49 protein-coding genes, 1 tRNA gene, 3 pseudogenes and 1 riboswitch (1 of these 54 cut by a window edge) are annotated in these 55,582 nt (G+C 70.7%); of the genes and pseudogenes, 24 read left to right on the top strand and 29 right to left on the bottom strand.

Translation table 11 applies throughout. The features are described 5' to 3' along the window. Positions 1 to 144, top strand: the end of a protein-coding gene (locus ACFPIH_RS02480; RefSeq protein ID WP_381167646.1) for a GtrA family protein. 381 nt of this gene lie to the left of the window's left edge; only the last 144 of its 525 coding nucleotides appear in the window; the start codon falls outside the window, past its left edge; its stop codon occupies positions 142 to 144. Positions 145 to 153: 9 nt separating this feature from the next. Here ACFPIH_RS02480 and ACFPIH_RS02485 read toward each other — a convergent pair whose 3' ends face one another. Next, entirely contained in the window at positions 154 to 1,428 is a 1,275-nt protein-coding gene (locus ACFPIH_RS02485) for an ATP-binding protein (protein ID WP_381167648.1), read from the bottom strand. A 34-nt stretch (positions 1,429 to 1,462) separates the two neighbouring features. Further along, the gene (locus ACFPIH_RS02490) at positions 1,463 to 2,140 is read right to left on the bottom strand and encodes a response regulator transcription factor (protein WP_381167650.1); all 678 of its coding nucleotides are present in this window, start codon (positions 2,138 to 2,140) and stop codon (positions 1,463 to 1,465) included. Positions 2,141 to 2,382: 242 nt separating this feature from the next. Here ACFPIH_RS02490 and ACFPIH_RS02495 point away from each other — a divergent pair, with 242 nt between their 5' ends. Continuing rightward, entirely contained in the window at positions 2,383 to 3,885 is a 1,503-nt protein-coding gene (locus tag ACFPIH_RS02495; protein WP_381167652.1) for an oligopeptide:H+ symporter, read from the top strand. A 105-nt stretch (positions 3,886 to 3,990) separates the two neighbouring features. On the opposite strand, the gene ACFPIH_RS02500 is transcribed toward ACFPIH_RS02495, so the two are convergent. The 5 genes from ACFPIH_RS02500 to ACFPIH_RS02520 all read right to left on the bottom strand — a co-directional run bounded on the left by ACFPIH_RS02500 (position 3,991) and on the right by ACFPIH_RS02520 (position 8,978). Beyond that, entirely contained in the window at positions 3,991 to 5,247 is a 1,257-nt protein-coding gene (locus tag ACFPIH_RS02500; RefSeq protein ID WP_381168473.1) for a hypothetical protein, read from the bottom strand. 59 nt (positions 5,248 to 5,306) lie between these two features. Next, positions 5,307 to 6,458 carry a hypothetical protein gene (locus ACFPIH_RS02505; RefSeq protein WP_381167654.1) on the bottom strand — a complete coding sequence of 384 codons (1,152 nt, stop codon included), beginning with the start codon at positions 6,456 to 6,458 and terminating at the stop codon, positions 5,307 to 5,309. A 92-nt stretch (positions 6,459 to 6,550) separates the two neighbouring features. Further along, complete coding sequence (locus ACFPIH_RS02510; protein WP_381167656.1) at positions 6,551 to 7,249, bottom strand: LPXTG cell wall anchor domain-containing protein; 699 nt, start codon at positions 7,247 to 7,249, stop codon at positions 6,551 to 6,553. A 615-nt stretch (positions 7,250 to 7,864) separates the two neighbouring features. Continuing rightward, positions 7,865 to 8,365, bottom strand: a complete 501-nt coding sequence (locus ACFPIH_RS02515) for an ATP-binding protein (protein WP_381167658.1) — start codon at positions 8,363 to 8,365, stop codon at positions 7,865 to 7,867. 235 nt (positions 8,366 to 8,600) lie between these two features. Next, entirely contained in the window at positions 8,601 to 8,978 is a 378-nt protein-coding gene (locus ACFPIH_RS02520; protein ID WP_381167660.1) for an STAS domain-containing protein, read from the bottom strand. Positions 8,979 to 9,281: 303 nt separating this feature from the next. Here ACFPIH_RS02520 and ACFPIH_RS02525 point away from each other — a divergent pair, with 303 nt between their 5' ends. The 3 genes from ACFPIH_RS02525 to ACFPIH_RS02535 all read left to right on the top strand — a co-directional run bounded on the left by ACFPIH_RS02525 (position 9,282) and on the right by ACFPIH_RS02535 (position 13,176). Beyond that, entirely contained in the window at positions 9,282 to 10,172 is an 891-nt protein-coding gene (locus ACFPIH_RS02525; protein ID WP_381167662.1) for an RNA polymerase sigma factor SigF, read from the top strand. Between the two features lie 207 nt (positions 10,173 to 10,379). After that, on the top strand, positions 10,380 to 11,903 hold the full coding sequence (locus tag ACFPIH_RS02530) for a ricin-type beta-trefoil lectin domain protein (RefSeq protein ID WP_381167664.1): 1,524 nt from the start codon (positions 10,380 to 10,382) through the stop codon (positions 11,901 to 11,903). A gap of 178 nt (positions 11,904 to 12,081) precedes the next feature. After that, positions 12,082 to 13,176 (top strand): hypothetical protein, encoded by a 1,095-nt coding sequence (locus ACFPIH_RS02535; RefSeq protein ID WP_381167666.1) that lies wholly within the window; start codon positions 12,082 to 12,084, stop codon positions 13,174 to 13,176. A gap of 13 nt (positions 13,177 to 13,189) precedes the next feature. On the opposite strand, the gene hutI is transcribed toward ACFPIH_RS02535, so the two are convergent. The 4 genes from hutI to hutU form a co-directional block, all read right to left on the bottom strand. Further along, positions 13,190 to 14,395: an imidazolonepropionase gene (gene hutI, locus ACFPIH_RS02540; protein ID WP_381167668.1), complete on the bottom strand. Its 1,206-nt coding sequence runs from the start codon at positions 14,393 to 14,395 to the stop codon at positions 13,190 to 13,192. A gap of 35 nt (positions 14,396 to 14,430) precedes the next feature. Further along, a complete protein-coding gene (locus tag ACFPIH_RS02545) occupies positions 14,431 to 15,780 on the bottom strand; it encodes a formimidoylglutamate deiminase (RefSeq protein ID WP_381167670.1) in 1,350 nt (449 codons plus the stop codon). Further along, positions 15,777 to 16,979 carry an allantoate amidohydrolase gene (locus ACFPIH_RS02550; RefSeq protein ID WP_381167672.1) on the bottom strand — a complete coding sequence of 401 codons (1,203 nt, stop codon included), beginning with the start codon at positions 16,977 to 16,979 and terminating at the stop codon, positions 15,777 to 15,779. Before ACFPIH_RS02550 ends, ACFPIH_RS02545 begins: the two co-directional genes overlap by 4 nt. Positions 16,980 to 17,155: 176 nt before the next feature. Beyond that, positions 17,156 to 18,820 carry a urocanate hydratase gene (gene hutU / locus ACFPIH_RS02555; RefSeq protein WP_381167674.1) on the bottom strand — a complete coding sequence of 555 codons (1,665 nt, stop codon included), beginning with the start codon at positions 18,818 to 18,820 and terminating at the stop codon, positions 17,156 to 17,158. 319 nt (positions 18,821 to 19,139) lie between these two features. Between hutU and ACFPIH_RS02560 the strand changes: the two genes are divergently transcribed. From ACFPIH_RS02560 to ACFPIH_RS02575, 4 genes are read left to right on the top strand one after another with little or no spacing between them, the layout of a single operon-like run. Beyond that, positions 19,140 to 19,556, top strand: a complete 417-nt coding sequence (locus ACFPIH_RS02560) for a hypothetical protein (protein WP_381167676.1) — start codon at positions 19,140 to 19,142, stop codon at positions 19,554 to 19,556. After that, positions 19,553 to 20,638 carry a transcriptional regulator gene (locus ACFPIH_RS02565; RefSeq protein ID WP_381167678.1) on the top strand — a complete coding sequence of 362 codons (1,086 nt, stop codon included), beginning with the start codon at positions 19,553 to 19,555 and terminating at the stop codon, positions 20,636 to 20,638. Before ACFPIH_RS02560 ends, ACFPIH_RS02565 begins: the two co-directional genes overlap by 4 nt. A 34-nt stretch (positions 20,639 to 20,672) precedes the next feature. Further along, complete coding sequence (locus ACFPIH_RS02570) at positions 20,673 to 21,209, top strand: roadblock/LC7 domain-containing protein (protein ID WP_381167680.1); 537 nt, start codon at positions 20,673 to 20,675, stop codon at positions 21,207 to 21,209. A 20-nt stretch (positions 21,210 to 21,229) separates the two neighbouring features. After that, complete coding sequence (locus ACFPIH_RS02575) at positions 21,230 to 21,604, top strand: roadblock/LC7 domain-containing protein (RefSeq protein ID WP_381167682.1); 375 nt, start codon at positions 21,230 to 21,232, stop codon at positions 21,602 to 21,604. On the opposite strand, the gene ACFPIH_RS02580 is transcribed toward ACFPIH_RS02575, so the two are convergent. The 3 genes from ACFPIH_RS02580 to ACFPIH_RS02590 form a co-directional block, all read right to left on the bottom strand. Beyond that, complete coding sequence (locus tag ACFPIH_RS02580) at positions 21,605 to 22,186, bottom strand: hypothetical protein (protein WP_381167684.1); 582 nt, start codon at positions 22,184 to 22,186, stop codon at positions 21,605 to 21,607. It lies immediately after the preceding gene. An 84-nt stretch (positions 22,187 to 22,270) separates the two neighbouring features. Beyond that, positions 22,271 to 23,122, bottom strand: a complete 852-nt coding sequence (locus ACFPIH_RS02585) for a MurR/RpiR family transcriptional regulator (RefSeq protein ID WP_381168475.1) — start codon at positions 23,120 to 23,122, stop codon at positions 22,271 to 22,273. A 197-nt stretch (positions 23,123 to 23,319) separates the two neighbouring features. Next, a complete protein-coding gene (locus ACFPIH_RS02590) occupies positions 23,320 to 24,837 on the bottom strand; it encodes an aromatic amino acid ammonia-lyase (protein WP_381167686.1) in 1,518 nt (505 codons plus the stop codon). A gap of 142 nt (positions 24,838 to 24,979) precedes the next feature. Here ACFPIH_RS02590 and ACFPIH_RS02595 point away from each other — a divergent pair, with 142 nt between their 5' ends. The 6 genes from ACFPIH_RS02595 to ACFPIH_RS02620 all read left to right on the top strand — a co-directional run bounded on the left by ACFPIH_RS02595 (position 24,980) and on the right by ACFPIH_RS02620 (position 29,615). Continuing rightward, the gene (locus ACFPIH_RS02595) at positions 24,980 to 26,026 is read left to right on the top strand and encodes an ABC transporter ATP-binding protein (RefSeq protein ID WP_381167688.1); all 1,047 of its coding nucleotides are present in this window, start codon (positions 24,980 to 24,982) and stop codon (positions 26,024 to 26,026) included. After that, the gene (locus ACFPIH_RS02600) at positions 26,023 to 26,664 is read left to right on the top strand and encodes an ABC transporter permease (RefSeq protein WP_381167690.1); all 642 of its coding nucleotides are present in this window, start codon (positions 26,023 to 26,025) and stop codon (positions 26,662 to 26,664) included. Before ACFPIH_RS02595 ends, ACFPIH_RS02600 begins: the two co-directional genes overlap by 4 nt. Position 26,665: 1 nt before the next feature. Continuing rightward, positions 26,666 to 27,328, top strand: a complete 663-nt coding sequence (locus tag ACFPIH_RS02605; protein WP_381167692.1) for an ABC transporter permease — start codon at positions 26,666 to 26,668, stop codon at positions 27,326 to 27,328. A gap of 11 nt (positions 27,329 to 27,339) precedes the next feature. After that, positions 27,340 to 28,272: an ABC transporter substrate-binding protein gene (locus ACFPIH_RS02610; RefSeq protein ID WP_381167694.1), complete on the top strand. Its 933-nt coding sequence runs from the start codon at positions 27,340 to 27,342 to the stop codon at positions 28,270 to 28,272. A 126-nt stretch (positions 28,273 to 28,398) separates the two neighbouring features. Then, positions 28,399 to 29,082, top strand: a complete 684-nt coding sequence (locus ACFPIH_RS02615; protein WP_381167696.1) for a carbonic anhydrase — start codon at positions 28,399 to 28,401, stop codon at positions 29,080 to 29,082. 110 nt (positions 29,083 to 29,192) lie between these two features. Beyond that, complete coding sequence (locus ACFPIH_RS02620) at positions 29,193 to 29,615, top strand: hypothetical protein (RefSeq protein ID WP_381168477.1); 423 nt, start codon at positions 29,193 to 29,195, stop codon at positions 29,613 to 29,615. A gap of 477 nt (positions 29,616 to 30,092) precedes the next feature. Here the strand turns inward: ACFPIH_RS02620 and ACFPIH_RS02625 are convergent, their stop codons facing one another. Then, on the bottom strand, positions 30,093 to 31,484 hold the full coding sequence (locus tag ACFPIH_RS02625; protein ID WP_381167698.1) for a cystathionine beta-synthase: 1,392 nt from the start codon (positions 31,482 to 31,484) through the stop codon (positions 30,093 to 30,095). A 152-nt stretch (positions 31,485 to 31,636) separates the two neighbouring features. Here ACFPIH_RS02625 and ACFPIH_RS02630 point away from each other — a divergent pair, with 152 nt between their 5' ends. The 3 genes from ACFPIH_RS02630 (at position 31,637) to ACFPIH_RS02640 (ending at position 35,184) form a co-directional block, all read left to right on the top strand. Further along, positions 31,637 to 32,674, top strand: coding sequence for an SGNH/GDSL hydrolase family protein (locus ACFPIH_RS02630; RefSeq protein ID WP_381167700.1), 1,038 nt, complete (start codon positions 31,637 to 31,639; stop codon positions 32,672 to 32,674). Positions 32,675 to 32,902: 228 nt separating this feature from the next. Then, positions 32,903 to 34,123 (top strand): acetyl-CoA C-acetyltransferase, encoded by a 1,221-nt coding sequence (locus tag ACFPIH_RS02635; protein WP_381167702.1) that lies wholly within the window; start codon positions 32,903 to 32,905, stop codon positions 34,121 to 34,123. Between the two features lie 269 nt (positions 34,124 to 34,392). After that, positions 34,393 to 35,184, top strand: coding sequence for a hypothetical protein (locus ACFPIH_RS02640; RefSeq protein WP_381167704.1), 792 nt, complete (start codon positions 34,393 to 34,395; stop codon positions 35,182 to 35,184). 9 nt (positions 35,185 to 35,193) lie between these two features. On the opposite strand, the gene ACFPIH_RS02645 is transcribed toward ACFPIH_RS02640, so the two are convergent. Beyond that, the gene (locus ACFPIH_RS02645; RefSeq protein ID WP_381167706.1) at positions 35,194 to 35,505 is read right to left on the bottom strand and encodes a hypothetical protein; all 312 of its coding nucleotides are present in this window, start codon (positions 35,503 to 35,505) and stop codon (positions 35,194 to 35,196) included. A 104-nt stretch (positions 35,506 to 35,609) separates the two neighbouring features. Here ACFPIH_RS02645 and ACFPIH_RS02650 point away from each other — a divergent pair, with 104 nt between their 5' ends. Continuing rightward, positions 35,610 to 35,837: a DUF4287 domain-containing protein gene (locus tag ACFPIH_RS02650; RefSeq protein WP_381167708.1), complete on the top strand. Its 228-nt coding sequence runs from the start codon at positions 35,610 to 35,612 to the stop codon at positions 35,835 to 35,837. A gap of 65 nt (positions 35,838 to 35,902) precedes the next feature. Here the strand turns inward: ACFPIH_RS02650 and ACFPIH_RS02655 are convergent, their stop codons facing one another. The 3 genes from ACFPIH_RS02655 to ACFPIH_RS02665 all read right to left on the bottom strand — a co-directional run bounded on the left by ACFPIH_RS02655 (position 35,903) and on the right by ACFPIH_RS02665 (position 38,387). Next, positions 35,903 to 36,790 (bottom strand): Bax inhibitor-1/YccA family protein, encoded by an 888-nt coding sequence (locus ACFPIH_RS02655; RefSeq protein ID WP_381167711.1) that lies wholly within the window; start codon positions 36,788 to 36,790, stop codon positions 35,903 to 35,905. Between the two features lie 225 nt (positions 36,791 to 37,015). Then, the gene (locus ACFPIH_RS02660; protein ID WP_381167714.1) at positions 37,016 to 38,191 is read right to left on the bottom strand and encodes a 4-hydroxybenzoate 3-monooxygenase; all 1,176 of its coding nucleotides are present in this window, start codon (positions 38,189 to 38,191) and stop codon (positions 37,016 to 37,018) included. Positions 38,192 to 38,303: 112 nt separating this feature from the next. After that, positions 38,304 to 38,387: transfer RNA gene (locus ACFPIH_RS02665), tRNA-Leu, on the bottom strand. A gap of 461 nt (positions 38,388 to 38,848) precedes the next feature. On the opposite strand from ACFPIH_RS02665, the gene ACFPIH_RS02670 reads away from it, so the two are divergent. Together ACFPIH_RS02670 and ACFPIH_RS02675 are read left to right on the top strand one after the other, a co-directional pair. Further along, positions 38,849 to 39,646: an ABC transporter ATP-binding protein gene (locus ACFPIH_RS02670; protein ID WP_381167717.1), complete on the top strand. Its 798-nt coding sequence runs from the start codon at positions 38,849 to 38,851 to the stop codon at positions 39,644 to 39,646. Beyond that, on the top strand, positions 39,646 to 42,174 hold the full coding sequence (locus tag ACFPIH_RS02675; protein WP_381167720.1) for an ABC transporter permease: 2,529 nt from the start codon (positions 39,646 to 39,648) through the stop codon (positions 42,172 to 42,174). The genes ACFPIH_RS02670 and ACFPIH_RS02675 overlap by 1 nt, the downstream gene beginning before the upstream one ends. 47 nt (positions 42,175 to 42,221) lie before the next feature. On the opposite strand, the gene ACFPIH_RS02680 is transcribed toward ACFPIH_RS02675, so the two are convergent. Beyond that, positions 42,222 to 43,511, bottom strand: a complete 1,290-nt coding sequence (locus tag ACFPIH_RS02680; protein WP_381167723.1) for a class I SAM-dependent methyltransferase — start codon at positions 43,509 to 43,511, stop codon at positions 42,222 to 42,224. A gap of 220 nt (positions 43,512 to 43,731) precedes the next feature. Beyond that, entirely contained in the window at positions 43,732 to 45,120 is a 1,389-nt protein-coding gene (locus ACFPIH_RS02685) for an NAD(P)/FAD-dependent oxidoreductase (RefSeq protein ID WP_381167726.1), read from the bottom strand. 520 nt (positions 45,121 to 45,640) lie between these two features. Between ACFPIH_RS02685 and ACFPIH_RS02690 the strand changes: the two genes are divergently transcribed. Next, a complete protein-coding gene (locus ACFPIH_RS02690; RefSeq protein ID WP_381167729.1) occupies positions 45,641 to 45,913 on the top strand; it encodes a type II toxin-antitoxin system Phd/YefM family antitoxin in 273 nt (90 codons plus the stop codon). Continuing rightward, complete coding sequence (locus ACFPIH_RS02695; RefSeq protein WP_003990768.1) at positions 45,910 to 46,179, top strand: type II toxin-antitoxin system RelE family toxin; 270 nt, start codon at positions 45,910 to 45,912, stop codon at positions 46,177 to 46,179. The genes ACFPIH_RS02690 and ACFPIH_RS02695 overlap by 4 nt, the downstream gene beginning before the upstream one ends. A 4-nt stretch (positions 46,180 to 46,183) precedes the next feature. Here the strand turns inward: ACFPIH_RS02695 and ACFPIH_RS02700 are convergent, their stop codons facing one another. The 8 genes and pseudogenes from ACFPIH_RS02700 to ACFPIH_RS02735 form a co-directional block, all read right to left on the bottom strand. Then, positions 46,184 to 47,125 (bottom strand): Ppx/GppA phosphatase family protein, encoded by a 942-nt coding sequence (locus ACFPIH_RS02700; RefSeq protein ID WP_381167733.1) that lies wholly within the window; start codon positions 47,123 to 47,125, stop codon positions 46,184 to 46,186. Beyond that, positions 47,122 to 47,727, bottom strand: a complete 606-nt coding sequence (locus ACFPIH_RS02705; RefSeq protein WP_381167736.1) for a DUF501 domain-containing protein — start codon at positions 47,725 to 47,727, stop codon at positions 47,122 to 47,124. Before ACFPIH_RS02705 ends, ACFPIH_RS02700 begins: the two co-directional genes overlap by 4 nt. 34 nt (positions 47,728 to 47,761) lie before the next feature. Then, positions 47,762 to 48,238: an FtsB family cell division protein gene (locus ACFPIH_RS02710; RefSeq protein ID WP_381167739.1), complete on the bottom strand. Its 477-nt coding sequence runs from the start codon at positions 48,236 to 48,238 to the stop codon at positions 47,762 to 47,764. 88 nt (positions 48,239 to 48,326) lie between these two features. Beyond that, on the bottom strand, positions 48,327 to 49,613 hold the full coding sequence (eno, locus tag ACFPIH_RS02715; RefSeq protein ID WP_381168479.1) for a phosphopyruvate hydratase: 1,287 nt from the start codon (positions 49,611 to 49,613) through the stop codon (positions 48,327 to 48,329). 321 nt (positions 49,614 to 49,934) lie between these two features. Beyond that, on the bottom strand, positions 49,935 to 50,648 hold the full coding sequence (locus ACFPIH_RS02720) for a transglycosylase family protein (RefSeq protein ID WP_381167742.1): 714 nt from the start codon (positions 50,646 to 50,648) through the stop codon (positions 49,935 to 49,937). A gap of 3 nt (positions 50,649 to 50,651) precedes the next feature. After that, a riboswitch (cyclic di-AMP (ydaO/yuaA leader) is annotated at positions 50,652 to 50,820 on the bottom strand. 196 nt (positions 50,821 to 51,016) lie between these two features. Beyond that, a complete protein-coding gene (locus ACFPIH_RS02725; RefSeq protein ID WP_381167745.1) occupies positions 51,017 to 52,060 on the bottom strand; it encodes a transglycosylase family protein in 1,044 nt (347 codons plus the stop codon). Between the two features lie 211 nt (positions 52,061 to 52,271). After that, positions 52,272 to 52,790 (bottom strand): annotated as a pseudogene (locus ACFPIH_RS02730) (cytochrome P450); the annotation flags it as partial. A 942-nt stretch (positions 52,791 to 53,732) separates the two neighbouring features. Then, positions 53,733 to 54,845 (bottom strand): annotated as a pseudogene (locus ACFPIH_RS02735) (recombinase family protein); the annotation flags it as partial. Between the two features lie 421 nt (positions 54,846 to 55,266). On the opposite strand from ACFPIH_RS02735, the pseudogene ACFPIH_RS02740 reads away from it, so the two are divergent. Then, positions 55,267 to 55,518: pseudogene (locus tag ACFPIH_RS02740) on the top strand (hypothetical protein); the annotation flags it as partial. Between the last annotated feature and the right edge of the window lie 64 nt (positions 55,519 to 55,582).

Raw genomic sequence — 55,582 nt, forward strand, 5'->3', positions numbered from 1 at the left:
ACCCTGTTCCGCTTCTGGTCCTACCGGACGTGGGTGTTCCGGGCGCTGCCTGCGAAAGAGGCCGTGGCCAGCGCGGAGTCCTTCCTGGCGGAGGAGTCGCTGATCACGGGACAGACCCGGAAGGGACGCCAGCGGGTGGGATGAGCCCCTGGCTCATCTGACCGTCGGCTCGTCGCTCGTCCCGGAGCGTTTCTGGGGGGCCGTGCGGGAGAGGAACAGGCCGAAGATCGGGGGCTGGGCCTGGAGCATCTCCAGGCGGCCGCCGTCGGCCTCCGCGAGGTCGCGGGCGACGGCGAGGCCGATGCCCGTGGAGTTGCGGCCGCTGATCGCGCGCTCGAAGATACGGGCGCCCAGGTCGGCCGGGACGCCGGGTCCCTCGTCGGTGACCTCGACGACCGCCTGGTTGCCGGTGACACGGGTGCGCAGGGCGACCGTGCCGCCGCCGTGCATGAGGGAGTTCTCGATCAGGGCGGCCAGGACCTGCGCGACCGCCCCGGGCGTGCCGACCGCGCGCAGATGGCGTTTGCCGGAGCTGACGATGGCCCGCCCGACCCCGCGGTAGGCCGGGCGCCACTCGGCGAGCTGCTGCTGGATGACCTCGTCGAGGTCGAAGGAGACGGCGGAGCCGGTGCGCGGGTCCCGGGCGTTGGTGAGAAGGCGTTCGACGACGTCCGTGAGGCGTTCCACCTGGGTGAGGGCGATCATCGCCTCGTCCTTCACGGTGTCCGGGTCGTCGGTGAGGGTGATCTCCTCCAGGCGCATGGAGAGCGCGGTGAGGGGGGTGCGGAGCTGGTGGGAGGCGTCGGCGGCCAGGCGCCGCTCGGCGGTGAGCATACGGGCGATGCGTTCGGCCGAGGAGTCCAGCACGTCGGCGACCCGGTCCAGCTCCGGGACGCCGTACCGCTTGTGACGGGGGCGGGGATCGCCCGAGCCGAGGCGTTCGGCGGTCTCCGCGAGGTCGGTGAGCGGGGAGGCCAGCTTGTTGGCCTGGCGGATGGCCAGCAGGACCGCCGCCACGACGGCGAGAAGCGCCACCAGGCCGATGATCAGCAGGGTGCGTCCGACCTCACGGGTGATCGTGGAGCGCGGCTCCTCGACCCGTACGGTCTCGCCGCCCTCCCCCTTCTCCTCGGCGTGGATGACGTCACCCGTGGGCCGCGTGCCGATCTCGATCGGGGGCCGGCCGGGGATGCGGATCACGGCGTAACGGTCCTGGGTGACCTGGTCGCGCAGGATCTCCGCGTTGACGTCCTCCGAGCCGAGCAGCCGGCTGTCCACGATCCCGACGAGCCGCACCGCCTCGGAGTCCACCACCTCCTGGGCGCTGCTGCTGATCGTCCGGCTCTCGACGATGACGAGAGAGACGCCGAACACGGCGATGACGACCAGCACGACCGCGAGCGTGGACTGAATGAGACGGCGACGCAAAGGAGCCCTCCGGGCAGTGACTTCCGGCTACCGCTCAGCTCTTCTCGAAGCGGAAGCCGACGCCCCGCACGGTGGCGATGTAGCGCGGGTTCGCCGCGTCGTCGCCGAGCTTCTTGCGCAGCCAGGAGATGTGCATGTCGAGGGTCTTGGTGGAGGACCACCAGGTCGTGTCCCAGACCTCGCGCATCAGCTGGTCGCGCGTGACGACCCGCCCCGCGTCCCGGACGAGGACCCGCAGGAGGTCGAACTCCTTCGCCGTCAGCTGGAGTTCCTCCTCGCCCATCCACGCGCGGTGCGACTCGACGTCGATGCGCACCCCGTGGGTGGCCGGCGGCTGCGCGGGTTCGGTGGCGCCGCGCCGCAGCAGGGCCCGGACCCGGGCGAGCAGTTCGGCGAGGCGGAAGGGCTTGGTGACGTAGTCGTCGGCGCCCGCGTCCAGACCGACGACGGTGTCCACCTCGTCGGCGCGCGCGGTCAGGATCAGGATGGGCACGGCGTGGCCCTCGGCGCGCAGCCGGCGGGCGACCTCGAGGCCGTCCATGCCGGGCAGGCCGAGGTCCAGCACGACCAGGTCGATGCCGCCCTGCATTCCGGCGTCCAGCGCGGTCGGTCCGTCCTCACGCACCTCGACCTCGTACCCTTCCCGGCGCAGTGCGCGGGCCAGCGGCTCCGAGATGGACGCATCGTCCTCGGCGAGCAGTACACGGGTCATGAGCTGATGGTAGTCCGCGCGGGGCAAGGGCCGAAGTGTGATCGACGCCGCTGTTTCTTACTCGGGGACATGACGGACACATGATGAGCAATCCGAAGGTCCGAGATGACAGGATGGTACGGACCTTCGAAACATCGACACAGCTCCTTGATCACCTGTGATTCGAGTCTCAAGTCCTTCCATTCCCGGCAGTCTGCCGTCGTATGGTGAAACGCCCCCCACCAAACAAGGAACGAACGATCATGGCGTCCAGCCAGACGAAGGGCTCGGCCCGCCCGGGTACCCCCGACTCCGGTTCCGAGAGGACCTTCTTCGGCCACCCCCGCGGACTGGCCACTCTCTTCATGACCGAGATGTGGGAGCGATTCTCCTACTACGGCATGAAGGCCCTGCTCCCGCTGTACCTGGTGGCACCGGGCGGCCTGCACATGAGCGCGGCCTCCGCGACCGCGGTCTACTCGGTGTACCTGTCCCTCGTGTACCTGCTCGCCCTGCCCGGCGGCTGGTTCGCGGACCGCGTCCTCGGCCCCCGCAGGACGGTCGGCGTGGCCGGCGCGGTCATCATGCTCGGCCACCTCACCCTGGCCCTGCCGAACGCCGGCACCTTCTACGCCGGTCTCGGCCTGGTCGCCATCGGCTCCGGCCTGCTGAAGGCCAACATCTCCACGATGGTCGGCCACCTCTACCAGGGCCCGGACGACCCGCGCCGCGACGGCGGCTTCACCGTCTTCTACATCGGCATCAACCTCGGCGCGTTCGCCGCCCCGCTGGTCATCGGCACCGTCGGCGAGAACGTCGACTGGCACCTCGGCTTCGCGCTCGCCGCGCTCGGCATGGCGCTGGGCCTGGCCCAGTTCCTGCTCGGCAGCCGTCATCTCAGCTCCCGCTCGGACGTCGTACCTACCCCGATGACCGCCGCCGAGAAGACCGCCACGCTGCGCAGGGCCGGTCTGTGGGCCGCCGTCGCCGCCGTCTTCTACGCGGTCGTCGGCTTCTCCGGCCACTACACCCTGAACTGGCTGCTGGTCCCGATCACCGTCGCGGGGCTGGTCATCCCCGTCATGGTCATCGCCCGTATCAAGCGGGACAAGGACCTCGACCGCGCCGAGCAGTCGAAGATGTCCGCGTACATCTGGTTCTTCGTCGCCGCGGCCGTGTTCTGGATGATCTACGACCAGGGCGGCTCGACCGTGTCCCTGTTCGCCGACTCCTCGGCCGACAACACGGTCTTCGGCTGGGAGTTCCCGGTCTCCTGGTACCAGTCGGTCAACCCGGTCATGATCATGGCGCTGGCGCCGGTCTTCGCCTGGGCGTGGCTGGCCCTCGCCCGGCGCGGCAGGGAACCGGGCACCGCGACGAAGTTCGCTATGGGCCTGGTGCTCGTCGGCGCGTCCTTCTTCCTCTTCCTCGCCCCGCTGGCGATCGCCGACGGCGGTCACAAGGCCGCCGCGATGTGGCTGGTCGGCATCTACTTCGTCCAGACGGTCGGTGAGCTGACGCTGTCCCCGGTGGGTCTGTCCGTGACCACCAAGATGGCGCCCGCGAAGTACGCCTCCCAGATGATGGGCGTCTGGTTCCTGGCCGTCACCGCCGGTGACGCCACCACCGGCCTGCTCTCCATCGCCGGCGTCGACCTCGACAAGACGGGCATCGTGGCCCTCCAGGCCGTCCTCGCCGTCGTCGCGGGCGCGGCGGTGTGGATGTACCGCAAGCGGGTCAGGGAGCTCATGGGCGACGTGCGCTGACGTCCCCGTCGGATGTGCGGGAGGGCCACCGCGGCCTGCGTCGCGGTGGCCCTCCGGCGCTTACGGTCCCGCAGACGTCAGCCGGCGTCCACGGTCCCGGGCGCGTCAGCGCAGATGCCGCCGTCCCGGCATGAACGTGAACACCGCGCCGCCCAGCAGGATCGCCGTGCCGGCCACCAGGCCCAGCGCCTTCAGGGTGCCGTGGTCGCCGCTGCCGGTCTCGGCGAGGCCGCCGCTGGTCGTCGTACTCCCGCCCGAGGACGCCGAGCCGCTGCCGCCGGACGCACCGCTCGCCTGTTCCTCCGTGTCCAGAGTCAGGGAGACGACCGAGCTGTCCGGCGTGCAGATGGTGGTCGTGCCCATGGCCTCGATCGTGAGGACGCCCGGGGAGAGCGTGGCCTCGCCGGTCGCACCCGGCTTGTAGGTGCCGGTGAGGTCCGGGATCTCGATCGGGTCGTTCTGCGGGATCGGCTCGGAGTTCAGCCGTCCCTCCACCTTCACCGAGCCCGTGTCCGCGCCGCCGAGCACGACTTGCATGGTCGGCTTCACCATGCCCGCCGGGATGTCGATCGGGCTGTCCATCACCGACTTCTTGAACTTCACGGTGAGGTCGTAACTCCCGCCGTCCTTCTTGGCGTTGATCTGGATCGGCGAGGTCGCCTTCTTCACCCCGAGGGGTGTGTCGCAGGTGTAGGGGATGTCGACGATCTTGCCGGTGAAGTCGGTCTGACCGCCGTCGTCACCGGTCCCGGTGGCCGTCGGGCTGGGCGTCGTACTGGCCGACGGGGTCTGGCTCCCGGAGGGGGTCGCGCTCGGGGTGGTGCTGCCGGACGGGCTGGACGAGCCGCTCGAACCCCCGCCCCCCGCCGTCACCGTGATGGTCACCGCCGGCTGGACGGTCTCCGTCGGCGCGCACTTGGTGTCCGTCATCAGCGCGTTGACGACGTACGCGTCCGGCGTCAGCGTCACCTGCCCCGCCGTCGTCAGTTTCAGTGTGCCCTTCATGTCGGACAGCACCATCGGGTCGCCCTTGGGGATCGCCGGGTTCTCACGCGGGCCTTTCATCGCGATGTCCGCGGTCTGCGCGCCGGCGGCCTTGAGGGTGCCGGACGGCTCGACCGAGTCCGGGGGCAGGTCGATGATGTCGGGGTTCTTCGACGCGGCCTGGGTGAACTTCCAGACGACCTCGACGGTGTCGCCGACCTTCGCCGTGGCCGGCGCGGTGATGTCGGCCTTCGTGGTCCCCTCGATATCGGGCAGCCCGATGCCCTCCGGCGGAATGCACTTGGTGGCGTACGACACCTCGGCGGCCTGGGCCTGCCCGGCGGTCACGCCGAGCAGGGCGGCGGCGCCGGCGAACAGGACGGCGGCGCCCGCCGCTGCCGCTCGGCGTCGGTGGCCGAGGGGTACGGCTCTCTCACTCACATGGTTCCCTTCCTGCCGGGAGTCGTCGGACTCGTCGTCGGACTCGTCGTCGGACTGGTCGTGGGACCCGTCTGACCCGTCGTTTGACCCTGCGGATCCGTCGGATGTGTCGGATGTGTCGGACGGTCGTCGTGCGGTGCGGAGAGCCGACCTGCCGCCGCGGCGCCCGGAGCGGTGCCCGGGGCGAACCACGGCAGGGTCGAGGTCGAGGTGGGGGTGAGGGCGGAGGCGGAGGCGATGTTGGTGGCCGGTCGCCGGGTGGCCCGTGACGGCCTTGACGGCCCTGGTGGGCGTACGCGGTCCACGATCGCCATCCCGATCCGGAACAGCGCCGCCGGCACCACCAGGCAGAGCAGGAACCAGAACAGGGTCACGCCCCAGGGGCGGCCGACGTCCCAGGACCGGTCGGCGATGACCTTCCCGTCGTACTTCAGGGAGACGGTGTAGTCGCCGTGGGCGCCGGCGGAGAGTTCGACGGGCAGTTCGACGCGGGCCTTCTTGCCGGGGCCGATCGTGCCGCGCCACTGCCGCTCGTCCCACTCCGGGGCGAACACACCGTGCGCGGGCCCCACCTGGAAGACCGGGTCCTTCACGGTGGCGGTGCCGGGGTTGCCGACGGTGAGGACCAGTTTCCGGGTGGGCGGGGCGCCGAACCAGGTGAGCAGTCCGCTGGAGCCCTGCAACCGGGTGGCGGTGAGCACGGTGAGCCGTCCCTTGCCGGTCTCGGCGGGCAACGGCTCGATCGCGTGGCCCGCCACCTCGAACACCGCGTCCGCCTGCTTCTTCGCGCCGGTCGCGGTGGCCACGTGTACCACGCACGGGCACGGATCGGGCGGTTCGGCGACGGGGAGACGGCGGCTGAAGTGTCCGTCGGCGTCGGTGGTGACGGCGCGGCCGTCGGCGTTGGCGCAGGAGTTGGTGCCGCCGACGAGGCCCCGGGCGGGGGTCGCCCGGCCGCAGACCAGCAGCATCAACAGGGTGCGGGCCGGCCAGTTATTGCCGCTGACGGTGACCGAGTCGCCGGTCCCCGCCTGGGAGGTGGAGAGGGTGACGGCCGGTCCGGCCGCGGCGGAGGCGGTGCCGGCCAGGGGCCAGGGCAGCAGGAGCAGGGCGAGCAGCAGGGCCGCGACCCGGATTCTGCCGTTCACGTCACCGCTCCCTTCGGCTGGGGTGTCGTGTGCGATGTCGTCGTACGACGTTCAGGGCGCCGACGGCTTACCGGCGGACGGGCGGGGTGAGTTCAGCGGGGCTGACTGCCACGGCGGGTCAGCCACAGCGTGCCCGCCGCGCCCACGAGGAGCACGGTGCCGCCGAGGGTGCCGAGGGCGATGGCGTTGTCCTCGGGCCCGGTCTGCGGAAGCTGCCCACCGGAGTCGGTGGACCCGCTGGATCCGCCGGACCCACTGGACCCTCCGGAGCCGCCCGAGGCCGCCGTCACGTCGAGGGTGAGGGACGGGCCGGGGTTGTTGGTCGGCGTGCAGGTGGTGGTCGTACCCATGACCTTGATGGTGAGCACGCCGGGCGTGAAAGTGACCTTGCCGGTCTTCTTGGGCGTGTAGGTGCCGCTCAGGTCGTTGATCTTGATGGGCGTGTTTCTGGGGATCGCGGCCTGGTTGGCCGAACCGGTGACGTTCAGCGTGCCGCTGTCGGCGCCGCCGAGCTTGATGGTGGCGCTCGGGTTCATCGAGCCCTTGCCGAGTTCGGCCGGGCTCGATGAGACACCTTTCTGCCAGGACATGGTGATCTTGTAACCGCTGCCGCTCTTGACGCCCTTGATCTCGATGGGCGAGACGGCGCTCTTGAATCCGATGGGCGTATCGCAGCGGTAGTTGACGTCGACGACATCGGCCGTGGCCAGGGGGGCGGCCATCCAGACCGCCGCCGAGCCGGCCAGGGCCGCGGCAGCCACCAGTGCGGCGTTTCGCTTCCGGTTCGACACGGTCCCCTCATTCCTGGCAATAACTGACGAGGCATCAGATCGAGCCGTCAAGGTACGCCGGGCACGATGAGGAGGGAAGAGAAGCCACACGCCGGAGTTGTGACGATCCGACGGGGGAGATGGGGGGACGGCCCGGGGGGCGGGGGGACCCCGCCGGGCGGGGCGAGGACGAGAACGGGATCGGGCCGACGCGCGACGGTACCGATCAGGCCACCACCCGCAGCCGGGCGGACCAGAACCGCGCGCAACAGTCCCGAGAACCCCCGTCAGGCCCACGCGCAGCGGCGGGGCGCGGGCCGAGGCCGACGCAAGACGGCCCGGCTCAGACGGACGCGCAAACGATCCCGATCAGGCCGACACACAGCAACTGCCCCCGGGACCGACAACTTGGGGGGCTCGGGCCGACCTAAGGGGTTGGGCTCGGGCCGACGTAGGACGGCAGACCGCAGGCCGACGTAAAAGTGGCCGGGCTCTGGCCGACGTAAAAGCGCCCGGACGCGGGCCGAACTAAAGCCGTCCGACGTGGGACGGCGTGAAGCAGACGGGCCCGGGACGGCGTAAAGCAGACGGGCTCGGGCAAAGCGGCACGGTGGAAGGGAACCCTCGCTGGGCCGGTCAGGCGGGGGCGCTCAGTTCGGCCCAGACTGTTTTGCCCGTGACGCCCGGGGTGCGAAGGACGCCCCAGTCCAGGCAGAGGCGCTGGACGATGAACATGCCGTGGCCGCCGGGACGGCCCGCGCGGTGCGGGGTGCGGGGCGCCGGCTGGCCGGTGCCGCGGTCGGAGACCTCGACCCGGATGACCTTCCGGTCGCAGCCGATGACCATGCGTTCGGGCCCGCCGGCATGCAGACACGCGTTGGTGACCAGCTCGGACACGACGAGCAGCACATCCTCGGCCGCCGCCCGCCGGTCGGCGGCCGCGGCCGGCAGCCAGCCCCACGCGTACAGCGCCTGGCGGGCGAAGTCGCGGGCGAGCGGAACGACCCCGCTCGCGCCCTCGAAGCTCAGGCCGCGGACCTGACGCCCCTCCGACGCCTCGGAAGCGCCGCCACTCTCCGGCTCCGGGTCCTGGTCAGGACCGCGGTCGCCCGGCGAATAGGGCCGGGTGGTGCTCATCAGCGCTTCACCTCACCGATCCACCGATTCATCGCTTCGCCGATCCGCCGATTGGCCAATCACCGAAATCACCGAATCAACGGTTAATAATTCAACAGTCACTTCGATACGTCGTCGACAGCGGGTCCGTGGCCGGGATTGCCTCCGACATGTTCCGGCGTCTTCAGGTTCAGGATGTCTCCTGCCCGACGGAAGCCGTGGAACACCCCCTCGTTGACCCCGACCGGCGTCCGTGTCAGCCGTCCTCGGGTGTGAGTGCCGCGTCAAGGGTGTCGTGGACGGTGAACACCGCCTCCGCGCCGGTGATCTCGAAGACCCGCGCCACCACGGGCAGCATGCCCGCGAGATGCACGCCGCCGCCGGCCGCCTCCGCCTTCAGCCGGGCGCCGAGGAGGACGTTCAGCCCGGTCGAGTCACAGAACTCCAGCCGCGAGCAGTCCACGACGAGCCTGTTGAACCCCCTGGACAGGCACTCCTCGAGTGGCTCACGCAACAGATCGGCGGTGTGGTGGTCCAACTCACCCGCCGGAATCACGACAGCACTGGAGCCCGATTCCCGCACCTCGACCAGAAGCCGGCCCGACTGTGCGCTGCCGACCGTCCCGCGGTCCATGCGTCTCTACTCCCAGGGTCGCCCACTGTTTGCTGACGTGCTCACCGAAGCCGCTCACTGAAAACTCTTCACCGAACCGCTCGCTGACGCCCTCGAACACTACGCCTTCGTCACGTGCCCCAACACCCGAACAATCGCCCGCAAACGGACATAACCGAACAAAAAACACTTGCGATCGGCTCGGTAAAGCAGGTAGGGCTAGTACTGACCACGCAACCGACCACGGCCGGCTTTGGAGGCGCCGCACACCGTAGTGCGCTCACTGGCTTCGGCAGCCATATGCCGAGAACGATGGAGGACATCATGTCACCCCGGCTCGACGCATCGCATACCCCTTCGGCGACGTCGGCACCCCCACCGGAACAGGAACATCTGGATCCCATCACGGATCTCGCGGAACTCCCCGAGATCCCGCCGTACGACGAGATCGGCGCCGTCGACGCACGGGCCCTCTCCAAGACCCTGTTCGCGCGGCTGGAGTCCCTCGAAGAAGGCACGCACGACTACTCGTACGTCCGCAACACGCTCGTCGAACTCAACCTCGCCCTGGTCAAGTTCGCCGCCTCCCGTTTCCGCTCGCGCAGCGAGCCGATGGAGGACATCATCCAGGTCGGCACGATCGGCCTGATCAAGGCGATCGACCGCTTCGAACTGTCGCGCGGCGTCGAGTTCCCCACCTTCGCGATGCCAACCATCGTCGGCGAGATCAAGCGCTTCTTCCGCGACACCTCGTGGTCCGTCCGGGTCCCGCGCCGCCTCCAGGAGCTGCGGCTCGACCTGGCCAAGGCGGGCGACGAACTCGCGCAGAAGCTCGACCGCGCCCCCACCGTCGCGGAACTCGCCGAGCGCCTCGGCCTCACCAACGACGAGGTCGTCGAGGGCATGGCGGCCTCGAACGCGTACACCGCCTCCTCCCTGGACGCACAGCCCGAGGAGGACGACTCGGAGGGCGCCCTCGCCGACCGCATCGGCTACGAGGACCACGGCATCGAAGGCATCGAGTACGTCGAGTCGTTGAAGCCGATGATCGCCGAACTGCCGTCCCGCGAACGCCAGATCCTCTCCCTCCGCTTCGTCGCGGGCCTGACCCAGTCGGAGATCGGCGAGGAACTGGGCATCTCCCAGATGCATGTCTCACGGCTGCTGTCGCGCACCCTGACGCAGCTTCGGAAGGGGCTGACGGTCGAGGAGTAAGGACCGCCCTCACATACCGTCCGCAAGGACCGCCTGCCTGCGGGGGTGCCTGCGGGAAGCCTCACTCAAGGCTCCCCGCAGGCACCCCCGCAGTCGTCCCCGCAGCCACCCTTACCCTCGGAAACCTCCCCACGCCGCCCCTCTCGCCACTAGGGTCACCCACACCTCAGACTGACCAGTACGTCAGCAACGGCGAGGAGGCGGATCGTGGTCCGTGCCGACGAACAGGGCGTGTCCACCGGTGAACCCGGCGGTTCCGACGCCCGTCTGACCGAGCTGCTGCGGGGCGCCCCCGCCACGGCGTACCCGGCGCTGCGCGCGCTGCGGCTGCGCCACGAGCCCGCCGTCCTGGCCTACGCCCGCCTGTGCACGACGAGCGAGTCGGCCGCGCGCCGCCTCGCCGCGGAGGCGTTCACCCTCGCGACCCGGGAAACGGCCCGCGGCAGCGAGCCTGGCGGCGCCTGGCGCCACCAACTCCTGCTCCAGGCAGGCCGGTTGGCCGCCGACTGGGCCACGGACGACCGGGCCGGCGGCCTCGACGCCTCCCTGCTCCTGGTCCTCAACACGGCACCGGCAGCGGGCGGCCCGGTCCCTCCCCTGCTGGACGCCTTCCGCGCCCTCCCCTCCCGTTCCCAGGGCCTGATCTGGTACGGCGTGGTCGAGCGCGAGACCCCGGAGGCAACGGCCGTACTCCTCGCCCTGACCCCCGACGACGTCCGGTACGGCATCCCCGCCGCCCTCCACGCCCTCGCCCAGAGCTGTCTGCGGCTGCGCCTCGCGGCCTCCGACGACCCGCGTTGCGCGGACTTCCGCCGGCTGATCGAGGAAGCGGTACGGCCCGAGGGCGCACGGCGCAGCCCCGACCTGGAGGCCCACCGGGCACACTGCCCGCACTGCGCGACGGCGTACGAGGAGCAGCGCGCCCTGCGCGACACCCCTCGCCCGGCCCTGGCGGAGGGTCTGCTGCCCTGGGGTGGCACGGCGTACGTCCGGGAGGACCGCGACCCGACGCCGCCGCCCGCCGCGACGGCGGCGCGTCGGCCGCCGTACCGCCGGCCCGGTCTCGTCCTGCTGGCAGGGGTCGCCCTCGTCCCGCTGCTGGCCCTGCTGACGTGGCCCTCCGGTGACTCCTCCGACTCGAAGAACTCGGCGGGCGCGGCGGTCACGTCCGCGCCGAGCGCCCCCCAGGTGACGGTCACGGCCACGGTTGCGGCCCCCACTCCTTCCCCGGGTTCGCCCTCCCCGACCCCGAGTGCCTCTCCGTCCCGCACCGGCGCATCCCCGACGCCGACCCCGAGTCCGACCCCGAAACCGTCTCCGACGCTCCCGCCCGGCGCGGCGTACGCCCAGGTGGTGAACGCCGCCACGGGCCGCTGCCTGGACGTGGCCGGCGACCTCGACAACGGCACGGACGTGGTGACGGTGCCGTGCTCGTCGTCACCGAGTCAGCGATGGCGGGTGGACGCGGCGCGCGGAGTGCTCCAGTCGTCCGCCGATCCCGACTACTGCCTGGACAGCCGGGGGGACGTGGACAAGGGCGTCGGCGTCTGGGAGTGCGACTCGGTGGACGGCGGCCACGGGGACAACCTGAAGTTCACGGTGGACTCCGACGGGACCGTACGGCCGACGATCGCCATCCTGTCGGGCCTGACCGCGGCGTCCGGCGGCGGGGTGTCGCTGGACCTCCTGGACGGGGACGCGGACCAACGGTGGCGAGCGGGCGCGAGCTGACCCTTCCGTTCCCTTTATGTTCCATCCTGTTCGATTTCGTCCCGTTTGACTCCGTTCTGTTTGATTCCGTTCTGTTCCGGCGTACCGGAAAAACGTGTTGGCCGTCCGCCGCCCGGCCGCGAAAATGCCCGTGTCCCGAACGGGGTGGGACCAGGCAGGACAGGGCGGGGGAGGGCGTATGGCCGTGTTCGCGTGCGTGCGCTGTGGTGCCCCGCTGACCGTGCCCGTGTCGCAGGTCGCGCTTCCCGCGCACGCCCATCAGACGTACGGGCATGTCCTGCTCCCTCCGCTCATGGAGCCGGGGACGTACGCCGTCGACCCCGAGCCCTCGGGGCCGCCGTGGCGGCCGTGGAGCGACGTCGGGGAGGCCGAGGCGGAGGCCCGGGGCGTGTTCGCGCGGTCTTCCCGGTACCTCTCCTTCGGCGCGCCGGGAGCGATCGCCCTGGCCCCCGGTGACACGTATGGCATGGCCCTGATCCCGGACCGGCTGAACGGCTACTGCCTCGGCCTGGACCGGTCGGACGGCCCCAACCTGGCGTGTACCGGTTGCGGTCACGCGGTCGCGACCCGGGTCGACGACTGTTCCCTCTGGCAGGCGGTGTGGCTCGCCCCGGACGCCGTACGGCGGCTTCCCTGCGACGGTCCGCAGCCCCGGACGGCCGACTGGGACACCCTGGTGCGCGAGCGGCGCGGTACACCGCCGGTCGAGCAGCTCGGTGACTGGAACCCGAAGTGGGAGGCGGCGGCCGGAATGGCACTGGCCCGTCTGCTGGCGGCCGCCGGTGGCGCTCACCCCGTCGCCGTCCCCGACGGTCTTCTCACGGACGTCTTCGGACGCACCCTCGCCGTCCTCCTGCCGCCGGGACCGTCGGTGAAGACGCTCGCCCTGGCCGGACCGGGGCTTGCCGACCCCGACCCTGCCCCTGACTCCCTCCCCCGCATATCCCTGGTTCCGCTCCATCCGCAGACGGGCGAGGCATGGCGGCCACCGTCCTCGTCGGGCACCGGAGTCGGCGCCGCCGTGCCGCTGGCCGCCGACGTCTGGATGTATCTCGCCTTCGGGCGCGAGCAGGTGCCGCCGATCCCCGTGACGGGTGGCATGCCCGACGGTGTCCTGCGCGACGATCCGCTGCCCCTGCGCCCGCTGCGGCTGTTCTGGCCCGACCGGTACGTGTTCCTCGACACGCTGGCCCGGCTGCCCGCCGTCCGCGGGCCGTGGCTGCGCGAGATCTTCGACCGTGTGAACGCCAGGGGGTTCAGCCACCCGTGCTGAGGGCCGAGCCCGGTCAGAGCTCCCGTACGCCCCGCCGCCACACGCCCGAGACGAGCGGTACGCCCGGGCGGTAGGCCAGGTGGACGTGGCTGGGGGCGTCGAGGAGGGTCAGGTCGGCGTACGCGCCGGGGGTGAGGCGGCCGATGTCCGTGCGGCGCAGGGCCGCCGCCCCGCCCGCCGTCGCCGACCACACCGCCTCGTCCGGGGTCATGCCCATGTCGCGGACGGCGAGGGCGACGCAGAAGGGGACGGAGGAGGTGAAGGAGGAGCCCGGGTTGCAGTCCGTGGAGAGGGCGACGGTGACGCCCGCGTCGAGGAGGCGGCGGGCGTCCGGCCAGGCGGCGCGGGTGGAGAACTCGGCGCCGGGGAGGAGGGTGGCGACGGTGTCGCTGTTGGCCAGCGCGTCCACGTCGGCGTCGGTGAGGTGGGTGCAGTGGTCGGCGCTGGCCGCGTCCAGCTCGACCGCCAGTTGCACACCGGGGCCGTGGGAGAGCTGGTTGGCGTGGATGCGGGGGTGCAGGCCCTTCGCCCGGCCGGCGGTGAGGATCGCGCGGGCCTGGTCGCCGTCGAAGGCGCCCTTCTCGCAGAAGACGTCGATCCAACGGGCGTACGGGGCGCAGGCGTCGAGCATCTCGCCGGTGACCAGGGCCACGTAGGCGGCCGGGTCGTCGGCGAAGTCGGGGGAGACGATGTGGGCGCCGAGGTAGGTGACCTCGTCGGTGTGGGCGGCGGCCAGGCGCAGGGCGCGGGACTCGTCGGCGACGGTCAGGCCGTAGCCGGACTTGGTCTCGATGGTCGTGGTGCCCTGGTGGAGGGCCTCGGTCAGATAACGGACGAGGTTCGCCTCCAGTTCCCCGTCGCTCGCGGCCCGGGTGGCGGCCACGGTCGTGCGGATGCCGCCCGCCGTGTAGCCGCGGCCCGACATCCGGGCGTTGAACTCCTCCGTGCGGTCGCCCGCGAAGACGAGGTGGGAGTGGGAGTCCACGAAGCCGGGGAGGGCCGCCCGGCCGCCGGCGTCGACCCGATTGTCAGTGGCGGGTGCTTTGCTTGAGTCACCGGTCCACACGACGCGGTCGCCTTCGATGACGACGGCAGCGTCCCGGACCAGACCGAGAGGGGAACCGTCACCGAGGGAGGGGTCGTTGGTGACCAGCGTGGCGATGTTGGTGATGACAGTGCTCGTACTGCCGGTGCTCGTGCTGCCGGTGCTGCTGCTCATCGTGTCCTCGTGGGTGGCGCGGGCGGGCGGGGTGGTCAGGCGCGCAGATCCGCCACGGCCCGCGCGAGGGCCTGCGGCACATCCGGTACGAGCGTGTGGGCCCCGTCGCGTACGACGTGCCGGCCCGCGACGACCGTATGCCGTACGTCCGCCGCGGTCGCCGCGAATACGGCCGTCTCGGCGCCGAGCCTGGGCAGCGGGCCCGCTGTCCTGACGGAGTCGAGGGCGATCGTCGTGAAGTCGGCGGGCGCGCCGGTCTCCAGGGTGCCCGCGTCCGGGCGGCCGAGGGCCGCGTGGCCGTCGGCGGAGGCGGCGCGCAGCAGGGCGGCCGCCGTCCAGTGACCGCGGGTGCGGGTGCGCAGGCGCTCGTTCAGCTCCATCGCGCGTGCCTCTTCGAGCAGGTCGATGACGGCGTGGCTGTCGGAGCCGAGGGAGAGCGGGGAGCCCCCGGACTGGAGGGCGACCGCCGGGCCGATGCCGTCGGCGAGGTCGCGTTCGGTCGTCGGGCACATGCAGGTGCCGGTGCCCGAGCCGCCGAGCAACGCGATGTCCTCACCGGTGAGGTGGGTGTTGTGGACGCCGGTGGTGCGCGGGCCGAGCACTCCGTGGTCGGCGAGGAGCCGGGTGGGGCTGCACCCGTGAGCCCTGCGGCAGGCGTCGTTCTCCGCCGTCTGCTCGGAGAGATGGACGTGCAGCGGCGCCCTGTGCTCCTCGGCCCAGCGCGCCACGGTCGCCAACTGGTCGGCGGGCACGGCCCGTACCGAGTGGATGGCGGCCCCGATCCGTGCGTGATCCCGTTCCTTGAGAAGTGAACAGCGTTCGGCCCAGGCGTCCGCGCTGCCGTCGGAGAAGCGGCGCTGGTGGGTGTTGGGGGGCTGTCCGAAGCCGGCGGAAAGGTAGACGGTGTCGAGGAGGGTGATACGGATACCGGCTTCGGCGGCGGCCTCGATGAGGGCCTCGCCCATCGCGTTGGGGTCGGCGTAGGGCGTGCCGTCGTGGGCGTGGTGGACGTAGTGGAACTCCCCCACGGCCGTGATGCCGGCCAGGGCCATCTCGGCGTACACCGCGCGCGCCAGGGCGTGGTAGGTGTCGGGGGTGAGCCGGTCCGCGAAGGAGTACATGACCTCGCGCCAGGTCCAGAAGGTGCCGGAGCCGACCTGGACGGTGCCGCGCAGGGCTCGGTGGAAGGCGTGGCTGTGGGCGTTCGCCAGGCCGGGGAGGGTGAGGCCGCGCAGGATCTCGGTGCCGGGCGGCGGGGAGTCGACGCCCGTCCGGACAGCGGTGATGCGGCCGTCGGCGACCTCCAGGGCGACGCCCGGTTCGACGTTGGTGTCGAGCCAGGCGTGCTCCAGCCAGTAGGTCCGCGTCCGCTGTGTGGAGGTCACGGGCAGGCCAGTCCTTCCAGTACGTCGGCGAGGGCGTGCACTCCGGCCACGCAGTCGTCCTCGGCGGCGAACTCGGCCGGGGAGTGCGAGACGCCCGTGGGGTTGCGCACGAACAGCATGGCGGTCGGGATGCGCCCGGAGAGAATCCCGGCGTCGTGTCCGGCGCCGGTGCCCAGGACGGGGACGTTCAGTTCCGTGTCCTTGCCCAGGATGCGGGCGAGTTCGTCGCGCAGGGTGTGGTCGAACTCGACGACCGGGGTGAAGGACTCGCGGACCACGTCGAGGTCGATGCCGTGCGCCTCGGCGTATGCGCGGGCCGCCGTCTCGATACCGTCGACGACGGTGTCGAGGGTGGCCTGGTCCTCGGCGCGGGAGTCGAGCCAGCCGCGCACCAGGGAGGGGATGGCGTTGACGCCGTTCGGCTCGACGGAGATCTTGCCGAAGGTGGCGACGGCGCCCGCGAGTTCGGCCTCGCGGCGGGCGGCGAGGACGGTCTCGGCGTAGGACAGCATGGGGTCCCGCCGGTCGACGAGCCGGGTCGTGCCCGCGTGGTTGGCCTCGCCCCGGAAGTCGAACCGCCAGCGGCCGTGCGGCCAGATGGCGCTGGCGATACCGACCCGGTCACCGGAGAGATCCAGGGCCCGCCCCTGCTCGACGTGCAGCTCGACGAAGGCGCCGATGCGGGCCAGCCGCTCCGGGTCGGGTCCGATGGCGTCGGGGTCGTAACCGGCCGCCTCCATGGCGCGCGGCAGCGTCACCCCGTCGCCGTCGGTCAGCTTGTGCGCCTGCTCGACGGTGAGCTGTCCGGCGGTGAGCCGGGAGCCGACACAGGCGAGCCCGAAGCGGGCGCCTTCCTCGTCCCCGAAGTTGACGAGCGCGAGGGGCTTGCCGAACTGCACGCCTCTGGCGCGCAGTTCGTCAAGGGCGGCGAAGGACGACACGACACCCAGAGGGCCGTCGAAGGCGCCCCCGTCCGGCACGGAGTCGAGATGCGACCCGGTGACGACGGCGTCCCCGGCAGCGGGATCCCCGAGCCAGGCCCACTGGTTCCCGTTCCGGTCGACCTCATAGGCCAGCCCGCGCGCTTCGGCCTGCTCCCGGAACCAGGCCCGACAGTCGACATCGGCCGCCGTCCAGGCATAGCGCCGGTAGCCCCGGGACCCTGCGTGCCGCCCGATGGGAAGCAACTCCCGCCACATCGCATGGAACGAGCCGCCGGCCGAGACAGGCTGTGGGCAGTCGTTCCGCAGGGCGATGGGGGTCCCCCCGGTCGAGCGAAGCCGAGACTGGGGGAGGGTGGGCACAGCCGAAGCCGCACCCGGCGACGAGACCTCAGCCCCCACCGAAGGGTTGCCGTGCCCGCCTTCAAGATGCGTCACGCGTCGTCACCTTCACGCATAGGCACCCGTACACCCCGCTCGTCGGCGACCGACTCCGCGATGTCGTACCCGGCGTCCACATGCCGGATGACACCCATACCGGGGTCATTGGTCAACACCCGCCGGATCTTCTCGCCGCCCAGCTTCGTACCGTCGGCCACGGTCACCTGCCCCGCGTGGATGGACCGCCCCATGCCGACACCGCCACCGTGGTGGATGGACACCCAGGACGCCCCCGACGCCACGTTCACCATCGCGTTCAGCAGCGGCCAGTCGGCGATCGCGTCGGATCCGTCGAGCATGGCCTCGGTCTCGCGGTACGGGGAGGCGACGGATCCGCAGTCGAGGTGGTCGCGCCCGATGGCCAGCGGCGCGGCCAGCTCGCCGCTCGCCACCATGTCGTTGAAGCGCTCGCCGGCCTTGTCGCGCTCGCCGTAGCCGAGCCAGCAGATACGGGCGGGGAGGCCCTGGAAGTGGACGCGCTCACCGGCCAGTTTGATCCAGCGGGCCAGGGACTCGTTCTCCGGGAAGAGGTCGAGCATCGCCCTGTCGGTCTTGGCGATGTCGGCCGGGTCGCCGGAGAGGGCGGCCCAGCGGAAGGGGCCCTTGCCCTCGCAGAAGAGGGGGCGGATGTAGGCGGGGACGAAGCCGGGGAAGGCGAACGCGCGGTCGTACCCGGCGAGTTGGGCCTCGCCGCGGATGGAGTTGCCGTAGTCGAAGACCTCTGCGCCGGCGTCCAGGAAGCCGACCATCGCCTCGACGTGCCGGGCCATGGACTCGCGGGCGCGGGTGGTGAAGCCGGCCGGGTCCTTGGCGGCGGCGTCGGCCATGTCCTCGAAGGCCGTGCCGACCGGGAGGTAGGCGAGCGGGTCGTGGGCGGAGGTCTGGTCGGTGACGATGTCGATGGGGGCGCTCATGGCGAGGAGCTGCGGGACCAGTTCGGCCGCGTTGCCGAGGACGCCGATCGAGAGCGGGCGGCGGGCGTCGCGGGCCTCGGTGGCCAGCTGGAGGGCATGGTCGAGGTTGTCGGCCTTGACGTCCAGGTACCGGTGCTCGATGCGGCGTTCGATGGCGCGCGGGTCGCAGTCGATACAGAGGGCGACGCCGTCGTTCATGGTCACGGCGAGGGGCTGGGCGCCGCCCATGCCGCCGAGGCCGGCGGTGAGGGTGATGGTCCCGGCGAGGGTGCCGCCGAACTTCTTCGCGGCGACGGCGGCGAAGGTCTCGTAGGTGCCCTGGAGGATGCCCTGGGTGCCGATGTAGATCCAGGAACCGGCGGTCATCTGGCCGTACATGGTCAGCCCGAGCTGTTCCAGCCGGCGGAACTCCTCCCAGTTGGCCCAGTCGCCGACGAGGTTGGAGTTGGCGATGAGGACGCGCGGGGCCCACTCGTGGGTCTGCATGACGCCGACCGGGCGGCCGGACTGGACGAGCATGGTCTCGTCCTGCTTCAGGGTCCGCAGCGTGCGGACCATGGCGTCGAAGGAGCGCCAGTCGCGGGCGGCCTTGCCGGTGCCGCCGTAGACGACGAGCTTGTCGGGGTGTTCGGCGACCTCGGGGTCGAGGTTGTTCTGCAGCATCCGCAGAGCGGCTTCCTGCTGCCATCCCAGGGCACTCAGTTCCGTACCGCGCGGCGCTCGTACGGGGCGGGGTCCTGACATGGTCTGCCTCCTAGCCGATGTTGCTGTCGTTATTCACATCCTGACTCGCTGAATAGAGCTAGTCAATAGAGGGGCGCACGTCTTCACGCTCACCACCTCGCTCGACACACGCGCCGTTGACGCACATCGGGGGCGAGGTGTTGAAGGGACACATGGGGCGCGGAACGGCCCGAATCGGGGCCAGCCGACCAACTCTAGTGAGTCAGCGGCATGTTCCGCTGGAAAATGCCAGATCGCTCACCCGCCGCGCATACGTTGCGTAGCGTCTTCCTCACTCATCCGAACTCATCCGAACCGCAGGCGGGAGGGGAGCCGAACGGTGCCCGGAATCGACGAGTGCCTACTGGAGGCCATGCGGCTGCCCGGGGCCCGGGGAGCAGCGCTGGTCGACTGGACCAGCGGACTGGCCCTGGGCACGGTCGGGGAGTTCCCGGGCGGCGACCACGAGGCGGCCGCGGCCGAGGCCGCGGAGGTCGCGCGGCTCACCGCGGAACAGCGGGCGTTCACGCCCTACGACAACGGAGACGACGGCGAGGGCGGCGGCGCCGGGGCGGCCGATCCTCCGGTGGAGGACCTCATCATCAGCAACCGGGACAGCTACCACCTGCTGCGGTTCGTGCCGACGTCGTTCGACAGCAGTGTGTTCCTGCATGTGTGGCTGGGCCGGTCGGACGGCAATCTCGCGCTGGCCCGGATCCGGCTGGGCGAGATGGCCGCACGGCTGGTACTGGGATGACGCTCGTGGGGACCACACCGCGAGGGACGACCCCGCCGCCCCGGCTGCCGGTGCGGGAGAGATCCGCGGCCCGGCACCGCGCGGGCGATCTGCTGTCGCCGATGCTGCACCGGCTCGCGGCCGAGCGGGCCACCGGCGTCCTGGAGCGCGAGCGCGGGGCCGTCTACCTCGCCGAGGGCCGGGTGGTGCACGCCGAGAGCCCGCTGGCACCGGGCCTGGACGTGCTCCTCCTGACACACGGCACGCTGGACCCGGCGGTGTGGCAGGAGGCGCTGGACCGGTCCGACGAGGAGCACGGCGTGCTGCGCCTGCTGCTCGAGGCCGGGCTGGTGCCGCGCGGCGCGCTGGAGGTGTGCCATCTGGGGGCGGTGTACGACGCGGCGTACTTCGTGCTCGCGCCCAGCAGCGTCCCGGGCCGTTTCCGGTACGGCGCCGGGCACCGGTTCGGCACGCTGCGGCCGGTGCCGGTCGGCTCGGTGGAGCGGGAGACGCAGCGCCGGCGCGAGTTACTCGACCGGCTGTGGCCGGACCCGCTGACGGACGCGGCGCCGCTGATGCGGGCCGAGGCGGTCGCCGCACCCGCCCCGACCGCCCGGCAGGGCGCGGTACTGGCCCTGGTGGACGGCGTGCGCACCGCGTCGGACATCGCCCGGAAGCTGGGCCGGCAGGCGTTCCACACCCTGGTGGACGTCCGCCGGCTGGCCGCCGCGGGACTGCTGACCGCCCTCCCGCCACCGCCCCCGCCTCCCCCACCCCCCTTCGCCCCGGGAACACCGGGAACACCGGGAGAAGTGGGAGGAGTGGGAGGAGCAGGAACACCGGGAGGGCCAGGGGGGCCGGAAAAACCGGGGGAACCGGGGGAACCGGGCGCACCTGGAGCGCCGGGGGCTCCAGGGGGGCCAGGAACCCCTGGAGCGCCGGGAGGACCCGGACGACCGGGCGGACCGGGCGGACCGGGAGCGCCTGGAGCGCCGGGGGGACCGCCCCCCGCCCACTCTCCGCCAGGCGTCTCCCTGCCCCGAGTCAACGACCCCGACATCTCCTTGCTGAAGAGGCTGAGGGATGCGCTGGAGGCCCTTTGAGCGGCAACGACCGCGCGACGGGAGGAGCGAGCTGATGGCGGCCCGGCCCGAGATACTCGACGAACTCCGCCGGCTGCGGGCCAGGGTGCCCCAGCTGACCGGGGCGCTCGCGGCCGGCGTGGACGGACTCGTCCTCGCCCACGACACCCCCGGAGTGGAGCCGGAGGGGGTGGCCGCGCTCACCGCGGCGGCCCTGGGCGTCGCCGTACGCCTGTCGGACTCCACCGGGCAGGGCGACTTCCGCGAACTGCTCGTGCGCGGCGTGTACGGCTACGTCGCGACGTACGCGGCGGGCGGCAGCGCCGTGCTGACCCTGCTCGCGCAGGACCGGGTCAACGTCGGCCGGCTGCACCTGGAGGGGCGCCGGGCGGGCGCCCGTATCGGGGAGCTCGTCGACCTGTACGAGACGCGGGCCCGGGAGGCCAGGGCGCGGGAGCCGAAGGCCGTGGCGGCCCGGCCGCCCGCGCAGCCGCCCGTGCGTCCGCTCGCCAACCCGTCCGCCGCACCCCCACGGACCAGATCGGCGCGCGACACAACCACCACCAACGCGCGCACCACCACGGAAAGTTGAGAGGAACCGAGGATCACGTCATGGCCAACACAGAGACCACACTGAAAGAGGCGCTCGCCTCCATCGAGGGCGCGACGGCCGCCGCCCTCGTCGACTACACCAGCGGAATGGCGCTGGGCACGCTCGGCGGCAGCAAGACCTTCGACCTGAACGTCGCCGCCGCCGGCAACACCGACGTGGTGCGTGCCAAGATGCGCACCATGGAGCACCTCGGTCTGAAGGCCCAGATCGAGGACATCCTGATCACGCTCTCCGACCAGTACCACCTGATCCGGCTGATCAGCGGACGCGGCGGCAACGGGCTCTTCCTCTACCTGGTGCTGGACGTCAAGCGGGCCAACCTCGCGATGGCCCGCCACCAGCTGAAGAAGATCGAGGAGGACCTCGAGGTCTAGCTACCCGACGGAAGCGGTGCGGCGGGCTCCGCCCGGGGCCGCGTCGCCGGCCGCGATACCCGTGCTGCGGTACGCCCGGACGGCCTTGCCGGCCGGGCGTCCGCCGTACCGGCCCAGCCAGTCGACGCGCACCCACAGCAGCGCGTCCCCGGCCCGCTCGCGCCGGCCGAGCCAGCCGGCCTTCAGCCACAGGCCCGTACCGCAGCCGGCCAGCAGCATGCCGCCCGCGGCGGGCACGGCGAAGGAGCTGCCGAGTGCCGCCGCGAAGGCGAGCAGCAGCCACCAGCGGTGGCCGCGGCGCCAGGTGCGGACGGTGACCGCCCGGTCCTGGAGCAGATCGTGCTTGCCGGCCCGTGCCGTACCGCCCCCGAGAGCGGTGTAGCGGCGCCGCCCGCGCAGCGCCACCCAGGCCGCCGCCACAAGGAACAGCGCGGCCCCGGCCATCACCCCGATCCGGCGTCCGGTGATCCCGGACGGCAGCACGCCGACCCCGGCCGCGAACACCCCGGCCCACCACAGCGGCGCCGCCCCGGCCCGTACGACGACGGCCACCCGCGCCAGCCCCTGACCTCCGCGTGACACTTCCCTCGCCTCCTCACAGTCGCGTCGTCGGGACGCTAGCGACTCAACGTGAGACGAGTCTTAAGACCGGGTCTCAAGACCGGGTCACTCCACGAACAGCCCCCGGGCCGCCGCCCGCGCGTCGAACTCCTCCAGGCGGGCCTGGGCGTCGGGGAGGTGGTCGCACATCGCCTCCAGCAGGACGCGGCCGAGCAGCATCGGCGCGCAGGCGGTGTCGAAGGCGAGCCCGGTGCCGACGGCGGCGGGCAGCAGCAGGTCGGAGGCCTTGGCGACGGGCGCGAACGCGGAGTCGGCGACGGTGACGACGGTCAGACCGGCGCCCTTCGCGTACTCCAGCGTGTCGAGGACCTCGCGCGGGTGCCGGGGCAGCGCGAAGCACAGCAGGGCGGTGGCGCCCGCGCGGACGGCGGCGTCGATCCGGTCCTCGATCATGGTGCCGCCCTCGTGCAGCAACCGTACGTCCGGGTGGACCTTGGCGGCGAAGTAGGCGAAGCCGTACGCCTGGGAGGCGGCGGCGCGCAGCCCCAGGACCGGCAGCGGGCGGGAGGCGGCCAGCAGCCGGCCGGCCCGGCGCACCGGGCGCGGGTCGGCGAGGAGTTCGGCCAGGTGCCGGAGGTTCTCGATCTCGGCCTCGACGGCCTGCTGGTACTCGTTGTACGAGGCGGAGGCGGCGGACTGTTCGGCGGGGGCGACCTCGCGGAGGTGCTTGCGCAGGGCGGGGTAGCCGTCGAAGCCGAGGGCGACCGCGAAGCGGGTCACGGAGGGCTGGCTGACCCCGGCCAGTTCGGCCAGTTCGACGCTGGACAGGAAGGGGACGTCGGCGGCGCGGCGCACCATGCTGTGCGCGATGCGCCGCTGGGTGGGCGTCAGCCGATGCCCCTCGAAAAGCGCCTGCAACCGCCCAGCAGGCGTATCCGTCACGCCCCCCTCCCCCACACCCGTCCGGCCCGCACCCGAGCCACCCGTACCCGCCCCGCCCGCACCCGTCTCGCCCGCGCCCACCCCGCCGGCACCAGCCCTGCCCGGACCCGGCCCACCCGCACCCGAGCCACCCGAGCCACCCGAGCCACCCGAGCCAGCCCCGCCCGCACTCGCCGCGCCCGCACCCGTCTCCCGCATGTCGGTTTCCGCGCTCATGCCCCGTTCCCCCTCCAGATGTCCGTGAACCGGTCCAGCAGCCGGGCCGCCGCGCTCACGTCGGCGGTGAGCGGCCGGTCGGCCTGGTCCGCGTCGAGCACCGCGTCGGCGAGCTCCAGCGCCCGCTCGGCCGGCAGTCCCGGCTCGGGCCGCAGCTCGCGCTGGCGCAGCGCCCGTACGGCGGCGACGAGTTCGCAGCCGACCACGAGACGGTACGCGCCGCACGCCCGCAGCGTCTGCCGGGCGGCGAGCGAGGCGAAGCTGGCCTGTTCCTCGACGCCCCGGGAGAGTACAGCGTGGCCGAGCGACGCGGGTGCCGAGAAGGCGCGCAGGTCACCGAGGGCGGCCGCGGCGGCGTACTCCAGGATCATCACGCCCGAGGAGGCGGGCAGGTCGTCGGCGAGGAAGGGTCGCAGCCGGGTGTAGGCGGGCTCGTTGAGGGTGGAGAGCCGGGAGGTGGACAGCCGGGCGACCTGGGTGAGCGCCAGCCTGAAGTGGTCCAGGGCGAGGGCGAGCTGGGCCTGGTAGAAGCCGCCGTGGTGGTAGGCGGCCAGGTCCTCGGGGGAGATGAGGGGGTTCTCGGCGGCGGCGTTGATCTCGATGTCGAGCACCTCCTCCAGGGCGTCGGCGGCGTCGTGCGCGGGACCGTGGATCTGGGGCAGGCAGCGGAAGCCGTACGGGTCCTGGATCCGGCCGAGGGGAGGGGTGGGCCGTTCCTCGGCGCCGATCAGCTCCCGCATCCGGCGGGCCACTTCGGCGGAGCCCCGGTGCGGCCGGGCGGCGTGCACGGGGGCGGCGTACGCCTCGTGCGAGCCGTCCACGGCGTGCAGCGACAGCGCGGCGACGACCTGGGTGGCCTCGATGAGCCCGCGCAGCTCGTGCAGGGCGAGCGCCGCCTGCCCGAGGGTGAGGGCGTTGCTGCTGATGAGCGCGAGGGCGTCGTTGTTGTCGAGCTGCTGCGGCTCGGGCGCGCCGTCGCCCTGCCACGGGTGCTCCCCCACCAGTGCCAGCCCCACCTGGGCCAGGGCCGCCAGGTCCCCGGTGCCGACCGAGCCGAACTCGTTGACGACCGGATACGCCCCGCTCTCCAGGGCCTCGCACAGTGCCTCGACGACGCTCGGGCGCAGGCCCGCGCCGCCGGCGAGGAGCTGGTTGGCGCGGACGGCGAGCATGGCCCGGACCTGCCGGGCGGGCAGCTCCTCGCCGATCGCGCCGGCGTGACTGCGCAGCAGTCGCAGCCCGTGTTCGGCGGCGGCCTCGGTGGGCACGTCCTCGTTCCTGAGGGCGCCGACGCCGGTGGAGCGGCCGTAGACGCGTCCGGTCGCGGCGATCTGCCGGGCGGCGTCCCAGACCTCCGTCATCCGCCGCATCGCCTCGGTACCGGGGACCGGCCGCGCGGTCCCGTCGGCGAGGCGTACGACGTCCTGGACGCCGAGAGCGACTCCGTCGAGGACGACGAGACCACTGTGCACGGCCTCCGAGGCAAACGCCACGTCCACGATCTGAGACGACATAAGGCCCCAAACTCCCCTCAATCCGGACACTCGATCTTGCCTGACGGGCATCCGTTACCTCGGATTAACACCGAACCGTTGACAAGCTATTCACCTAGGAAGAACTCTGCATGACGTTATACAGCCGGGCAAGGGACAACTCATGATCCAGTTCGACGCGGTGCACAAGCGCTTCCCCAACGGCACGACAGCAGTCCACGACCTCACCCTGGACATGCCGGAAGGCGGCGTGACCGTCCTGGTCGGGTCCTCCGGTTGCGGCAAGACCACCACCCTGCGGATGATCAACCGGATGGTCGACCCGACCTCCGGCACCATCAAGGTCGGCGGCAAGGACGTCACCCGGCAGGACGCGGCCGACCTGCGCCGTTCCATCGGGTACGTCATACAGCAGTCCGGCCTGTTCCCGCACCGCACGGTGCTGGACAACATCGCCACCGTCCCGCTGCTCCTCGGCCACGGCCGCCGCAAGGCACGCGCCCGCGCCGCCGAGCTGCTGGAGACCGTCGGCCTGACCGCCGAGGCCGGCAAGCGGTACCCGCACCAGCTCTCCGGCGGCCAGCAGCAGCGCGTCGGCGTGGCCCGCGCGCTCGCCGCCGACCCGCCGGTGCTCCTCATGGACGAGCCCTTCGGCGCCGTCGACCCGGTCGTGCGCACCCAGCTCCAGGACGAACTGCTCAGGCTCCAGAAGGAGCTGAACAAGACCATCGTCTTCGTCACCCACGACATCGACGAGGCCGTACGCCTCGGCGACCGGATAGCCGTCTTCCGCACCGGCGGCCATCTCGTCCAGTGCGCCCCGCCCGCCGAGCTGCTCGCCCGCCCGGCCGACGACTTCGTGGCCGACTTCCTCGGCGCCGAGCGCGGACTGAAGCTGCTCTCGCTGAAGACCCTCGCGGACGTCCCGCAGGCCCCGGCCCCCGAGGGCGGCGCCTGGAACCTCGTCCTCGACGCACAGCGCAAGCCGCTCCACTGGGCACCGAAAGACCAGCGGGACACCGAGCTGCCGGTCCGGCCGCTCAAGGACTCCGACTCGCTCCTCTCGGCGCTCGACGAGTCCGTGGCCTCCCCCACCGGGCTGGTCGCCCGGGTCGACGCGGCCGGCGCCCTCACCGGTGTCACCTCCCGCGACGACATCCACGAGCACGCGGGCCGGGCGCACACCGAGGCACGGGTGGTGGCGGCGTGACCATCGACTGGTCGTGGATAGGCGACCACACCGACGATCTGACCACCCTCACGATCTCCCACCTCCAGGCCGCCCTGACCGCGGTCTTCTTCGGCCTCCTCATCTCCCTGCCGCTCGCCGTGATCGCCCACCGGGTGCGCCCGCTGCGGGGCTTCCTGCTCGGGCTGTCCAACATCCTGTTCACGATCCCGTCGATCGCGATCTTCGTGCTGCTCCTCCCGGTCAGCGGTCTGACCCGCACCACGACCGTGATCGGCCTGACCGTCTACACCCTGGTCGTACTGCTGCGGAACACGGTCGAGGGCCTCGACTCGGTCCCCGCGAAGACCAAGGAGGCGGCCAAGGCGATGGGCACGCGCCCCCTGCGCACGCTCCTGACCGTCGAGTTCCCGCTCGCGCTCCCCGTGATCATGGCGGGGGTCCGGATCGCGACGGTCATGTCGATCTCCCTGGTCTCGGTCGCCACCTACATCGGCGACGGCGGACTCGGCCAGCTCTTCACCGACGGCTTCCAGCGCGACTTCCCGACCCCGGTGATCGCGGGCGTGGTCCTCACGATCCTGCTCGCCGTCGTCGCGGACGCCGCCCTGGTCGCCGTCCAGTACGTCCTGACCCCGTGGCGGAGGCGGCGAGCCTGACATGTACGAACTCCTCAAGAACCTCGGCTCCTGGCTCACCAGCGGCGCCCAGTGGACCGGCGGCGACGGCATCGGCCACCGCCTCGCCGAACACCTCCAGTACTCACTGCTCGCCACCCTCATCGCGGCGGCGATCGGACTCCCGCTCGGCCTGCTGATCGGCCACACCGGCAAGGGCGCCTTCCTCGCGATCAACCTGGCCTCCTTCGGGCGCGCCCTGCCGACCGTCGGCCTGGTCGTGCTGGTCTTCCTGGCCGGCGGGCTGTCGATGCTGCCGGTGTACGTCGCGCTGGTCGCCCTGGCGGTCCCGTCGATCGTCACCAACACGTACGCCGGGATGACGGCCGTCGACCCGGACGTGAAGGACGCGGCCCGCGGGCAGGGCATGCGCGGCCACCAGGTCCTCCTCCAGGTGGAACTGCCCCTGGCCCTCCCCCTGATCATGACCGGCCTGCGGCTCGCGCTCATCCAGGTCGTCGCGACGGCCACCATCGCGGCGTACGTCTCCTTCGGCGGCCTCGGCCGCTACGTCTTCGACGGGCTGGCCCAGCGCGACCTCGTGCAGGTGATGGGCGGAGCGGTGCTGGTCGCCGCGGTGGCCGTCGCCCTCGACCTGGTCCTCGCCGGCCTCCAGCGCTTCCTCTTCCGCCACCGCACCGCCTAGGGAAACCCGCCATGAACCGACGTACCCTCCTCGGCGGCCTGTTCGCCGCGGCCTCCGTCCCCGCCCTCTCCGCCTGCGCGAGCGGCATCACCTCCCTCGACGAGGGCGGCACCACCTCCGGTGGCGGCGGCTCCAGCAAGGGCGGGATCACCATCGGCACCGCCAACTTCACCGAGAACCAGGTGCTGGGCTACCTCTACGCCGCCGTCCTCACGCAGGCCGGCGTGAAGGTGAAGGTCCGTCCGAACCTCGGCACCCGGGAGATCGTGATCCCCGCTCTCCGGGGCGGCGACATCGACCTGCTGCCGGAGTACCAGGGCGCCCTCCTCGACTACCTCGACCCGAAGGCGACGGCGACCGAGGAGGGCGAGATGCAGAACGCCCTCACCATCGCGCTCCCGTCCGGCCTCCAGGTCCTGCCGTACGGACTGGCCGAGGACGCCGACGCGTTCGCCGTGACCCGGGAGACCGCCGAGAAGTACGGGCTGACCTCCCTGGCCGACCTGAAGAAGGAGAACGGCAAGCTGATCATCGGCGCCGCCCCCGAGGTGAAGAAGCGTCAGGTGGGCGTGGTGGGCCTGAAGGAGGTGTACGGCGTCGAGTTCAAGGAGTTCAAGTCCCTCGACTCCTCAGGGCCGCTGGTCAAGGGCGCCCTGAAGAAGGGGGACGTCGACGTGGCGAACCTCTTCACCACCGACACCGACATCGAGGACAACGACTGGGTGGTGCTGACCGACCCGAAGAACCTCATCCCCGGCCAGCACATCGTCCCCCTCATCGCCGACCGCAAGGCCGACTCCACCGTCCGCAAGGCCCTGGCCCGCCTCGGCAACGTCCTGACCACCGAGCACCTCACCCAGCTGAACAAGCAGGTGGACTCGGACAAGAAGGACCCGGAGGACGTGGCGAACGCGTACGCGAAGGAGCACGGCCTGGCGAAGTAGGGCGGGTTGCCGGGCGGGGTGCCGGGCGGTTTCCCGAAACGCACCCTCGGTGACCACTCATGTGCGTACGGTGATGTCACGCGCTCCTTCGCCGGAGCGCGCACCGCACGACCCTGAGGATGCGTCATGCCCTCGAACCGCAGGGCCTTTCTGGCGGCCACCGCCGTCGGCGCCCTGGCCGCGGCCCCCGCCGGGACGAAGGACCGCCCGGGCCACCCCCACGGCCGCCCCCACGGCCGCCCCCACTCGGCGGGCGAGGCGCTCGACGAGCTGCTCGCCGGCAACCGCCGCTATGCCGCAGGCCGTCCCCGGCATCCGCGCACGAGCCGCGACCGGCGGCGGCTGCTGGCGGCCGGACAGCACCCGTTCGCGGTGGTGATGGGCTGCGTCGACTCCCGGGTCCCGCCCGAGCTGGTCTTCGACCAGGGCCTCGGCGACCTGCTCTGCACCCGGACGGCGGGGCAGGTGCTGGACGAAGCCGTGCTCGGCTCCCTCCAGTACGGCGTCGAGGAGCTCGGCGTCCCCCTGGTGCTGGTCCTCGGGCACGAACGGTGCGGGGCGGTCGGCGCCACCCTGCGTCACATCCGCACCGGCGCTCCCGCCCCCGGACATCTGGCCCTCCTCGTGGACGAGATCGCCCCGGCCGCCCACCGGGCCCGGGCGCTGCCCGGCGACTGGGCCGAGCACACCACGACCGCCCACACCGCGTGGGTCCGCGACGCGCTCCGCGCGGACCCGGCGTTCGCCGGGGCGACGGTGCTGGGGGCCCGCTTCGACCTCGACACGGGCCTCGTCTCCCTGCTCCCATGAAGCTCCCGTGAAGCTCCGGCGAGCCCGAGACCGGACCGGGGGGCTTTCCCCAGTGCGCGGCGTGCCCAGGCTGCCTAACGTGGGGGTCCATGACGGGATGGGAGACGGCCATGGAAGCGCGTGACACCGATCTGAAGAAGGAACTCGACGCCACCCTGCACGCGCGCAGGGAGCTGGGCGAGGAGTACGAGACCGCGCTCGTCGACTCCTTCCTGGAGAAGGTCGACCAGCGCATCGACGCGGCGGTGGAGCGCCGGGTGCGCCGGCAGTTCGCGGAGACACAGATGGCCGCGGCCCGGGACGCACGCTCGCCGAAGGCCACGGACTCCTGGGGCGAGCGGTTCGGCTTCGGGATCGTCTCGCTCGTCCTGGCGGTCCCGCTCTCCGCGATCGGCGCGGGTACCGCCCATCTGCCGGGCCTGCTCGTCACCTGGGTGGGCATCGTCGGCGTGAACGTCGTCCAGGCGGCCCGCACCAGCCCGGCTCTGTTCGGCGCCCGCCGCCCGCAGAAGGACGACAACTGGGAAAGCTGACCCGACAGCCGTACACCCGAGAAAAACGAAGACGGCCCCAGCCGTCAATTGAGGAACCACGACGGCGAGCGACCACAGCCGCGAGAGCGGCGCCGGTTCAGGCGCAAAGGGGGGCTATGCGCGGGGACCGCCGCACCCCCGTTGCCGGGGGGCGGGACGACGGCGGTCCCCGCGAGGGACGCGAGCCGGGTCAGGCCGGGCTGCGCGTCCTTGGCGCCTGTGGAGGTCCGGGAGCCGCTCCGGAGGTCCGTGACGCCGTTCGGTTGCCGGCCTGGGCGGGGAGCCGCTCCCGCCCTGCCGACATCCACCAATGTGCCGGACGCGTGTTAAGCGTGTGCTGCGCGGACGTGACGCGCTCGTACCACTTCCGCCAAGTCCACCACTTGGGTAGACAAACGGAAGTTCGACGCCCGGACCGCTGATTCACCGCAGGTTTCCCGGAGGTTTCCCTCAGCGAACCCGGGAAGTTGCGGGTCCTTACTTGGCGCCGCCCTTGGCCAGGAACGCCAGCAGGTCCTGGCGGCTGACGACACCGGTGGGCTTGCCCTCGACGAGCACGATCGCCGCGTCCGCGCCGCCCAGCACCGACATCAGGTCGCCGACGGGCTCGCCGGAGCCGACCTGCGGCAGCGGGGCCGACATGTGCTTCTCCAGCGGGTCGGAGAGGGAGGCCCGCTGGGTGAACAGGGCGTCGAGCAGCTCGCGTTCGACGACCGACCCGACGACCTCGGCGGCCATGACGTCCGGGTGACCGGCGCCCGGCTTCACGATCGGCATCTGCGAGACGCCGTACTCGCGCAGCACCTCGATGGCCTGGCCGACGGTTTCGTCCGGGTGCATGTGGACGAGGGACGGGATGGCGCCGTGCTCCTTGTCGTTGAGCACGTCGGCGACACGGGCGCTGGGGCCCTCGTCCTCCAGGAAGCCGTAGTCGGCCATCCACTCGTCGTTGAAGATTTTTGAAAGGTACCCGCGTCCGCTGTCCGGCAGCAGGACGACCACGACGCCGTCCTCGTCGAGCGTCTCCGCGACCCGCAGCGCCGCCACCACGGCCATCCCGCAGGAGCCGCCGACCAGCAGCCCCTCCTCCTTGGCGAGGCGCCGGGTCATCTGGAAGGAGTCCTTGTCGGACACCGCGACGATCTCGTCGGCGATGGTCCGGTCGTAGGCGGTGGGCCAGAAGTCCTCGCCCACGCCCTCGACGAGGTACGGCCGCCCGGAGCCCCCGGAGTAGACCGACCCCTCGGGGTCGGCGCCCACGACCTGCACCCGGCCCTCACTGGCGTCCTTCAGATAGCGCCCGGTGCCGGAGATGGTGCCGCCGGTGCCCACACCCGCCACGAAGTGGGTGATCCGCCCGTCCGTCTGCTCCCACAGCTCGGGGCCGGTGGAGTGGTAGTGGGAGGCGGGGTTGTCGGGGTTGGAGTACTGGTCGGGCTTCCACGCGCCCGGCGTCTCACGGACCAGCCGGTCGGAGACGTTGTAGTACGAGTCGGGGTGCTCGGGGTCCACGGCGGTCGGGCAGACGACGACCTCGGCCCCGTACGCGCGCAGCACGTTGATCTTGTCGGTGCTCACCTTGTCGGGGCACACGAAGATGCACTTGTACCCCTTCTGCTGCGCCACGATGGCCAGACCCACACCGGTGTTCCCACTGGTCGGCTCGACGATCGTGCCGCCCGGCTGCAGTGCCCCGCTCTTCTCGGCGGCCTCGATCATGCGCAGGGCGATGCGGTCCTTCACGGAACCGCCCGGGTTGAAGTACTCCACCTTGGCCAGGACGGTCGCCCGGATGCCCTTGGTCACGCTGTTGAGCCTCAGCAGCGGGGTGTTGCCGACGAGGCTGATCATCGAGTCGTGGAATTGCACCGTTGTCTCCGGTTGCTTGCAGAAAAACAGTGGTCGTAGTGGTTACGCCAGCCTACGGGGCGTGCGACAGGTTCACTCCCTGTTGAGATTGGCCGACGGTCGGTACGGGGCAAGGAGTGGATGTACGGACACGAGGGAGGTGACGGCGAGGCATGACGAGGATGTCGAGGGCGAGGGTGGCCCGGCGCATCGCGGCCGGCGCGGCCTACGGCGGCGGCGGTATCGGTCTGGCCGGGGCGGCGGCCGTGGGACTGCTGCTCGCGGAGGCGCGAATGGCCCGGCGCCATGTGAACGGCTTCGGTGTCCCCGCGCACGTCCCGCACGCGAACGGCCGCTACGGCCGCGCGTACGACGCGCCCGGCACCCCGGCCGCGGAACCCCTGTACCTGGTGCTGCTGGGCGACTCCACGGCGGCGGGCCAGGGCGTCCACCGCTCCGGCCAGACCCCCGGCGCCCTTCTCGCGTCCGGCCTGGCGGCGGTGGCGGAACGCCCGGTGGTGCTGCGCAACGTGGCGCTGCCCGGCGCCCGGTCCGACGACCTGGACCGCCAGGTCGCGCTGGTCATGGGGGACTCCGACCGGGTGCCCGACGTCTGCGTGATCATCGTCGGCGCGAACGACGTCACCCACCGCCTGCCGCCCACCCGCTCGGTACGGCACCTGTCCTCGGCGGTACGGCGGCTGCGCACGGTCGGCGCCGAGGTCGTGGTCGGCACCTGCCCCGACCTCGGCACGATCGAGCCCGTCCCCCAGCCCCTGCGCTGGCTGGCCCGGCGCGCCTCCCGGCAGCTGGCGGCGGCGCAGACCATCGGCACGGTGGAGCAGGGCGGCCGGACGGTGTCCCTCGGCGACCTCCTCGGCCCCGAGTTCGAGGCGAACCCCCGCGAGCTGTTCGGACCCGACCACTACCACCCCTCCGCCGAGGGCTACGCGACCGCCGCGATGGCCGTCCTCCCCAGCATCTGCGCCGCCCTCGGCCTCTGGCCGGCCGAGGAGGAGCGTCCGGACGTCACCCGCCGCGAGGGCTTCCTCCCGGTCGCCCGGGCGGCGGCGGAGGCCGCCTCGGAGGCGGGCACGGAGGTCGCGGCGGCGATGCCGACAGGCCCCCGCGGCCCCTGGGCCCTGCTCAAGCGCAGGCGCAGGCGGCGGGTGCCGGAGGCGGAGCCCTCCGAGACCCAGGCAAGCGCCTAGACCCCGGCAAGCGCCTGGGCCCCGGCAAGCGCCTCGACCCGGCAAGAACCCGGACCCGGTCAAGAACGCAGACCGAGCAAGAACGCAGACCCAAGCAAGAACGTAGGCCCAAGCAAGCGCTTAGAAAGTGCGTCGAGTGTCACACGGCCGCCCCCGTGACCCAGGCCATACGTACCGGTAACTTCCCGGTACGTACGCCCGCCCGCCCTTCCCGCCAATGGAGCCGTGATGCCCGAAGCCGTCATCGTCTCGACCGCCCGCTCCCCGATCGGCCGCGCCGTCAAGGGCTCCCTCAAGGACCTGCGCCCGGACGACCTCACCGCCACGATCGTCCAGGCCGCCCTGGCCAAGGTGCCCGGCCTCGACCCGAGGGACATCGACGACCTGATGCTCGGCTGCGGCCTCCCCGGCGGCGAACAGGGCTACAACCTGGGCCGTATCGTCGCCGTACAGATGGGCATGGACCATCTGCCGGGCTGCACGATCACCCGCTACTGTTCGTCGTCCCTCCAGACCAGCCGCATGGCGCTGCACGCCATCAAGGCAGGCGAGGGCGACGTCTTCATCTCGGCCGGCGTCGAGATGGTCTCCCGGTTCGCCAAGGGCAGCTCCGACGGCCTCCCGGACACCAAGAACCCCCTCTTCGCCGAGGCGGAGGCCCGCACCGTCGCCACCGCCACGCAGGAGGGCTCCACCTGGCACGACCCGCGCGAGGACGGCCTGCTCCCCGACCCCTACATCGCGATGGGCCAGACCGCGGAGAACCTGGCCCGCGCCAAGGGCGTCACCCGCCAGGACATGGACGAGTTCGGCGTCCGCTCGCAGAACCTCGCCGAGGAAGCCATCAAGAACGGCTTCTGGGAGCGCGAGATCACCCCGGTCACCCTCCCCGACGGCACGGTCGTCAGCAAGGACGACGGCCCGCGCGCCGGCGTCACCCTGGAGGCCGTGGCGGGCCTGAAGCCGGTCTTCCGCCCCGACGGCCTCGTCACGGCCGGCAACTGCTGCCCTCTCAACGACGGCGCCGCCGCGGTCGTGATCATGTCCGACACCAAGGCCCGCGAGCTCGGCCTCACCCCGCTCGCCCGCATCGTGTCGACCGGTGTCTCCGGCCTCTCCCCCGAGATCATGGGCCTGGGTCCGGTCGAGGCGTCGCAGCAGGCCCTCCGCCGGGCCGGCCTCACCATCGACGACATCGACCTGGTCGAGATCAACGAGGCGTTCGCCGCCCAGGTGATCCCCTCCTACCGCGACCTGAACATCCCGCTGGAGAAGCTGAACGTCAACGGCGGGGCGATCGCGGTCGGCCACCCCTTCGGCATGACGGGCGCCCGTATCACCGGCACGCTCATCAATTCCCTCCAGTTCCACGACAAGCAGTTCGGCCTGGAGACGATGTGCGTCGGCGGCGGCCAGGGCATGGCGATGGTCGTCGAGCGCCTGAGCTGACCCGTCCGTAACCGCCGAGGGACCCACCGTGAGCACCTGGCCCGAAGTCCGGGAAGCCTCTGGACTTCGGGCCGTTTTGTGATCCAATCTCCCCCAGGATGTGACCTATCTCCCTCGATCGGGGATTTACGCAGCTCAGCGCAGTTGAACACCAAACTTCAGGCCCAAAGTCCTGTCCGTTTCGTGATGTTACGCACTGACAGCTGGATAGTCCGCCCTTCAAGCTGATGTAGGAAGTCGGGGGTCGACTTTGAACCGGGAGTACGTCAGTGAGCGCCATGCCGATCGCCTTGTTGGTCACCACGGCCGCCACGGGCGCCGTGGGCGTCGCCGTCCTGCGCACCCTCTTGCAGCTGCGCCGGCAGGTCGCCGCCCTGCACACCCAGCTCGCCGCCAACGCCGCCGCGGAGCGACGCGGGTTCGTCCCGGCCGCCCGGACCGCCGCCGACACGGCTGAGATACGCGCCGCCGTCGCCGAGGCGCTGGCGGAGGAGCGGGAGCGGGAGCTGGCCGAGGCGCGCGCCTTCTGGGCCGCCCAGGAGGCCCGTGACGCCTCCGAGACGCCCTCCCTGCTGGGTCTGCCGGACAGCGAGCTGTTCCTGCCGCGCCAGGCCGACTTCCTCGGTCTTGAGCCGCTGGAGCCGGTCACCGAGCCCGGCCTGGACACCGACGAGTTCACCGGGGACTCCGCGGAACTGGCCGCGGCCCGCCGCCGCCACCCCTCCCACCCCGACTTCGTCCCGGTGCAGTCACCGGTCGTGAACGACCACGAGCGCACGGTCGCCACCCTCGAGGAACTCGCCGCGTCCCAGACCGAACTGACCGACGTCCGCCCGGGCCCCCTGGGCACCCTGGACGTCTACGTCTTCGCCGACGGCACGACCCTCTGCATGACCCCGGGCCACCGCGAGACCGCGGAGCGCCTGAGCGCAGCCCTGACGGCCGGCGAAACCCCGTTCCTGCTCGGCGGCTCGGGCATCTCCGGCGCCTACACCCTGACCTTCGCGTGCGGCGAGGAGAACGTCTACATCCTGGCGGACCGGGTCATAGCCAGCCTCTGACGCACACCGTCACACCCCTGCCCTCTTCTGCGCCTCCTCCACCAACCGCACCGCTTCAGCGACCTGGGCCTCATCCGAAAGCACCACAGCCAGGTCATGCACGGCCACGGTGATCTGATCGGCCGCGGCGAACATCCCGGCATCGGGCATCTCCCGGGGCTCCACACCGGGCGCCTCGATCGCCTGCGCCCACCGGGCCAACTCACGGGCCAGCCCCAGCGCCTCCCCCGCCGCACCTCTCTGCAACCGGCTCTGCGGAGCGGCACGCAAACGATCGGCGAAATGATCCACCGCACGGGTCAGAGGCGTCGTATCAAGCACGCGGTGAGCGTACGCGTCGCACCCGGACTGTTGCCAACGGGCGAACGCTCAGGCACGGTGACCTGAAGGACCGGCTTACATCCCCTTTGCAACCGGAGGCGCCGATGTCCCATGTCCTCTCCGAGGAGACCCACCGCAACATGCTCTCCCGCATCCCCCATTGCACCGGTCGTGACGTGGCCGACTGGCTGCGCACCGTCGACGAAGGCCCCGCTCTCCGCTTCGAGGAGAAGGTCAGCTGGCTGCGCCACGAGCACAATCTCGCGTACGGCCACGCCAAGGCGATCATCCACGAGTACGAACTGAGGAGGGCCGCGCGCAAACTCCTCTAGCGCGCCCATGACGAAGGGCCCCGGTAGCGATACCGGGGCCCTTCGCTCGCTTGCTGCAACAGCCGCTAGTCGTTGCTGTTCAGGATCGCCAGGAGCCGCAGGAACTCCATGTAGATCCACACCAGCGTCAGCGTGAGGCCGAACGCGGCGAGCCAGGACTCCTCGCGCGGAGCGCCGTAGGCGATGCCGTCCTCGACCTGCTTGAAGTCCAGGGCGAGGAAGCAGGCGCCGAGGATGATGCCGATGACCCCGAAGACGATGCCGAGGGCACCGCTGCGGAAGCCGAGGCCGTCACCGCCGCCGAAGACGGTGAACAGCAGGTTCACGGCCATCAGCAGGACGAAGCCGAGCGCGGCGGCCATCACGAACCCGTAGAAGCGGCGGTTGACGCGGATCCAGCCCGCCTTGTACGCCACCAGCACCCCGGCGAACACCGCCATGGTGCCGAGCACCGCCTGGGCGACGACGCCGTCCGCGATGTACGTGGACACCGCCGACGAGATCACGCCGAGGAAGACGCCCTCGAGGGCGGCGTACGACAGGATCAGCGCCGGGACGGGCTTGCGCTTGAAGGACTGGATCAGGGCCAGCACCATCGCGACCAGACCGGCGCCGACGGCGATGCCGTAGGACTTGCCGATGTTGGCCTCGTCGACCGGCAGCAGCAGCCAGGACAGGACCGCCGTGACGACCACGGTGCCGAGCGTGGTCGCGGTGCGCGCGACGACGTCGTCCATGGTCATGGCACCGGGGGTGGCCGGGGCCTGGGGCGGTGCGCCCTGCTGTACGTCCTGCTGGGCGTACGGGTTCTGCGCGTAGGGGTTGCCCGACGCGTACGGGTTGGCCTGCGTGCCGACAGCGGGTCCCCCGGCCTGCGGCGCGGCGTTGAAGCCCGCGTAGCCGTTGTCGCGGCTGAACCCCCGTCGCGAGAAGACCGGGTTTCTGCTCCTCATTTCACTCCTCCGTGGCCACACAGCGCGGCCTTGGCATCAAGGGTAATAGGTAGGCAAAGGATTGACCCTAGTGCTTGGGGAGGATCTTTCCCTCTCGTGCTGCGCAACACGCTACGCGGCAGCGTGATTCCCGGTACGGGAGGGCCTCATTCATGACCAAGCCGGTACATGCCCGGAACCGGCCGGAGACTGTCCGGCAGGCCGTCCGGCCGACCTGCCGGTCGTTCACCCGAACGGGAACCCGGTGTACCCCTCGGCCAGATCGGTCGCGGCGGCCCGCGAGGAGGCGATCCTCTCCAGCCGGGCGAGCTGGAGCCGGTCCTCGAAGGGCGTGGCGCCGGGGTCGCGGTGCAGCAGGGTCGTCATGTCGTACGAGAACCGCTCGGCCTGCCACACGCGCCGCAGACAGGTGGCGGAGTAGGCGTCGAGCAGCTCGGCCGATCCCGTCTCCTTCCGGTGCGACAGCGCCCGCGCGAAGGTCACGACGTCCCCGACGGCCAGGTTCAGCCCCTTGGCGCCGGTCGGCGGCACGATGTGGGCGGCGTCCCCGGCCAGGAACAGCCGGCCGTGCCGCATGGGCTCGTGGACGTAGGACCGCATGGGCGTGACGGACTTCTGGGTGATCGGCCCGCGCTCCAGCCTCCACTCGTCGTCGGTCTCGAAGCGCCGCTCCAGCTCGTCCCAGATCTCCTCGTCGCCCCAGGACTCGGCGTCCGTGCCCTCGGGCACCTGGAGGTAGAGCCGGGAGACGGACGGCGAGCGCATGGAGAGGAGCGCGAAGCCCCGGTCGTGGCGGGCGTAGACGAGTTCGTCGTGCGAGGGCGGCACGTCGGCGAGGATGCCGAGCCAGCCGAAGGGGTACGCGCGCTCGAACACCCGGGTGAGCTCCGCCGGGATCGCCTTCCGGGCCACCCCCCAGGAGCCGTCGCAGCCGACGACGTACTCGCACTCCAGTACGTCCTCGACGCCCTCGTGCCGGAAGCGCACGCGCGGCCGGTCGCCCTGTACGTCCTCCACCGCCAGCGCCTCCGCCTCGAACAGCAGCGGGCCGCCCTCCTTCAGCTGGAGGGCGATGAGGTCCTTGCACACCTCGGTCTGGGCGTAGACCATCACCGACCGGCCGCCGGTGAGTCCGGGGAAGTCGACCCGATGGCGCTTGCGGTCGTAGCGCAGCTCGATGCCGTCGTGCCGCAGCCCCTCCCGGTCCATGCGCTCCCCGGCCCCGGCGGCGCGCAGCACGTCCACCGTGCCCTGCTCCAGGATCCCGGCCCGCTGCCGCTGCTCGACGTAGGCCCGGTCGCGGCTCTCCAGGACGACGGAGTCGATGCCGGCGCCGTGGAGCAGCCGGGCGAGGAGGAGGCCGGCGGGGCCGGCGCCGATGATGCCGACGGTGGTGCGCATCGGGCGTTCCCTTCCGGTATTCACATACCGTGTTCGCACGGTGAAGTTTTTTTCACCATTCCGCGACCAGAGTCTGCGCCCGCCTTCAGCAGGTGTCAATGAGGCGCGGAAGTGCCCAGAGCCGGACTTGAACCGGCACGCCCGCGAAGGGGCAGCGAGGTTTAAGCTCGCCGTGTCTGCATTCCACCATCTGGGCAGGCCATGGGCTCCGCGTGAGCTTCCGACCCTATCGGGACGCGTCCCCCGAACAGCGGAAGAGCGGACCGATGTTGTCTTATTTTATTGACGTCTGAGGGAGCATCAGCACATGGAACTGGCCATCCGCACTTGCCAGTAGCCTCGCGTGCGGCCGCCACCCGTGTTTGCGGAATGACGGAATTTCACCGCCCGAACGAGGGTGCTTCACCGGTTCTTGACGATGGGTCAATTGGGACAGGCCTGAAACACCCTCAGAAATCGCCTCGGCGCCTCTCAGGGACAGGTGTCATCCCCAGGTATGACACCGCGGGGTGTGGTCCGACTCCAGTCGCCCCCCGGAACGGGAACAGCGACTGACTACACGGCGGCGGCCGGCCGCAACGATGGTGCGAGTCCCACCGGAGCGACCGCCCACAGCGACCGCTCGGACCGGCCGCCGTCCCGACAGGAGCCCTTCCCGTGACCACCACCTCCCTCTCCCGGACCACCGCCGTGGCCGCCCGGGCCACGGACCTGTCGAAGATCTACGGGCAGGGTGAGACCCAGGTGGTCGCCCTGGACCGGGTCTCCGTCGACTTCCGGCAGGCCGAGTTCACCGCGATCATGGGCCCCTCGGGGTCGGGCAAGTCCACGCTGATGCACTGCGTGGCCGGGCTCGACACCTTCTCGTCCGGCTCCGTGCGCATCGGCGACACCGAGCTCGGCTCGCTGAAGGACAAGCAGCTCACCAAGCTCCGCCGGGACAAGATCGGGTTCATCTTCCAGGCGTTCAACCTGCTGCCGACGCTGACCGCGATCGAGAACATCACGCTCCCCATGGACATCGCGGGCCGCAAACCGGACAAGGCGTGGCTGGACAACGTGATCCAGATGGTGGGGCTCAGGGACCGGCTCGGCCACCGGCCCGCGCAGCTCTCCGGCGGCCAGCAGCAGCGCGTCGCCGTCGCCCGCGCCCTGGCCTCCCGGCCCGACATCATCTTCGGTGACGAGCCGACCGGAAACCTCGACTCGCGCTCCGGCGCCGAGGTGCTGGGCTTCCTGCGCAACTCCGTGCGGGAGCTGGGCCAGACGGTGGTCATGGTGACCCACGACCCGGTGGCGGCGGCGTACGCGGACCGGGTGGTGTTCCTCGCGGACGGCCGGATCGTCGACGAGATGTACGGGCCCACGGCCGACACCGTCCTCGACTTCATGCGTGGTCTTCCCGGGGGAAACCCCCGGACCCCCGAGTTCGACGCGAAGGGCCGGACCAGCTGATGTTCCGCACCGCCCTGCGCAACGTCCTCGCGCACAAGGCCCGGCTCATGATGACCGTCCTCGCCGTGATGCTCGGCGTGGCCTTCGTCTCCGGGACGCTCGTCTTCACCAACACCCTGTCCAACGCCCTGCAGAACAGCTCCGCGAAGGGCTTCGACCAGGTCGACGTCGCCGTGTACCCCGAGTTGCAGGAGGACACCGGCGACCGGATCGGCAAGGTGTCCGAACTGACCGAGGCTCTGCGGAAGCAGAGCTCCGAGGTGACCGGCGCCGCGTCCGCCATCGGTGTGGTGAGCGGTTTCACCGCCATCGCCGACAAGGACGGCAAGCTCGTCGGCGGCGGCTTCCAGTCGCAGGGCGGCAACTTCTGGGGCGACAAGGACGCCCGGTACCCGATCGAGGAGGGGAAGGCGCCGTCCGGCGCGAACCAGGTCGCCATCGACTGGAAGACCGCCGAGCGCACCGGCTACAAGGTCGGTGACACCGTGCGCCTCTCGATCGACGGCCCGGTGCTGAAGCCCACCATCACCGCCGTCTTCAGGACGGACGACGGCAATGTCGCCGCCGGCGGCAGCCTCGCCCTGTTCGACACCCCGACCGCACAGCGGCTGTTCGGCAAGACCGGCACGTACGACGAGGTCGACGTGCAGGCCGCCGCCGGCACCTCGCAGACCGCGCTGCAGGCCGCCCTGGACTCCGCCCTGCCGAAGAAGCAGGTCGAGACCATGACCGGCAAGGAGCTGGCCGACAGCCAGGCCTCGGCGATCGCCGCCTCGACGAGCGGGCTGAGGCAGGGCCTGCTGGTGTTCGCCGGGATCGCGCTGTTCGTCGGCACGTTCATCATCGCCAACACCTTCACCATGCTGGTCGCCCAGCGCACCAAGGAACTCGCGCTGCTGCGGGCGGTCGGCGCCTCCCGCCGCCAGGTGACGCGGTCGGTGCTGATCGAGGCGTTCGTGGTGGGCGTGGTGGCCGGCGTGACCGGTCTGGTGGCCGGCATCGGCATCGGCGCCGGACTGCGCGCCCTCGTGAACACCCTGGGGGCGACCGTCCCCGACGGCCCGCTGGTCGTCTCGCCCGGCACGGTCGCGGCCTCCCTCGCGGTCGGCGTGGTCATCACCATGCTGGCCGCCTGGCTGCCCGGCCGCCGCGCCGCCAGGATCCCGCCGGTCGCCGCGATGAGCAGCGTGCACGCCAAGGCGACCACCAAGTCGCTGGTGCTGCGCAACACCCTGGGCGCGCTGTTCTCGGCGGCGGGCGTCGCGGTGGTCCTGGCCGCCACGACCATGAACGGCTCGGACGGCCAGGCCCCCATGGGTCTCGGCGCGGTCCTGCTGATCATCGGCGTGTTCATCCTGACCCCGCTGCTGTCCCGTCCGCTGATCGCGGCCGCCGCGCCGGTGCTGCGGATCTTCGGGGTCGCCGGCAAGCTGGCCCGCCAGAACTCGGTGCGCAACCCGCGCCGTACGGCGGCCACCGCCTCCGCGCTGATGATCGGCCTCACCCTGATCACCGGCATGACGGTGATGGCGGGCAGTCTGCAGAAGTCCATCGACAAGATGGCGTCCGCCGCGCTCAGCGCCGACTACGTCGTGTCGATGGCGAACGGCAACTCGCTCTCCCCCGACATCGAGAAGCAGCTGAAGTCCGCCGACGGGGTGACGGCCATCAGTCCGATGCGCAACGCGCAGACCCGGATCGACGACACCACCGAGTACCTCACCGCTGTCAACGGCTCCGCGATCGGCGAGCTGACCGACCTCAAGGTGGACGACGGCGCGTTCAAGGTGGGCGGCACACGGGTCGTCGTCGACGAGGACACCGCCGAGTTGCACGGCTGGAAGGCCGGCTCGACGTTCCGGGTGGCGTACGAGGACGGCCAAAAGCAGCAGCTGACGGTCTCCGGGGTCTACGCGGGCAACGAGCTGATCAGCGGCATCCTGCTCGACACCGCGACGCTCGCCCCGCACCAGGACGACCCGGACGACATGCGGGTCATGCTGAAGACGTCCGGCGGCGCCTCGGACGCGACGAAGGACCGGCTGGAGAAGGCTCTCGGCAGCAACCCGGCCATCAAGGTGCAGAGCAAGCAGGACCTCTCCAACGAGATCGCACAGATGTTCACACTGCTGCTGAACATGCTCTACGGCCTGCTCGCGATGGCGGTGATCGTCGCCGTGCTCGGGGTCATCAACACCCTCGCGATGTCGGTCTTCGAGCGCTCGCAGGAGATCGGCATGCTGCGGGCGATCGGCCTGGACCGGCGCTCGGTGAAGCGGATGGTCCGCCTGGAGTCCCTGGTGATCTCCCTGTTCGGCGGTGTGCTCGGCATCGGCCTGGGCGTGTTCTTCGGCTGGGCGGCCGGTGAACTGGTCGGCGCGAGCATGCCGACGTACGAGCTGGTCCTGCCGTGGGGCCGGATCGCCCTGTTCCTGGCGCTGGCCGGCGCGGTGGGCGTCCTGGCGGCCCTGTGGCCGGCCCGGCGGGCGGCCCGTCTGAACATGCTGTCGGCCATCAAGTCGGAGTAGCGCGGAAGCGGTCGAGGGCCCCGCGGCGACGCGGGGCCCTCTCGCGTTCAGTTCCAGATGCGGGACCGCAGCGGCAGCCCGGAGGAGCCGGACTCCGGAGTGCGGACGGCCAGGACCTGGTTGACGCCGATGCGGTTGCGTTCGAAGCCGAGGGCGGAGGCGGCCATGTACAGCCGCCAGACCCGGGCGCGCCCCGGCCCGGCGAGCCGCGCGGCGCGCTTCCAGTCGGCCTCGAGGCGGGCCACCCAGTGGCGCAGGGTGAGTCCGTAGTGCTCGCGGATCGACTCGACGTCCCGGACCTCGAAGCCGGCCCGTTCGAGCTGGGTGACGGTGGTACCGACGGGCGCCAGCTCACCGTCCGGGAAGACATAGGCGTCGATGAACTCGTCGACGTGGTAGGCGGACTCGTCGCCGTGGGGGCGGCGGGCGATCTGGTGGTTGAGCAGCCGCCCGCCGGGCGTGAGGAGGGCGTACAGCTCGCTCGCGTACCCCAGGTATCTCTCGGCTCCGACGTGCTCCGCCATCCCGATGGAGGAGATCGCGTCGTACGGTCCGTCGGAGACGTCCCGGTAGTCCTGGACCCTGATCTCCACCCGGTCGGTGAGCCCCGCGTCGGCGACGCGCTTACGGGCGTACGCCGCCTGTTCCTGGGAGAGGGTGACGCCGACGACCCGCGCCCCGTGCTCACCGGCCGCGTGGATCGCCAGCGAGCCCCAGCCGCAGCCGACGTCGAGCAGCCGCTGATCCGGTGTCAGGGCGAGCTTGCGGCACACGAGTTCGAGCTTGTCCCGCTGCGCCTCTTCGAGAGTGGCGCCGGGGTCGGGCCAGTAGGCGCACGAGTACACCATCGACGGGCCGAGGACGATCTCGTAGAAGTCGTTGCCGACGTCGTAGTGGTGGCTGATGGCGCGGCGGTCGGTGCGGCGGGTGTGGAGGTGGCCGGCGCGCCGGACCTCCTCCAGGGGCGGAGCGGGCGGCAGCGGCGGCCCGGCCAGCCCGAACAGCCCGCGCACGGCCGTACGGAACTGGGGGTCGCGTACGGCCTGGGCGAGCGTGCGGGCGTCCTCGCCCCGTTCCCAGATGAGCCCGGAGAGCAGTTCGAGCGCGGCGTACACGTCCCCCTCGATCTCGAGGTCCCCGGCCACCCAGGCCCGTGCGAGCCCCAGCTCACCGGGCTTGAACAGCAGACGGCGCAGGGCCCTGCGGTTGCGTACGACGAGGGTGGGCGCGTCGGGCGGGCCCGCCTGAGAACCGTCCCAGGCACGGACGCGTACCGGGAGCGGAACTCCCAGCAGCTGTTCTACGAGGGCGTGGAGCCGCGGCGCGGCGTCGGTCATGGAGCACACCTCCGTGACGGTGATCCCAAATTTCTTGGCATCACGTAAACACCTGGAGGTGCCGGTCGCAGTCCCCCACGCGCGTCATGACTGGGCAAACCCGCCGTACGACCGACTGCCGCCACCTCGGCCGCACGCGAGAAGACCCGCCGCACGCCGCAGGGGCCGCCCGCACCACGGATGGCGGGCGGCCCCTGCGGGCTGGGTCAGGAGGCGGAGGTCAGGAGGCCTTGGCCTTCTCGGTCTCCGGCTTCGCGGCGGCGGCCGGGGCCGGCGCGGGCTTGGCGGCCTCGTAGAACTCCTCGCGGGGGTTCTCCATGGCACCGAGGGCGACGACCTCGCGCTTGAGGAACATGCCGAGGGTCCAGTCGGCGAAGACGCGGATCTTGCGGTTCCAGGTCGGCATCGCCATACCGTGGTAGCCACGGTGCATGTACCAGGCGAGACGGCCCTTGAGCTTGATCTTCATCTTGCCCATGACGATCATCGCGACGCCCTTGTGGAGGCCGAGACCCGCGACCGCGCCCTTGTTGGAGTGCGCGTACGGCCTCTGCTGGAAGCCCCGCATACCGGAGACCACGTTGTCGCCGAGGACCCTGGCCTGACGCAGCGCGTGCTGGGCGTTCGGCGGGCACCAGGCGTTCTCGACGCCGGCCTTGCGGGCGGCGACGTCCGGGACCTGGGCGTTGTCGCCCGCGGCCCAGATGTAGTCGGTGCCGGTGACCTGGAGGGTCGGCTGGGCGTCCACGTGACCGCGCGGGCCGAGCGGGAGGCCGTAGCGGGCCAGGACCGGGTTCGGCTTGACGCCGGCGGTCCACACGATCGTGTTGGAGTCGACCTCGAGGCCGTTCTTCAGCACGACGTGGCCGTCGACGCAGGAGTCCATGGAGGTGGAGAGGTAGACCTCCACGCCACGGCCTTCCAGGTGCTCCTTGCCGTACTGGCCGAGCTTGGGGCCGACCTCGGGCAGGATCTTGTCCGCGGCGTCGACCAGGATGAAGCGCATGTCCTCGCGGGACACGCTCCGGTAGTACTTGGCCGCGTCCCGGGCCATGTCCTCGACCTCACCGATGGTCTCCGCACCGGCGAAGCCGCCGCCGATGAAGACGAAGGTGAGCGCCTTGCGGCGGATCTCCTCGTCGGTGGTGGAGTCGGCCTTGTCGAGCTGCTCGAGGACGTGGTTGCGCAGGCCGATGGCCTCCTCGACGCCCTTCATACCGATGCCCTGCTCGGCGAGGCCGGGGATCGGGAAGGTGCGGGAGACCGCGCCGAGCGCGATCACCAGGTAGTCGAAGGGCAGCTCGTACGCCTCGCCCACCAGCGGGGCGATCGTGGCGACCTTGCGGTCCTGGTCGATGGTGGTGACCCGGCCGGTGAGGACCTCCGCCTTCGGCAGCACGCGTCGCAGCGGGACGACGACATGGCGCGGGGAGATGTTGCCGGCGGCGGTTTCGGGGAGGAAGGGCTGGTAGGTCATGTACGACCGGGGGTCGACGACCGTGACGGTCGCCTCGCCGTAGCGCATCTTCTTGAGAATGCGCCGAGCTGCGTACAGGCCTACGTACCCACCGCCTACTACGAGGATCCTGGGACGCTCCGTGGTGCTCATGGCATCGAGTATCCACCCGCCCCAGGGGGGTAGCTCGTGCGCCCCTTCACAAGCTTGTGCGGGGTGTGTGCTATTCTCCGCGACCCGCGTGATCCACATCATGGCGCGGAACGTGAACCTGTGTACCCGACACCCCGTTGTCAATGCCGCGTGAGCTGCCTCTCCGGGTGTGCGAGCCCTCCGTGAGGTGCTCGCGGCCCACCCCTGCGAGACCGTCGCGAAACGTCCGCGCGCGCCTCTTTTGAACATGTTCACAGGGGTGTTGGGGCCCCGGAAGGGTCAACCGGCAACTCTTCGTCCTCCGACAGGACCGAATTCCTTGTGAAGAACTTCACGAAGTTTTCCGACGGAGTGTCGCGGAGGGGCCCACGAGGACCCCTCTCGCGCGCTCAAACGGGCTTTGTCCCTGCTCAGCAGAGTGCCCTTCGCTCGGCAGAGCGACCACGCGATGCCATCGGGGATGTCCCACGAACGCGACTCACCCTGGCCGCGTGTACACATACGTGCGTACACTGACGTCATGACCGAGGACACCGTGACCATACGGGAAGCCCGCGCCCATCTCGCGGACCGCATCAACCTGGCCGAGGAAGGCACCCCGACGGTCATCACCCGCAACGGCACTCCGGTGGCTGCCGTGGTGCCGATCGCGGATTTCGAAGCCCTGGAAGCGGCGGCCGACGTCATGCTGGCCCGAGAGGCCGAAGCGGTCCTGGCCGAGAACGGCCCCACCGTGACCATGGCCGAGCTGCTGGCAGATCTGTTCACCGAGCGCGGTGAAGGCACCGCGTGAAGTACGCGTTCCGGTTCACCACGGCGGCGCAGCGGCAGCTCCGGGCCATCAGTCGGCTTGACGCCATGCGCATCCTGACCGCGTTGACCGCACTCGGTGACGACCCGTATCGCGAGGACGCCGACGTCAAGAAGCTCACCGGCCCGTCGGGGCTCTACCGGCTGCGGGTCGGAAGCTACCGGGTCGCCTACCAGATCAACGATGGCGAACTCGTCATCCTCGTCGTCAAGGTGGGCGACCGGCGGGACGTGTACCGCAACCTGTAGCCGGTCAGGCCAAAGACCAGCCGATCCCGTCGAGGATGTCGTGCTCGCTCACCACGACCTCCTCCGCACCGATCCGCTCCATGATCGAGAGAAGGACCAGCGCGCCCGCGGCGATCACGTCCACCCGGCCCGGATGCATCGACGGGACCGCCGCGCGCTCGGCGTGCGTGGAGCGCAGCAGCCACTCGGTGATCTCGCGGACCTTGTCGTACGACACCCGGGAGTGGTGAATGGCCGCCGTGTCGTACTCGGGAAGGTTCTGGGCGATGGCGGAGACCGTGGTCACCGAGCCCGCCAGGCCGACCAGGGTGCGCGCCTCGCGCAGCGGCACGGTCTCCTCCGCGAGGTCCAGGGCCGCCTCGATGTCGGCGCGCACCGCCGCGACCTGTGCGTCGGTCGGCGGGTCGGTCACGGCGCCGTCGACCACCAGGTGGCGTTCGGTCATCCGGACGCAGCCGATGTTCACCGAGCGGGCGGCCCGTACGTGCGCCTCGCCGACCACGAACTCCGTCGAGCCGCCGCCGATGTCCACCACCAGGTAGGGCTTCGCCAGGTCCGCACGGCCGGTCAGCTCCCTCGTGGCACCCGTGAAGGAGAACTCCGCCTCCTGGTCGCCGCTGATCACCTCGGGCTCGACGCCCAGGATGTCCAGCACCCCGCGCACGAACTCGTCGCGGTTCTCGGCGTCCCGGGAGGCCGAGGTGGCCACGAAGCGGAGCCGTTCGGCGCCGTGCTCCTTGATGATCGCCGCGTACTCGCGGCACGCCGCGAAGGTCCGCTCCAGCGCCTCCGGCGCCAGCCGCCCGGTGCGGTCGACGCCCTGGCCGAGCCGCACGATGGTCATCCGGCGGTCCAGATCGACCAGCTCGCCGGTCTCGGGGTCGGCGTCGGCGACCAGGAGGCGGATCGAGTTCGTACCGCAGTCGACGGCGGCGACGCGGGTCATCGGGCGTCTCCCTCGACCGGCTTGAAGGCGAAGTGGCCCGAGCCGTCCTCCGACGTCTCCACCTGCCATCCCTCACCGGACGGCGGCCCGGCAGGCGTCACGCACGTCCCCTTGCGCCACCACTCCGGCAGCATCGCGAGGGCCTCGTCGCCGAGCGGGTTCACCCCCGGGCCGGCGGCCAGGGAGTGCGCCACGAGCACGTGCAGACACTTCACGCGGTCCGGCATGCCGCCCGCGCTCGGGAAGCCCTTCAGCTCCTCGATCTCGTCCCGGCGGCGGACGTAGTCCTCGTGCGCGGCGCGGTAGGCGGCGGCGAGCTCCGGGTCGGTGCCCAGCCGGTCGGTCATCTCCTTCATCACGCCGTTCGCCTCGAGCGTGCCGATCGCGGAGTTCGCCTTGGGGCACGTCAGGTAGTAGAGCGTCGGGAAGGGCGTGCCGTCGGGCAGCCGGGGGGCCGTCTCCACGACGTCCGGCTGCCCGCAGGGGCACCGGTGCGCGATGGCGCGCAGCCCGCGCGGCGGACGGCCGAGCTGCTGTTTGAAGGCCTGGACGTCCGCGTCGGTGGGCTCGGTGCGCGGGGTGGTCGGCGGGGGATTCTGCATGCTTCGGGGTTTGTCTCTCTGTCAGTTCATCGATTCATCGATCGGAGGCGTCCGCCTTGTCGACGCCGTCCCAGACGTTCACGTACCAGGGGCGGTCGGCCGCTCCGAGGTCCGCGCGGGCCTGCTTGGCCGCGTCCGGGTCGATCACGACGTAGCCGGTCTCCCCCGGCATCACATAGTGCAGCCGCTGCCGGATCTGCTGCTCGGCGTACGCGTCGTCCTGCCAGCGCGCCTTGGTGTCGCGCAGCTGTTCGACCCGCTCGCTGGCCTGCTGCTTCTCCCGCTCCAGATCGGCGATCTCCGCGCGCTGGGAGACGTACTGCCGCATCGGGTAGGCGAGTGCCACGATCAGCGAGCACAGGACGAGCGCGAGCAGCGCTGCGCGGCCGGTGAGGCGGGAGCGGCGGGCCTGGCGTTTGGTCTGCGAACGGTAGACCCGGGCCGCGGTCTGCTCGCCGAGCAGCTTGATCCTGGTCGCGGTGGAGAAACGGTCCCGGTCCTTGACTGCCATCGGCTCTCCGCCTCCCCTCTCACACGCGTACGTCCCCGCACACGGTACGGGACCGGGTGCGGGGACGTACGTACGACTTGGCTCAGCCTCAGCCCTTGAAGCGGGGGAAGGCCGAGCGCCCTGCGTACACCGCCGCGTCGTCGAGGATCTCCTCGATGCGCAGCAGCTGGTTGTACTTGGCGACGCGCTCGGAGCGGGCCGGGGCGCCGGTCTTGATCTGGCCGCAGTTGGTGGCGACGGCCAGGTCGGCGATGGTGACGTCCTCGGTCTCGCCGGAGCGGTGGGACATCATGCACTTGAAGCCGCTGCGCTGGGCCAGCTCCACGGCGTCCAGGGTCTCGGTCAGCGAGCCGATCTGGTTGACCTTGACGAGCAGCGCGTTGGCGGCGCCCTCCTCGATACCGCGGGCGAGGCGCTCCGGGTTGGTGACGAACAGGTCGTCGCCGACGATCTGGACCTTGTCACCGAGCTTGTCGGTGAGGACCTTCCAGCCGGCCCAGTCGTCCTCGAACAGCGGGTCCTCGATGGAGACGAGCGGGTAGGCCGCGACGAGCTCCTCGTAGTACTCCGTCATCTCGGCGGCGGAGCGCTCCTTGCCCTCGAAGAGGTACTTGCCCTCCTTGTAGAACTCGGAGGCGGCGACGTCGAGCGCGAGGGCGATCTGCTCGCCGGGGATGTAACCGGCCTGCTTGACGGCCTCGAGGATGAGGTCGAGGGCCTCGCGGTTGGAGCCCAGGTTCGGGGCGAAGCCGCCCTCGTCGCCGAGGCCGGTGGACAGGCCCTTGGACTTCAGGACGGCCTTGAGGGTGTGGTAGACCTCGGTGCCCCAGCGCAGGGCCTCGGAGAAGGACTCCGCGCCGATCGGGGCGATCATGAACTCCTGGATGTCCACGTTGGAGTCGGCGTGCGAGCCGCCGTTCAGGATGTTCATCATCGGCACCGGCAGCAGGTGCGCGTTGGGGCCGCCCAGGTAGCGGAAGAGCGGCAGGTCGCTGGCCTCGGAGGCGGCGTGCGCGACGGCGAGGGAGACGCCGAGGATCGCGTTCGCGCCGAGGGAGCCCTTGTTGTCGGTGGCGTCCAGGTCGAACATGGCCTGGTCGATCAGGCGCTGCTCGGTGGCGTCGTAGCCGACCAGCTCGGGGCCGATCTGCTCGATGACGGCGAGGACGGCCTTCTCGACGCCCTTGCCCTGGTAGCGGTTGGGGTCTCCGTCGCGGAGCTCGATGGCCTCGAAGGCACCGGTGGAGGCGCCGGACGGAACGGCGGCACGACCCGTGCTGCCGTCGTCGAGGCCGACCTCGACCTCGACCGTGGGGTTGCCTCGGGAGTCCAGGATTTCCCGGGCTACGACGACGTCGATGGACGGCACGAGCATCTCCTTCATGGGATGTGACGCTGGTTGTGCGGGGCCGCGTGGGCCTTGCGACTAGAGCCTAACCGCCTTCGGGGTGTCGGCAGCCGACCGACCGTCCCGTGGACGCACGGTACCCATTGTTTCAGTTCGGAACAAAGAGGGGGTGGCGTGGAGGCGAACACGCGGGCAAAGGAGCAGACAGAGAAAACCCCGCCCCGGTGCGTACGGGGGAACACGCACCGGAGCGGGGGGCCCGTGGGGACAGGGGGGGTGACCCTCACGAGGTCTTCAGGATGCGGGGCCACCATGTGAGCGGCCTGTGGCCCCGCTGGCGAGCGGGTGTCACTTCAGGTGCAACTGCTGACCCGGGTAGATGAGGTCGGCGTCCACGACGATGTCCTTGTTCAGCTCGAACAGCTTCTGCCAGCCGCCCTTGACGTCGTGCTTCTCGGCGATGGAGCTGAGGGTGTCGCCCTTGACGACCTTGTACTCGCCGTCGCCCTTCTTGACCTTCGTGCCGGTCGGGGTGGTGACGGTCTTGCTGCTCTTCTCGCTCTTGGTGGCGGCCGGGCGCTCGGTGGAGCGGGAGGCGGCCTGCTCGTCGGAGCGGGACTCTTTGGAGGAGGAAGAGGAGGAGGAGCTGCTGCCGGAGTTCGAGCTCGAGGAGCTGCTGCCGTTGTACGAGGCGCCGGAGAGACCGACACCGCAGACCGGCCAGGCACCCTTGCCCTGGCCCGCGAGGACCTTCTCGGCGATCTCGATCTGCTGGGACTTGCTGGCCTGGTTGGCCTGCGCGGCGTACGCCGTGCCGCCGTACGCGGCCCAGGTGGACGCGGAGAACTGCAGACCGCCGTAGTAGCCGTTGCCGGTGTTGATGGACCAGTTGCCACCGGACTCGCACTGGGCGACGGTGTCCCACTCGGAGGCCGTGGCGGCGGAGGCGTTCCCGGCCGCCATCAGCGGGGCGGCGATGGCGACACCGGTGACGCCGGCGAGAGCGGCGACGCGGGTGGCCTTGGACGGGCGGCGATGCTTGCCCTTGCTGGAAAACAGCATGGTGGATCCCCTCACCGACGCCTGCGAGGTGAGCTGTCGGGTTCGGGCCGGTTGAGTTGCCCGGCCGCACACCTCGCGGTGCGCGGCTTCACCCCGAGCCGGTTCCAGCGTCAACCGCTGTCCCCGGCACTTACCTTGGGTCCCCCGCTCCTGCCTACGGCGCTTGACGCGACGACTGTTCCCGGGCCGCCACTGGCAGGATTCGGCGTTGGCGACGGCCGGGGCTCGGGATGCCGAGCGGTGATGACCGTAGACACGGCATCGACGTAAATTCAAAGACGATCAGGGCTTCTGAGACTCATCCCACACTTTCACCAAACCGGACATTAGATGGCGAAGTGGGGCGTGAACTTCAGTCGTTCTGCGCCTTATTGGATACCCGTGTCGAGTATCTGACCGGCCTCGATGTTGCCCGGGTCGGTACCGATGACGTCCTTGTTCTCGTCGTAGAGCGCACGCCATCCGCCGTCGAGGTCAAGGGAGTCGGCGATGGAGGCGAGGGAGTCCCCCTCCTGAACGATGTACGTCGAGGCGGCATGACGGCCGGAGGAGGCGGGGGCGGGGCCGTCCACCGCGCTTTCGTCGGCGAGGGTGCCGCGATGCTTCCCGGAGCCGAGGGAACCGGTGTCGACCAGGGTCCAAGAGCCCGCCTCCTGGGTCGCGTCGTCCGCGTCACCCGTCCCGGAGGCGTCTGCGGACGAGCCGTCGGTCGCCCGCGAGTCACCCTCGGATCCGGCGGACACATCCGACTTACCGGACCCCTCCGTAGGGGAGGAGGAAGCGGACGACGAGGAACCGCTGGGCGAACCCGTCGAACCCGTCGCCGAGTCGGCGCCATCTTGGCCGGAATCACTGGAGCTGTCGGCATCGTTGGAGCTCGACGAGTCGGACGATCCGGAAGAGTCGGACGATCCGGAAGAACCCGAAGAGTCGGAAGAATCGTCGGATTCCCCCTTGGACAGGTCGGACAATCCGGAGGACACGGACGAGTCGGACGAGTCGCCCGCCACGCCGGTGTCCACGCTCAGCGAGCCCGACTCCTTGGTCAGCCCGGAGGTCAGCGCACAGGTGCCCCACGCGCCCACACCCTCGCCCGCGAGGAGCTTCTGGGCGACGGCGATCTGCTGGTTGCGGCTGGCCAGGTCGGGGCTCTTGGCGTAGTCGAGTCCGCCGTACGCCTCCCAGTCGTCCTGGGTGAGGTTCAGACCGCCGTACTCGCCGTCACCGCCGTCGGCGCTCCACGAGCCTCCGGTCTCACACTGCGCCACCTTGTCCCACACCGTGCCGTCGGCCGCGCTCGCGCCACTCGCGGCGAGCAGCGGGATGGCGATGGCGGAGCCGGTCACTCCGGCGGCGACGAGGAGGGCCGGAGCCTGACGGGGGCGACGGTGACGACCGTTCCCGGAGAGCATGCGAGGGCCTTTCTCTGGACAGCAGTGACCGGCGCGGCGGGTGCGACGGGTGTGCATATGCGCCGCGCTGACGAATGAACGTATCGGCAGACGATCACTTGTCACAAGTTAATGCCGCGCAGATCACGTGAAGATCACAGAGTTGAGGGCTGGTCACCTTCGCTCCGCCGGACGGTCACACTGCCCCTGACCTGTGGTCAGTCACCCCCAGTCATGCACCGGGTGCGGTGAACTCGACCGGCAGTGTGCGCAGTCCCCGCATGATGAGCCCGCCGCGCCATCTCAAGTCGGCCGGATCCACGGCGAGTCGCAGGTCGGGGAGCCGGGTGAGGAGCGTGGCGAGCGCGGTCCGGCCCTCCAGACGGGCGAGCGGGGCGCCGAGGCAGTAGTGGATGCCGTGGCCGTAGCCGAGGTGCTGATTGTCACGGCGGGAGAGGTCGAGGGTGTCCGGTTCGGCGAACCGGGCGGGATCCCGGTCGGCCGCGGCGAGGACGACCAGGACGGGGTCTCCGGCTTCGATGTCCTCGCCGGCGAGGGTGAGGGGCTCGGTGGCGAAGCGCCAGGTGGCCAGTTCCACGGGCCCGTCGTAGCGGAGCAGTTCCTCGACGCCGGTTTCGAGGAGAGCGTGGTCTCCGTCCCCCAGTGACCGCTGAAGCCGCCGGCGCTGCTCGGGGTGGGTGAGGAGGGCGTAGGTGCCGTTGCCGATCAGATTCACGGTCGTCTCGACGCCGATCTGACCGGTAGCAGAAAGAATGGAGTAGCCGGGCCCGTCCGCCTTGACCGCGTTGGGGTCGATGATCGCACTCTCCCCCTTGTCCCTGGGCGCCTCGCTCCGCACCTCCGCCAGCAGGCCGGCACGAAGCTGGCCGGTGACCGTGAGCTGAGGAAGGGTCGGCCGGCGGTACGCCTCCACCCCCCTCTTGTCCGCGCCGAGGGCCTCCATGACCGCGGGCCAGGCATCCTTCTGCCACCACTTGAGCTGTCGCGTCCGCATGGGATCGATCGGCCCCCAGGTGAGGGGCATGTCGTTCCAGGAGAGGCCGTGGCGCAGGCGGTGGAGCATTCCGCAGAACTGCGCGCGGATGTCATATTTCGTGGTGAAGTGCTTCTTCGCCTTCCCGTAGAAGAACGTCCGCAGGACCGCGAGGACCGTTTCCCATTCCTCGTCGGTCGGGTCCGGCGGGACGAGGGTTCCGGTCTTCCAGTGCCACTGGCTCACGTCGCACTTGGCGCCAGGCTTGGACGTGTTCTCCATCGTGCCGGGGGTGACCCTGATGTTGAACATGTCGAAGATTTCCTTGCGCTCCTCCAGCGTCATGTTCTCCAGGCGCTCGCGGGCGTTGTTCGCGATGTCGACGAGATTGTGTGCCTGGCGCTCGTACTCGGCGTACGCCTCCAACCACTGCTCCGCGAACTTCTTCTGCTTCCGGAACTCCTCCAGCTCCTGCTGCATCTCCTTGACCGACGCCTTGAGGACGACCGGGTCGACGCCAGCCCTGATGTACTCGGGCACCTTCCGGTCGATGAGGTCTTCCTGGGTCGCGATTTTCGCGGCGAAGTCGGTGACCCGCTCCTCGTACTTCTCCTTGTCACCGGGCAGGCTGCTGACCCATTCCTCCGCCATCGCCTTGAGGCGGCCTTCGTCCTTCATGAGCCTGGTCAGTTCCGCCCAGATGACGCCTTCGATCTCATTGGCGTTGAAGTGCGGCTCGCCGCAGGACCCCTCCTCCTTCAGCATGCCCTTGCAGCGGTAGGCGCGTGCGTCGCCTTTACGGCCGGCGCCGGTGTAGACCTCGCCGCAGCGCCCGTCGATGCGTGCGCTGAGCGGGTAGACCTGGTCGCTGATGCGGCCGTTCTGGAAGCCGATCTTCTTGAGCGTTTCCATGAGGAGCCGAGCCCGCTCCTCGCTGAAGATGGGCGGGACTCCGATCTTGACCGGTTCGCCGTAAACGGGGGTGCCGTCGTCGTAGCGCAGGGTCGTGTTCTTGCCGTTGCCGCGGTTTGTCTTCCGATAAACCACGTAGCCGTCGTGGATCGTCTCGCTCCACAGGCGGTTACGGAGGTTGCCGACGGTCCAGGGCACGCCGCTGCGGGTGAAGAGCTTGCGCTTGTTGAGTTCGTCGCATGCCTCGGTGTAGTTCATGCCCTGGTCGACGACGAGTTCGACGGCCACGGAGAGCACCATGGATTCGTGGTCGTCGGTGACAAGGACGGAGAACTTCTTGCGGCGCTTGCCGACCCAGGAGGTGTCCTGGGCGATCATGTAGCCGTAAGGGGCGGGGCCGCCCGGCCAGCCGCCGTAGCTGATCTTCAGCTCGCGGCCGGCGAAGGTGCGCTCCTTGATACGCCGCCACTCCATCTCGGAGAAGGTGACGTACTGCATGAACTGGGACCAGCCTGCGTCGGTGCTGGTGTCGATGCCCTCGGTGACCGAGATGAAGTAGATGCCGAGGTCCGCCATGTTCCAGGCCCACTGGTAGGCGGCGCGGGCCGTGCGGCCGATGCGGTCGACCTTGGGGACGAGGATGCGGTTGAAGTGCTGCTGGTGCGCGTCGAGGACGAGACGGTCCATCTCGGGGCGGCTTTCCAGGGCGCCGGAGACTGCTTCGTCCACGTACTCGTCGTAGACCGTGGCGTCTGGGTGGCGGTCGAGCCAGCCGTTGGAGATCTTGTCCTGGTCTTCGAGACCGAAGCCGTCGAGCTGGTCCAGGGTGGAGACGCGGGCGTATTTCGCCACGATGATGGCCGCAGATTCGTGCAGGCGCGGGCGTGCCACAATGGGCATGTTCAGTCCTCCGAGACTGTTCCGTCCCCGGGGTGTTGGCTCACCGCCGGGAAGGTTCCGGCCTCATTGCGCTCGCTACAGCGCTCTGGGGCCGGTGCCGTTTGTGGGGAGCGTACCCCTGTTGGCGATCCGAAGAGCAGTTGAAGGAGCCGCCGCCGTTCCGCGGGCAGGAGCGGGGGACCTTTTTCCCAGACGAACGTGACTTGATCGGACATACCGGCACGTTATGCACGATTCCGGTCAATGAGATTTTAAGTGCAATTGCGTCAATCCAATGGCAGATAGGTCATCCATACGTGGGAGTGAGACACACCCCCAGTTGACGCACATTCCTGACGCTCGCTATTCCTCTCCAAAATTGTTTGCGCATCACACGAACGGGCGATCGGCACAGGGGCTCGGGACGCGGCAGGGTCGCTGTATGCGTGACGAACCAGCTCTGAGGAATCTGTACGAGTCGCTGCCCTCCATTGATTGTGTGGGGAAATGCTGGGGCTCCTGCGGGGGCAACCTGGGTGCAACACCCGTCGACATTCGGCGCACTCAGCGGGCCGGCTTGCGCCTCCTGGAGGGCCAGCTCGTGACGGGGCCGGACGGGCGGCCCTACGGGACGGTGTGCAACGCCCTGGACCAAGAGACCAAGCGCTGCCGTGTCTATGAGGCGCGGCCGGTCTCGTGCCGGCTGTGGGGTCTCTTCCCGGAGATGGCGTGCCCGTGGGGGTGCGTGCCCGAGGGAG

Source organism: Streptomyces vulcanius (genome assembly GCF_042653945.1).
In the GTDB taxonomy this organism is placed as follows: Bacteria; Actinomycetota; Actinomycetes; order Streptomycetales; family Streptomycetaceae; genus Streptomyces; species Streptomyces mangrovi.

Excerpts from the sequence above, each read along its gene's own strand:
- ACFPIH_RS02490 (WP_381167650.1), bottom strand. The coding sequence starts at position 2,140 with ATGACCCGTGTACTGCTCGCCGAGGACGATGCGTCCATCTCGGAGCCG.
- ACFPIH_RS02495 (WP_381167652.1), top strand. The coding sequence starts at position 2,383 with ATGGCGTCCAGCCAGACGAAGGGCTCGGCCCGCCCGGGTACCCCCGAC.
- ACFPIH_RS02515 (WP_381167658.1), bottom strand. The coding sequence starts at position 8,365 with ATGAGCACCACCCGGCCCTATTCGCCGGGCGACCGCGGTCCTGACCAG.
- ACFPIH_RS02520 (WP_381167660.1), bottom strand. The coding sequence starts at position 8,978 with ATGGACCGCGGGACGGTCGGCAGCGCACAGTCGGGCCGGCTTCTGGTC.
- ACFPIH_RS02525 (WP_381167662.1), top strand. The coding sequence starts at position 9,282 with ATGTCACCCCGGCTCGACGCATCGCATACCCCTTCGGCGACGTCGGCA.
- ACFPIH_RS02535 (WP_381167666.1), top strand. The coding sequence starts at position 12,082 with ATGGCCGTGTTCGCGTGCGTGCGCTGTGGTGCCCCGCTGACCGTGCCC.
- hutI (WP_381167668.1), bottom strand. The coding sequence starts at position 14,395 with ATGAGCAGCAGCACCGGCAGCACGAGCACCGGCAGTACGAGCACTGTC.
- ACFPIH_RS02550 (WP_381167672.1), bottom strand. The coding sequence starts at position 16,979 with ATGTGGCGGGAGTTGCTTCCCATCGGGCGGCACGCAGGGTCCCGGGGC.
- hutU (WP_381167674.1), bottom strand. The coding sequence starts at position 18,820 with ATGTCAGGACCCCGCCCCGTACGAGCGCCGCGCGGTACGGAACTGAGT.
- ACFPIH_RS02565 (WP_381167678.1), top strand. The coding sequence starts at position 19,553 with ATGACGCTCGTGGGGACCACACCGCGAGGGACGACCCCGCCGCCCCGG.
- ACFPIH_RS02570 (WP_381167680.1), top strand. The coding sequence starts at position 20,673 with ATGGCGGCCCGGCCCGAGATACTCGACGAACTCCGCCGGCTGCGGGCC.
- ACFPIH_RS02575 (WP_381167682.1), top strand. The coding sequence starts at position 21,230 with ATGGCCAACACAGAGACCACACTGAAAGAGGCGCTCGCCTCCATCGAG.
- ACFPIH_RS02590 (WP_381167686.1), bottom strand. The coding sequence starts at position 24,837 with ATGTCGTCTCAGATCGTGGACGTGGCGTTTGCCTCGGAGGCCGTGCAC.
- ACFPIH_RS02595 (WP_381167688.1), top strand. The coding sequence starts at position 24,980 with ATGATCCAGTTCGACGCGGTGCACAAGCGCTTCCCCAACGGCACGACA.
- ACFPIH_RS02605 (WP_381167692.1), top strand. The coding sequence starts at position 26,666 with ATGTACGAACTCCTCAAGAACCTCGGCTCCTGGCTCACCAGCGGCGCC.
- ACFPIH_RS02610 (WP_381167694.1), top strand. The coding sequence starts at position 27,340 with ATGAACCGACGTACCCTCCTCGGCGGCCTGTTCGCCGCGGCCTCCGTC.
- ACFPIH_RS02615 (WP_381167696.1), top strand. The coding sequence starts at position 28,399 with ATGCCCTCGAACCGCAGGGCCTTTCTGGCGGCCACCGCCGTCGGCGCC.
- ACFPIH_RS02620 (WP_381168477.1), top strand. The coding sequence starts at position 29,193 with ATGGAAGCGCGTGACACCGATCTGAAGAAGGAACTCGACGCCACCCTG.
- ACFPIH_RS02630 (WP_381167700.1), top strand. The coding sequence starts at position 31,637 with ATGACGAGGATGTCGAGGGCGAGGGTGGCCCGGCGCATCGCGGCCGGC.
- ACFPIH_RS02635 (WP_381167702.1), top strand. The coding sequence starts at position 32,903 with ATGCCCGAAGCCGTCATCGTCTCGACCGCCCGCTCCCCGATCGGCCGC.
- ACFPIH_RS02650 (WP_381167708.1), top strand. The coding sequence starts at position 35,610 with ATGTCCCATGTCCTCTCCGAGGAGACCCACCGCAACATGCTCTCCCGC.
- ACFPIH_RS02655 (WP_381167711.1), bottom strand. The coding sequence starts at position 36,790 with ATGAGGAGCAGAAACCCGGTCTTCTCGCGACGGGGGTTCAGCCGCGAC.
- ACFPIH_RS02660 (WP_381167714.1), bottom strand. The coding sequence starts at position 38,191 with ATGCGCACCACCGTCGGCATCATCGGCGCCGGCCCCGCCGGCCTCCTC.
- ACFPIH_RS02675 (WP_381167720.1), top strand. The coding sequence starts at position 39,646 with ATGTTCCGCACCGCCCTGCGCAACGTCCTCGCGCACAAGGCCCGGCTC.
- ACFPIH_RS02680 (WP_381167723.1), bottom strand. The coding sequence starts at position 43,511 with ATGACCGACGCCGCGCCGCGGCTCCACGCCCTCGTAGAACAGCTGCTG.
- ACFPIH_RS02685 (WP_381167726.1), bottom strand. The coding sequence starts at position 45,120 with ATGAGCACCACGGAGCGTCCCAGGATCCTCGTAGTAGGCGGTGGGTAC.
- ACFPIH_RS02690 (WP_381167729.1), top strand. The coding sequence starts at position 45,641 with ATGACCGAGGACACCGTGACCATACGGGAAGCCCGCGCCCATCTCGCG.
- ACFPIH_RS02700 (WP_381167733.1), bottom strand. The coding sequence starts at position 47,125 with ATGACCCGCGTCGCCGCCGTCGACTGCGGTACGAACTCGATCCGCCTC.
- ACFPIH_RS02705 (WP_381167736.1), bottom strand. The coding sequence starts at position 47,727 with ATGCAGAATCCCCCGCCGACCACCCCGCGCACCGAGCCCACCGACGCG.
- ACFPIH_RS02710 (WP_381167739.1), bottom strand. The coding sequence starts at position 48,238 with ATGGCAGTCAAGGACCGGGACCGTTTCTCCACCGCGACCAGGATCAAG.
- eno (WP_381168479.1), bottom strand. The coding sequence starts at position 49,613 with ATGCTCGTGCCGTCCATCGACGTCGTCGTAGCCCGGGAAATCCTGGAC.
- ACFPIH_RS02720 (WP_381167742.1), bottom strand. The coding sequence starts at position 50,648 with ATGCTGTTTTCCAGCAAGGGCAAGCATCGCCGCCCGTCCAAGGCCACC.
- ACFPIH_RS02725 (WP_381167745.1), bottom strand. The coding sequence starts at position 52,060 with ATGCTCTCCGGGAACGGTCGTCACCGTCGCCCCCGTCAGGCTCCGGCC.